Source organism: Nocardia jiangxiensis NBRC 101359 (assembly GCF_000308615.1).
GTDB classification, from domain to species: Bacteria; Actinomycetota; Actinomycetes; order Mycobacteriales; family Mycobacteriaceae; genus Nocardia; species Nocardia jiangxiensis.
Window position 1 is genome coordinate 1 of sequence record NZ_BAGB01000158.1, and the last position, 56,663, is coordinate 56,663.

Below are 56,663 nucleotides of genomic sequence, written 5' to 3' on the forward strand. Positions count from 1 at the left end.
GTTGTTAGGGCCGCCCGAACTGCGACGCGGCGGAGCCGAGGTGCTACTCCTGGATCGCCGCGCCGACCGCGGCGTGGAGGGATCACGAGCCGCGGGTGGGCAGGGCATGAACATAGATGACGCTGCGCCGCGAACAGGCAGAGGGAAGTCACCGAGCGCCAGTGGATTCCAGCCGACGCAGTCGGGCTACCCACCGCCGAGGAACTCGAACATTGGCGCTCGTAATCCGCCGGGTAGTGCCCCAGGAGATGTCATACGGACACCTCCTGAGACACGTCGGACAAGCGGCGGCACGTCGGATAGAACGACCTATCCGAAGGAGAACGCAGGCAGCCGAAAGATAGTGACAGGCTTGATGCGGCCGCTCAATGATGACCTATCCGCGGGCCAACCCCTGGTTTCGTCCGCAATGCCAGTGACCCAGACCAACCTGTACAGACCTTCTGCGCCGCACGCTACCGCACGGTCAGCTCTGGGCCGCCAACTCATCGGCGTCCACACGGGCCACAGCAGCCTCGATAATGGCATAGTCTGCCTGATCGAGCGCGTAGAGCGCGAAATCGACGGCAACCGTGGCGTCGTTCTCGGCTCGCTCGGCATAACGCTCGGCACTCCGGCGGTCACGTTCGGCGCGGTGTTCTGCGGCCTTGGCGCGGACAGTAGCGAAGTGGCTATCGACCGCGGTACGCAGCTCCTCCGTCCTCGAGCGAACATCCGCCTGTGCCTCCGTGACGGCCTTGTCGGCCTTAGCACGGCGAGACTCCATGGCCGATGTCATCGCGTCCCGCTGTATCTGCAGCCGTTTCTTGTTTCTGGCTGCGGCGGCGTCGATTACGTCTTCGGTCTTCTTCGCGCGAATGGACAGGTCCTGCAACTGGTCGGAGAGCTGTACCATCTCAAGGCCCCTCTCAGTGTCGATTCTGTGTGATCGCTCGCAAGAGCAGTTGCCCCCCTCGATTTTAAACCACTCAGGGTGGGCCGGCGCACTTGCCGAACGAGTGGGGGATCCGGGTCCAGCAGTTAGCCAGCCGGGCTACGATCGATTCGTAACGATCATCCGGCGTTGCAGAAACCGAACGACGGCGCGCCCCCAGCACTGAGCGCGATCGCTTCGCCGTCGAGAACCAGATCCCGCCCACTGGACAGCGCGGCGATCGCCGCCGCTAGTTCCGGACAGCATCATCATGCCGACGGTCGAGGGTCTGGTTGACGGTGGATTCCCCCCGGCGCGCAGCGCGTATTTGTCTCGCCAGGTCGTGGTCTTCTGCTCGGCGCGGCGGCGGTGACGGTTTCGTGTAATTCCTTGGGGCGCAGGGTGAGCATGCGGCGGCCTGCGGCGAGTACGCCGTCCGGCACACCGCGAGCGCGTCCTGCCCGTACACCACAGCGAAGCGGTCACGCTCGCTCTGCGAGGACGGCATCCGCCAGGAATCGACGCCCGACACGGAAGTTAGTCGGCAGTGAGTTTGGCGGGCATGGAGCGGTAGGCGTGCAGGTTGATCAGGCGACGCGGGATCGGCGCGCCGTCCAAGCGCAGATCCGGATATCGCTCGAAGAGGGTCCGCAGCGCGATGATGCCTTCCATTCGGGCCAGCCGGTATCCCAAGCAACCGTGCACCCCGCCGCTGAACGCGAGGTGATCCGCGGCGTTGACCCTGGTCACGTCGAATCGTTCAGGATCGGGGAAGACGCCGGGGTCGTAGTTTGCGCCCGCCAATGACAGTAAAACCAGGGAACCGCGTTTGATGTGCTGATCGGCGATGTCGACGTCACAGTTGGAGATCCGGCCGGTCATCCGCACGGGGCAGTCGTAGCGAAGGATTTCCTCGATCGTGTCCGGCCACAGCTCGGGCTTCGCCATCAGCAGTTTCAGCTGATCCGGATGGCTGGTCAGCAGGGCGATTCCATTGCCGAGCAGGTTCACCGTCGTGAGGAATCCGGCGTCCAGCAGCAGGGCGGCGTTGGCCGTCCGTTCACGGCGGGTGAGCTCACGACTTGTCGCGAGCACACTGAGCAGGTCATCGCCCGGTTCGGCGGTGAGCTTGTCGATGCGCTGGTCGAAGTACTGCTTGACCTCGGCCAGCTCGTCGGTGGCGTGACGATACGTGGTCCAGGTCAGGGCGCGGTCGACCAGCGGCGCACTGTTGAGCCCCCACCTCAGCAGGGTCGAATGCATATCGGCGGGAAGCCCGAGAATCTCGGCGATGATCGCGACGGGCACCTGGGCGGCGAAGTCCTCGATGAGGTCCGGTCGCGGCTTCGACTCCAGGCGATCGAGTAGGCCATCGGTCACTTCGACGGCCCTCTGCTTCAATTCGGCGATCGCACCCGGGCTGAATGCCTGCCCGACCAGGCGTCGGTACCGGGTGTGTTCCGGCGGATCGGTAACCAGCATCGAGGGCGGTTCGGTGAGGTTGGGAAGTTCCTGATCCGTCTTGGCCAACACCCAGCGGATCGGCTTCGGAATGATCGGATGGTTGGGCGTGACCACGCCGAAGCGATTGTCTCGCAGGATACGACGGCACAAATCGTAGTCCGTGGTGACGTGCGTCCCCGACAATTTGGTCAGACGGCCACGCTGTCGGATTTCCTCGATGAACGGCGACGTGCCGAGTAAGCGATCCTGGCCGAAGGCGATTTGCGCGAGGGGATCGCCGCGACGCGCCGACCACAGCAGATAGGACCGCGTTATGCCGTGCATGAGCAGCCACCGAATCCACGCGCGAGTCAGCATTACCGCCTTTCGGTCCGACATCGCACTCATGACGAGTAATGATAGCCAAGTAGCATGATTTGCGCCTTGTTTGCACGGTTGGCTGGTTCTGTCGCCGATGTTGTGCTGGCGGAGCTGGAATTGACGATGCCCTGAGAGGCCCTGGTAGTCGCACCCAAACGCTGCTGAGGCTTCTTTCTGTATCGGATGCGGCTAGATGGGGCGTGGCGCAGCATCGGCTCGCAGAGCCGGGAACCGTGTGTAGAGCTGTTCGATCTGACGTCGCACAGCGGCGAGTTCGGCGTCGAGGCCCGGGATGGGCGGTCCTGACGGCGATTGCGTGGATTCACGACGGCGCATCAGCATGTGCGCATGCTGGCGTCGCTCGTTCAGGAAGTTGCGGGCCTGGGCGAGTTCGGGGTCGTCGTGCATCGGTTCTCGAATCGGCAACGGTGACGCGTATCGGCTGTGGCGCAGCTCGGCGCAAAAGTATGTCACGAATTGTCAACCTTCCGTTCCTGCTTCATTCACCGCCATCGAGAACTTCCTGACCGCAGGCCAGCGCGTTGTCGACCTCTCGCACCGCAGGTCACTACGGCCTCGCGCGCCGACCCACCCCGATAGTGAATCCAGCTACGCGCCGCTACCGCCGACGGATCGGAGCAGCGAAGGCATCCGGATGCGGCCGACGCGCGGATTCGCATCATCGATCACCATTAGGCGTCACGAAGACTTGGAGTTATCGGCTATGACAGGTGGGGATCAGAACGGGAGCCGTGTGGACTCCGGTGCGGTTGCCCATGTCACGACGGTGCAGGACGATCCGGACGGCCCGGCCGTGCGTAGTGGGTTGGCCGCCAGTGCGCTCGCCGCGCAGCCGCAGGTTCCGGCGTGGATCGCCTGGTTGTTCGAGCATGTCGGTGAACAACTGGCGCGCATGGAGTACCGGATGCACTACCCGCTCGACCACACCGGCCACCCGGACCGGCGGACCGCCGATGAATGGCTGATCACCCAACGCGCGTACCACGCGGAGTGCTCTGCTCGCTCGGTCGAGCGCGCCCGCCGCTTCTAGAGCGACCAGCCCGGTGTCGTGCACGCCTATGCTCCCGCGCTGCCCGACGACGGCGAGTTCTACGCGGCGCTGGCCGCGGGCCGCGAATGGACCGGTCGCTGGTATTCCCGGGACCCGATCGAAGAGTGGGAACTGTCCGGCTCACCGGCCTGACGCCAGGCAGGCGCTCACGTTCTCGTTCGGCGCGTGACCGTTTCGTCCTCGCGGAAGACGAATCGGTCGTAACCCGGCTGGCTGCCTATCGCCTCCACAGAAACCGCGGCTGGCATGTCGGCCCGAGCTGGGCGCCTTCGCTGTGCTGCGGGGCCGCGTGGCCCGTAGTCGAGATCGGCGGCTCGGTTATTGCTGGTGGTGGCTGGGACGGGGAATCGAGGCGATCCATGACCGATTCGTGGGTGAGGAATCACGGTTTGCCTCGCATTGCGGGTCACATCGGGTTCAGATGGCCGAGGGCGTTGCCCGAGTATGGGCGATTACCGGCACCGTTGTTGCCCTCACCAGTCCCGTTGTTATCGCAGCCACTCTTGTCACCGGTGTTGCTGTTGCGGCCGCAGCCGTTGTTGTTCTGGCCGTCGTAATAGCAGTTAGCAGTGCCACAACCATGCGGTGCCGGGGGTGGTATGTATGGCGGTGCGGGAGAGCCGACAGCCTGGCCCCCGGACCGGTCGACCTGCACTATGCCCTGGCCTGTGGTCGACGCGGCAACGGCCGGAGCTATCGCCATCACCGGAATTGCTGTCGCTATCGTTGCCAGCGCGAGCGTGGCGAACCGCTTACGTATGGTTGTTCGGTAAATCTCCTTGGTCATCTCGTTGCCTTCCGGAACGGTAAACGACCGACACCCCCATCGATTGTCACCTCATATATCTTGTTCGCAGGGCGACGACATTGCTCGAAACCTCGGGGAAGCGCGGCCAATGGCGTCTCGATATCGCGACCAACGATCCGGAAGGTAAACTTGCATTATCGTTGCAGCGGCTGACGACTCCAGTATGCGCTGATCAGCTCACCTACGCGAGAGCTGACCCTGCTCAGGGTAGGTAATTGCCGACCGCCTTCGTCATTCGGACCGGTAACTCGCGGCCGAGCGCCACTGCCGAGGTCGAACCGGCCAGCAGCCATATCCGATACCCCCGGCGACTCATCCGGTTTCCGGGGCCGCGGTATATGAGCGTCCCTTTGTCTCGAGTGCTGCCGCTGATGTGCAGCGGGATGAACTCGTCCATGGCGCGGCGCTGGGAGCAGGGCTGACACCTTCGACCTCGTCCGCCCGTACCCCCTGAACGACATCCTGCCGCCGGAAATCCACCTCCCCACCCGAGTCGGCGACCACAGTGCACTACGCGCGACCGTCGACATGCTCGGCACCGAACTCCACCAGCCACGGCCCGGCACCGACGCCATCCTGCCCGCCATCATCGACATGCTGCTGCGCCCCAGGGCTTCGCCCATCGTCCCGCCTCCACCTTCTGCACCGTCAACGCCGATATCCTCGTCCACTACGACCCCGGCTTCACCCGAACCGACTTCGTCGCCGGCATCCTCGGCAACGCCTGGGCGGAACAGGCACCACGGCAGGTCAATAGGTTCAGGCAGTCCGCATCGCCGAGTCACCGCGATGCGGCGCGGTTCGCATCGCTGAGCCACCGGTGGAGTGCGGCAGCGTGTCTGTTCTCTGCTGATGCGACGAGAGACGACCGAGGAGCAGGTGCAGCGGCATCCGGAGATCGTCGGCCAGGATGCGCATGATTCGCATCATGGTTGCGCTGTCGAGATCATGCGCGATGAGGATTCGCTCGAGAACCATTGCGCTGAGGACCTGCGTTCGGGTCAGTGTCATTTCGGGAAGCCAGCTCAGTCGCCACGTTCCCCTGCCGGCTCCGTTGGTCATCCTGGTCGCGGACTCGGTGGATAGCGGGTTCACGATGGTCGCGTCCGTAATGTGCAGCCCGTCGATGTGTCCGGCGATCAGTTCGCCATCCGCGCCACCCGACCAGATCGCGGGTCGGGCCACACGCTCGCGCCCCATCGCGCCGGACGTGGTGGTCAGCTCGGCGGGTGTGCGGGTGGGAACCCCGGCTCGGGTGATGATGTCTTGTTGGTGGATGACCATGTCGAGACTCCTCGAATGCATGATGGGACCGATTAACGAAGTCCAGAATCGTCTCGCGCATGCCCGTTGTCGTCGGCGCTGGCCGCAGTTCGGCGGCCCCATCACCGTGACCGTGCCGATACCTGCTAGCTGCAACTCGGCCTGATCGAATCCGTTGGATTCGGTCTCCCGGCAGGATGAATCCACCCTGAACCGCACCGAGCGGTGGCACCGCGCGGTTACCTGAGAGGTGTGCTGTCCTGTGCGTCTACTGGGATAGTGATGTACAGCGACGTACCGATGCCCGTGGGGCTGGTGACGAGTAGATGGCCGCCCAGCACCTCGATCCGGTCTTTGAGACCGACGAGTCCCGACCCTTTCCCGGCGTCGGCGCCGCCGACGCCGTCGTCGCGAATCGACAAGCAGAGACTGTCGCCTTTCATCGCCGCCCAGACGGACACTTCGGAGGCTCGAGCGTGTTTTGCGGCGTTCGTCAGCGCTTCGGCCACCGCGTAGTAGGCGCCGATCTCCACCGGATCCGGCAACCGCCGCTCGACCGCGGCGTCGAGATCCACCGGTACCGGGCAGCGGCGGGCCAGCGTCTTCAAGGCCGGGACGAGTCCGCCTTTCGACAGGATCGCCGGATGAATTCCGCGCGAGAGTTCCTGGAGATTCTCCGTCGCGCCGGCCAGACCGGTCGCGACCCGGGCGATCTGCCCGTTGAGAGCATCGAGTTCGGCGGGCACCGAGTCCTGCAATGAGCGCAGTTCCAGCGTGAGAGATACCAGCCGTTGCTGAGCTCCGTCATGTAGATCACGTTCCAGGCGGCGCCGTTCCTCGTCGGCGACCGCCACAATCCGGGCGCGCGACGCGGTCAGTTCCGCACGCGATTCAGCGTTGGCGATCGCCGTTGCGACGAGGTCTGCGAAGTCGGCGACGCGCGCCTCGGTATCCGGTGGTAGTGGACCGGGCTTGGCGGTTCCGATGATCGCGGCGCCCCACACACTGCCCTCGACAATTATCGGCGCCCCCACCTCACCGTGCAGGCCGAACTCACGGATGCGTGCGGCTGTCCCCCCGGGCGAGTCGTTGCTGTCGATCCGGGCCGGGCGGCCGCTGGCGAGAATCAGTCCGACGATGCGGTGGTCCTCCAGCGACCAGCGCGAACCGACGGGCATCGTTGTGGTCTGCAATGGGTCGTCATGAGCCGACACGAGAGTGGCCGTACCGTCCGACTCGTAGCGCCACAATGACGCGTTGGTGGTGCCGAGCGCGCGGGCCAACTGCTCGGCCACCGCCGAGAACACCTCGAAGGCGGGCGCGCCGCGCGCCACCAGGGTCGCCACTCGCCGCAGCGCGGCTTGTTGCTCGGCTAGCACACTGATCCGGTCGCGGCTCTCCTGCAGTCCGGTTTTGGCCTCCTCGGCTTCCCTGCGGCGTTGGTCGGCTTCGAGTGCCCGCAGGCGGGCCAGCCCCGCGATGAAGTTCGTGCACAACGCCGCCACGAGGAATACGACGACGAGCACGAAGTTCTCGGAATCGAACGGTGGGACCTTGCCGCCGGACCTCGCATCGAAAATGGCCAGGCCGATGGCACTGACCAGCGAGGTGGCCACCGCCAGGCCCAATCCCCACACCATGGAAATCACCAGGATGCCGAGCAGATAAACCGGCTCGAACGTCTCGCCGGGTGACAGATCCTGCAGGAGGATGATGACGAACGTCTCCAGCGCGATGACAACCACAGCAACCACGATCCCGAGCCACAGCGGCGGTGTCGCCGGACGCCGCAACGCCGACAGCAGACCTGTTCGTACCGATGGAGCATCCTCGGTCGAGCCTTCGAGCGGCATCTGTAGTACCGGCCATATCGCGGCCGGTCCCGACTTCCGGCCACGATCGGACGCGTCACCCGGCAACCGATCGAGCATCCGCTTCCAACCAGGAAGCCGCAACCACCTCGGCGGCATGAACTCAGTATCCTCCCGCGCCGCGATCGGAGAACCGGGTGGTCGTTGCGGGCTAGCGCGCTGGACCGGCGACCGCGGACCTGCGGCACGCCCCTATCGACGACATCGAGAAGCAGCGATGGATGCTGAACGCCGAGAACCGCGCGGCTCAGCAGATTTGATGATCACCGACCCGCCGTGCGCGCGCTACGCGGTAGCGCCTGGCGCGAAGTTCCCGTTAGCGGGGATGCGCCCTCGTAGCGCGCTACCGGACACTCGGATCATGCTGTCATCAGCTCAGCGTTTACGCTGTTTCATCGTCGATGACAGCGTCGACTTTCTCGACGCCGGACGCGAACTGCTCGAGCGCGGGGGGATCACCGTTGTCGGCGTGGCGTCGACCAGCGACGCGGCGCTGCGGGGTGTCGCGGCGCTGGGGCCCGACGTGACGCTTGTCGATATCGAGCTCGGCGAGGAGAACGGCATCGAACTCGCCGAGCGCCTGCACCGCCATGGGGGGATCGTGCCGCCGCCGGTGATACTGACCTCTGCGCGCGCCGAACAGGACGTCGCGGAGATGGTCGCGGCGAGCCATGCGGTGGGTTTCCTGCCCAAGTCCGCGCTGTCGTCCGGCGCGATCCGTGAGCTGCTCGCAGCCAAGGACCAGCGCGATCCGCTCAGCGAGCCTCGAGAAAGGTGACCACCGCGAGAACCCTGCGGTGATCGTCCCCGGTCTCGGGCAGATCCAGTTTGGTCAAGATGCTACGCACATGCTTTTCGACCGTGCCCTCGGTAACCCACAGCCGACGGGCGATGCCGGAATTGGAGCGGCCCTCCGCCATCAGCGCGAGCACTTCCCGCTCCCGCATGCTGAGTACGGCCAGCGGGTCATCGCGTCGGCGGGCCGACACCAGTTCCTGCACCAGAACAGGGTCGATGACCGATGCGCCCTTGGCGATCCGGCGAAGGGTGTCGACGAATTCCTCCAGATCGGTGATCCGGCTCTTGAGGAGGTAGCCGATCCGCCGACCACCGGCCAGCAGCTCGATCGCGTCCTCCACATCGGCGTGCGCTGACAGAACCAGGATGCCCGTCTCCGGGAGTTCACCCCGGATCACCCGAGCCGCGTCGAGCCCCTCGGTGGTGTCCGTCGGCGGCATCCGGATGTCGACCACCACCAGATCCGGAGCTATATCCCGAACCAGCGCCAAGAGTTGCGCGGCGTCTCCGGCCTGCCCCACCACGTCGAACCCGCTGCGTGCGAGCAAGCTCGCGACACCTTCGCGAAGCAGGACGTCATCTTCGGCCACAACTACCCGCAACCGAGGCACCGACGGGCTCGCGTTCACCATCCGGGTTGTCTCGGATTCGTGATGGGCCGGCCCTGCGCCATCGGCGCCCACTCCCGCGTCGATGGCGATTCGGTCATCGTCGACGCAATTTGCTCGGTCGGCAATCGAGCGCCCAATGCCATCCACCTCCGATATATCCACCCCGAGCATACCGTCAGCAATCGCAGATAGGGCGCGGCAGCCGCGCCTATCTGCGGTGGCCCGGGGCGGCCTCCGGGCCGGTCACAGCCATGGAGCCGAGGGCCTTGCGCTGGTTCAATGGTCCCGACGCACGACCCCGAATCACCTCTATTTGTAGACAATCGGCTTGGCTCATGAACATTTCGCTGCTGTCTGGCCCTAGCGGTCCTGGTCGGTCCACGCTGCTGGGCCGGGCCCAGGGCGTCAGAGGGTGAACGGTCCATTCTCGAGGGTTGTCCGCATGCCTTGTGGGGTGAAGATTCCTAGCAGCCCGGGGAATAGCGCTCCGCCGGGATCGATGGGCGCGGATTGGGCCAGTGTGCCGACCGGGATCGGCACGAACCCGGTTTGGGTGATGATGTCGGCGGTGATCGCGGCGGCGCGGTTGTCGTCTGCCGCGTATCCGATGGCATTCTTTCCTGGTTCCCGTCGGCCCCGCAACCATAGCGTCTCGGCGAGCTGGTGCGAGAAAGCCCGTGCCACCGATGATTTCGGGAACAGTTCAGCGGTCACGGTTCCGGAAGTCTTGCCGCCGAGGTCCTTGATGGTCATGACACCGCCGTCGTGCCAGAGGAACGGGTTCGAGGGATCGATGATGACCGCGCCGGCCAACCGATCGCGGTAGCAGTCCGCGAACGATGCGACGGCCGCGTTGGGGATCGCCAGGATCGCTACTTCTGCTTGGTCGATCGCTTCCTCGATCGTACGGACCTGATAGTCGATGTCTTCCTGCTGGTAGTCCGGTGGAGTGAAGGCTTCTGGCCGCCGCGCTCCGATGATTACTCGGTTGTCGGCCAGGATCAGGTGACCAGCCAGTGCCGATCCGATCAATCCGGCACCGATTACCGCGATCCGGCGTGGATGTCCGCTTGTCATACGTGGTCGTTCCCTTCACTTCGGCACTGCGGCTACAGGTTCGAAGACCGCGTGTCAGGCCGGTGGTGCCGGCGACCGCAGGTCACCAGGAAGGCGATGTCCCCTGATCGCGGCACGGATTACGTGTTACAGCAGCGCGAGCAGTTGCATATATCTGGTCCATCTCGATCCCGGCGGAGTCCGCGAACCGCACTGGCACCCCACGGCATGGAAGTTCAAAGACCCACATGGACCAGGTCCTTGCCAACCGCGAGAAGCACGACACTCGCACTTCCTGACCTGTCACAACCAACCGTCCTATACCGCCACGCTCTCACGCGGCACACCGGGATCGCGATGAGCCAGATAACCTCAGCGGAGTACAACGCCAACGCGGCCCGACTCCGGCAGAACAATCCTTGATCTATTCTCTGCCGTTCTCTGTGTCTACTACATGGACTATCCGATGAACATTGCCACCACTTTTGGCACGATATAGCTGGCGGTCTGCGGCATCCAGTAATGCACCAGCTTGCATTGAAGCCACCGGTGCCGCTACGGCGCCAACGCTAGCCGACACCTTGAATTGGTTTCGACCAACGACGATCGGGTCGGCAAAGACCGACATAATCGTATTTACAACGCCGACGATACTTTCGTCGTCGGCTGGTGGCGGCACCAGCACTATGAACTCATCGCCTCCAACTCGAGCAACTGTGCAGGAGTCCGGAGGAAAACTGTCACGCATGCGTACAGCGACAGTCGACAGAACCGCATCGCCGACACTGTGTCCGTGACGGTCATTTATCCGCTTGAACTTATCCAGGTCCACAAAACATAATCCGACCCGATCGCCACTGCCGGCTATGGTGCGCATATTTTCGACCTGCTCGAGTAAATGCCGCCGGTTGGAGAGCCCGGTAAGGGGGTCATGCCGGGCCTGCCAGTGCAGTTCCTCTTGAAGCCGGTGCCGCTCCGACACGTCGGCGCCAAGGCCGAGCAGATAGTCGGGCTGGCCTCGTTCCCCTCTTACATAGGTAACAGAGGATGCCATCCAGCCGACACTGCCATCTTTCCGGATGAAGCGCCGCTCATCGTTCATCGCGCCCCCTCGCGCGGGATCGAACAGCATACTCGCCAGTGAATCGACTTCGTCTGGATGCGCGAAATCAAGTATAGAGTGGCCACAAATTTCATCTACCGGTAAACCCACGAGGTCGGCCAGATATTGATTTACATCGATCAGCTTGCCGGTAGTGTCGCAGATCGCAATCGCGAGTGCGACACGATCGAATATCGACCGAGACCGTACGGCGCCTTCTAGGCCAAAAATATCGTCACCGCTCGATTCGTCACTACCCAGACCTGAATTCGCTATAGAATTGGCTTGGTCCTGGTATCCTTGGCCAAAGGCGGCCAGCAGTGCGGCAAACCGGCGGCATGCTCGAGGATGCTCACTATGCTCGACCAGATCGAACAGGGCGTGCGCGGAGGCAGCAGGCGCGTCCAGTCCGCCCAGGCTTGCCGCTGCCATCGCCTGTCCTACCCGGAAGCCTACAGCGGAGTCGAAACGATCTGCGTCCAGCGCGCTCGCGAGTTGGTCCAGCCATGCACTCAAAGCATTTCGCGGCCGCTGAGCCATCGACAGATCCTTGGTGAAGCCCAATTCCTGCCACCACCGCGCGATCAGCTCCGAACGCCAATCAGTCATACGACGAAACGCTCTGCGCTACCTGTCAACTTACGATCAGCATGCCCTGCAGCCACCGAATTTGCAGATGTATCGCACATCGAAAAGCAGCCATGGATACTCAGCGCGGAAAACCGCGTCACATGACAGATTCCGCGCCGGTCGGGGGGCGGCACGCATCCGCTTAGCGCCTGCTCCTGCCGCGATAGGACCGACGAGGTCGCTGGCTGATCGTCGGCTGGAAACACCGTGCGTCTCCGCCACCCCTGCCAACATTTGGTTACGGTGGCACAGGCTGCGAGATTCAGCCTTTCCGTCATCAGCACCACCGTAGCTAACCGCCGGCTCTCTCGCCACCGGCCCTCGCTCATGACGACGCTCGCCGAAGTTTCCCGCCCTCGCCAAATGCTCATGGCGAGTGTTACCCGGGTTTCGATCACCAGCATTCACCCCCGGATACCGGCGATCGTGGCCGTTGACCGGCGGGCTCACGGCACCTGGGTGCCGCACCGACAGAGCATGCGGAGCACAGGTAGCCCCTTCGCCCCCACGAGTGGGACATCCTCCGCATCGAGGATGTGCAGTTGCTTCCCGAGGACCGCATCCTGTCCGGTGAGGCGCTGGCCGAACTGCCGCAGAATCGCCCGATCGTGCTGCACTGCAAGACAGGTGTGCGCGCGGCCGAGGCGCTCGCGGCGCTGGAGCAGGCCAGTATCACCGGCGTCACCCCCCCCACACACACAGGGCGGAATATCGCCTGCGCAAAGCAGACCGCCCTCTTCCCGTCTACTAAGCTCCCCGCCTCTCCGCGATTTCACGCGTTGTATCTGCTGGCCGAGATCACGGCACGGTGGGGGCCGTCGAGGCCTTCATGGCCAACCTGCACCGCGTTCCCGATGAGCCCAGCATCGAACTCCCGCAGGTTGCGCTCGCCTACGATCGCGCCGCCACGTCGGCGCGGCATCGGCTGCGTTGATCCTCGCGTGGCCGCGGAGGACAGGAATGGCCCGCCCGGTTGCCCTGCATGTTCGGTACCGGCCAATGGGTGGGCCTTTCCCGTCACAGATCACACCACATTGTGTGATCTACATCACTGTATCGTTCGAGTGATTCGTTCGGCAAGATCAATCCGCCAGCAGAGCATGCATCGGCCCGGACGGTCGGGGTTGGGACCCCGACCCGAACCCGCTGTCAGCCGCGCTATACCGCTATACCGACGGGCGTATTCAGCCCGTTGGCCACAGTGGCTGCTCGTTCATGTCGCGACACCATCGGGGGTGGCGGTCCCGCCGGACGGGATGTCGGTGTGGGCCTACTGTTGGCGAGATGGTGCCGGGGCGGCGGTGCGCCAGCAAGTGGCGGGCGGCGTGCGCCCGGTCCGGCGGTGGAGATGCGCTGGTGTCATCGTCGTGCTGTGTTCGTCGTCCGGTAGGGCTGTGGCGCCCATGCTGACCAGAGTGCGGATCAGCCTTGGAATGCTCTGAGAATTCACTCGCTGGGCCGCTGCGAGCGTCTCGGCCTGCGCGTTCGATGGCAGGCTGGAGTGCATGTCGATTCCGGGCACGACCGCACCGCGGGTACTGCTGGTCGAGGACGATCGCACACTCGCCGACATGGTGGCCGGGCTGCTGACCGACGAGGGCTATCAGGTCCGCACCGCCGATAACGGCCAAGCCGGTCTGCATCACGGACTGACCGAGCAGTTCGACGTGCTCATCATCGACCGCGCATTGCCGGTGCTGGAGGGCCTGGAGCTGCTGCGGACGCTGCGTGACCGTGCCGTCATCACCCCTGCTTTGCTACTGACCGCCCGCGGCACCGTGGCCGATCGGGTGGAAGGGCTCGACAGCGGTGCCGAGGACTATCTGGTCAAGCCGTTCGAAGTGCCCGAATTCCTGGCCCGCATCCGCGCACTGCACCGCCGCCACCTCACCACCGCGACGTCGTTGCCGATCGGAACCCGCAGACTCGACCCGGCGACCCGCACTGTCGCCGACCCCACCGGCATGGTCCCCGAGGTGGTGTTGTCGGCGCGCGAATGCGTACTGCTGACGACTTTGGCACGCTCGCCGCGGCAGGTGTTCACCCGCGACCAGCTACTCGACCTCGTCTTCGACCGTGCCGACACCGTCGGAACCGTCGACACCTACGTGCACTACCTACGCCGCAAACTCGGGCGCGAGGCCATCGACACCGTGCGCGGTCTCGGCTATCGGCTCGGCGTCGGATGAGACGCCATCGACGAACCGCCGTGGTCTCAACCGAGCCGGCACAGCTGCGGCGCGCTACCCGCAGCGCCGCACTGCAGTCGGCCATCGTGCTGGCGGCCGTTCTGCTGCTCGTCGGGGTCGTGCTGCTCAGCGTGGATACCCGGATCGGCAACCGGCAGATAGACGCCCAGCTGGCTCAAGTCGCAGCCCAGGTCGACGATGTCGACGACCCACCCCCCGGCATGGCTATCGGTATCGCGACGGCTGCCGGCCACGTCGCCCTCAGCGCGCACGCGCCTGCATCCACCGCTGAACTGACGACCAGCCCTACCGGCTATTCGACGGCGCGTTCCGGCGGGGTCGAGTACCGGGTGCTGGTGCTCGAACGCTCCGGCCGCAGGATCGCCGTCCTCGTCGACAAGGCCCCGTGGGAGCAGAGTCGGCAGCGTGTCCTGGAAGCGCTGCTGATCGCCGAGCTCGCCGGTGTGGCGACCGCGGCCTGTGCCGCACTGCTGCTGTCGCGGCGCGCGATCCGTCCCATGGTCGACGCGCTGACGACCCAGCGCGACTTCGTCGCCGACGCGTCACACGAGCTCCGGGCGCCGCTGACCGTGCTGCACACCCGCGCCCAACTCCTGGCCCGCCGCGCCACCCGCGACGAACTGCCGACCGAGTGGCGCACCCAGCTCGACGAACTCGTCACCGACACGCGCGCGCTCGCCGGCATTGTCGACGACCTGCTGCTGGCCGCCGCGTCCGAACACGAATCGGACCGGACCGAACCGGTGGACCTGACAGCACTGTGCCACGAAGTGGCAGACAGCGTCACCGCCCACGCGGCGACCCGCGGCATCACTGTGGAAGTCGCGGTCACCGATCCGGCGGCCGCGACGAGCGTCGACGGAGTCCGACCGGCGCTGCGCCGAGCCGTTTTCGCCCTGGTCGACAACGCCCTGCAACACGAAAAACAGGGCGGCACAGTCACAATCGCCATCTCTCGCACCGCCGACCAGGTTGCGGTCACCGTCGCCGACACCGGCGCCGGTCTCGACCCGCGCGACGCGCAACGCTACTTCCGGCGCTTCGCCCACGGCGAGGGCCACAGCACCGCAACCCGCCCCCACGGCATCGGCCTGGCGCTGGTGCAGGCTGTCGTCGACGCTCACCACGGGAGCATCGCCGTCGACGGCGCGCCCGAGCGAGGCTCGGAGTTCACCATCACGCTGCCCGCAGGCCACCGGCAATAGTCTCGGCTCCGAGAATCCTCCAAGAATCGCCCCATACGCTCCAGGACGACCACAGCGCACACACTGTTCAGGAGCGGCCAACAACATGGGACCCACCGTTGTCAACGGACTGCCTGCCCACGTCCTACTCGTCCACTTCGTGGTCGTGCTGGTGCCGTTGGCGGCGCTGCTGCTCGCACTCGCGGTCTGCTGGCCCGCCGCTCGGGCCCGGCTCGGGCTCGCCACCCCGCTCGTTGCCTTCGCCGCGCTGCTGGCCGTCCCGCTGACCATGCACTCCGGAGAATGGCTCGCCCACCGCGTCGACCGAAATCCCTTGGTACGCCACCACACTCAACTCGGTGATGAACTGCTCGCGTGGTCGGCGGCCACCTTCCTGCTCGCCACCGCCTGGTGGGCCCTGCACAGCGATCGGGTTACTCGTCGGCTCCGCCCGCGGCTTCCCCGCATCGACACCGTTACCAGTAATCGTGCAGTCGCGATCACCCTTGCCCTCGCCGCCCTCGCCGTCTCGGTCGGCTCTGTGGTGCAGGTGTACCGCATCGGTGATAGCGGAGCTCAGGCCGCCTGGCACGGCCGCACAGTCAGCCAATCCCACAGCACCGCCGCTAGTCACCATTGAACCGGCCCCTGATAGCTACCCATGCCGGCGACGGACATGACTGACGCTACGCACCTGCATCGGTGCCGTCGATCGCAGCGCCTGGGTGAGGTCGACCAACAGTACCGGCAGTCGTTGCATCGCCTCGCCCATCGGCTCGTCCGCGACAAGGGCCGCGCCGACGACATCGTGCAGGAGACCCTGATCCGGCTGTGGAAACATCCACACCTGCTCGACGAACCCGACCTCGCGCTGCGCGCATGGCTGTTCACCGTCGCCCGTCACCTGGCCTATGACGAGCTCCGATGCGCCCGACGTCGCCACGAGTACGCTACCGACAACAACGCAGCGCTCGACCGCCACTCCGACGACCCCTGCGCACACCTCGCCGACACCTGGATCGTCCACCGCGCCTTGGCCACACTCAGCCACCAACACCGCGAAGTCATCCTCCACGCCTACTACCGCCGCGCGACCACCCAAGACATCGCTACCGAACTCGCCATCCCACCCGGCACCGTCAAATCACGCCTGCACTACGCGCTACGAGCACTCCGGGATGCCTGCACCGCCCAAGGCGTCACTACTGAATCGCCTGTGAACCGGGAAGACTTGTCGGTGTGACAGCCAAGCGGCTACGTGCGGTCTGGCGAATGGGGCGTGCAAAGTCCTGCTGCGTGACCTCGCGTGCCCAACCACCCCGCTGGACTCGGCGCGGGGAGATGTTGAACGACGACCAGACGAAGGGCTGAGTGCCGATATCGGTCGCGGGTGCGTCGATGTGATTCGGGAACTGCGACTCGATGGCGGGGGACGACCGCGCTAGAGCCATAAGACACATCCACAATTGCCGCGGCCGACAGTCTTGGGCGGCCCAGAACTCCCGAAGCTGACCCAGGGAAAGAGGCGTGGGTAACTGCTGACCGGGCTTATGGTTCCGACTCGTGCGTCAGGAGTGGTCGCTGGAGGAGCTGATCGGGTCGTGGACGCTGGTCGCTGACAATTGGCGGTGGTGGGCAACAAGACTGGGGCGACTCGTCTCGGGTTCAGCCTGTTGCTGAAATTCTTCGAGATCGAGGCCAGTTTCCCGCGCGGTGTCGACGATATTCTGCCGGCCGCGGTGTCGAATGTGGCCGAGCAGGTGAAGGTCGATCCGGGCGAGTTCGTGAAGTATCGGTGGGACGGTCGATCGGTCAAGTATCACCAGGCGCAGGTCCGGGAGGCGTTCGGGTCCCGTGAGTTCATGCGGGCTGACGAGACCCGGTTGACAGTCGCTGGCTGGGGTGTGCCCGAGCTGCGCGACGAGTGGCTGCACGAGGCGCTGCGTTCGCCCTTCTAGTCCTCCTGGCGTCGTGATGCAACGCGGTGAGGGCGCGCTCATCGATTCGCGCAATGCCCCCGAGAGGTCGATTGACGGTCATGTGTCCGAGATCCCGTGGGACCATATTTACGTCGCCTATTTCAGCGGGGCGGCGCTGTGACATATCTGAATACACTATTCCTCTACACCTGGCCCGGATTCGGCGTCGAAGGATCACTCCGATCCATGTCGCCGGTGAGACGCGGCGGCGGCTGAAGGTGACGTTTCCCGATCACATCGAAAGCCATACCCAACGAACAGGTCCTGTGTCTTGGCCAGAACTACCACAAATTTCGTTGAGAGGAGTACGCCATGGTCGATAGTGAATCCGGTCAGCGGCAGTCCGTAGGTGGCGTCCCCGACGCGGCCGGTGCACCGGGAAACTACAGCAACAGCGCGATCACTATGTTGCACAGCGCCGAAGCCCGGCCCGGGACCAAGGATGAACAGGTATTGGCCGCGAAAATATCGCGAGCGATGGCCTCGGGCCCGCTGCACATCACCGAGGATGCCACCGTCGTCGAGATGGATCGTCAAGGCAACACCGTCGTGCTTCGCCAAGGCACCAATGACTGGGTATGCCTGCCCGGCGACGAGAACGAAATCGGCAACGTCCCCATGTGCGCCGACCCTATGGGACTGCAATGGATGCTGGACATGATGGCCGGCAAACCGGCGCCTACCAACACCGCACCCGGCATCATCTATATGCTCTGCGGCGCAACACAACACAGCAACACCGATCCCTCCGACAGAACGAGTCCACCGATACCGATCGGTCCGCACTGGATGATTCTCTGGCCATACGACGCCACACGCGACGGCCTACCGAACACCGTGCGCGATGCCGGCGCCTGGGTGATGTTCGACGGAACACCGTATGCATACCTGCACATCTGCGGGAACCCGTGGGACGGAAACGAATACGTGCGGGGCCAAGTACCCATCTGGACGATGAAATACGGCAACCCGAACGAACCCGCACCCAAATGACCGCCTCGACAGCGGCGCACCGGCACCCCGTCTACCGGAAGCCACCCCAGTAGCTGCTCTTCGCGAGCGGGCATTGCGGTGCATCCGTTCGGGATCTTCACCGATCCATGTCGGCGGCACGCGTATCGGTCCGCCATCGAGGTGAAGTTCGTCCAGGCGCTCGCGGCGTTCGAGATAGGGCAGGTCCATGACCGATTCTGCAGCGTTTTCCAGAACGTCGAACACGAAATAGCGCACCGGCACCGCTGCCCGCAGTGCGGTGGACGGGCGTGTGCCGAGTCGGTGCTGGAGCCGACCGAAGCTCGGCACACCGGTCGCGGGATCCGGCGCGACGATTTCCCCATCGAGCACGAGCCCGACAATGCCGGGAAATGCTTCAGCTAACTCCGGAAACGATAAAGTCACCTCGTGGCCGTTACGGCTCCAGAATCGGGCCCCTGTCCCCGATATCTGTGAAATAGCCTGCATGCCATCCCATTTCATCTCTACCGCCCACGTAGGATCCGGTCCCGGAGGCCGCTTGGAAGCGGTGGCCAGCATCGGCTCCGGGGGAGTGGCACAGCACCAGCATATATTCAGCAATATTCGGCTGTGGAGCCAGTTCTCGGGCTGGTTGCGGGCGCCGAAGGTGGACCGGTTCGAGCCGGTCGCGGCGAAGTACGCCGAGGAGTGGCCGGCGTGGGGGCATCGCAAGATCGCGGCGCTGATGCGCGCCGACGGCTACGAGGTCTCGACTTCGACGGTGCAGCGGGCGCTGCGGCGGCGGGGTTTGTTGTTGCCGCAGGGTATCGGGCGGACCGTAAGTCGTGGGCGATGCTGCGGTGCAAGGTGTTCCATGATCCGCCGACGCAACGTAATCGAGTCTGGCAAACTGATTTCAGCGAATTCGACACCAGCGGTGGTGGGATCTGGCGGAGCTGCGCGGTGATCGACTACGCGACGAAATACTGCCTGGCCATTACCGTGACCCCGACGGCCCGCGGTGCCGACGCGCTGGCGTGTCTGCGGCTCGCGGTCACCGAGGCCGAGCGGATCCTCGGCGTGGACGACCTGCGTGCCGATCGTGGGCTGGCCGAGGTTATCGGGCCGGCCGGGGAGGTGCTCGGCATGGCGCCCGCGCCGATCGCGGTGGTGTCGGACTACGGGCCGTGCTTTCGCGGGGAGGTGTTCGAGACCGTGTTCGCCGGACCGGATCCGCTGCTGCGGCATGTCCGCACCAGGGTGCGATCACACCAGACGAACGGTGTGATCGAAAGGTGGTTCGGCACCTTGAAATACGAGCATCTGTTCCGTGGTGTGATCGCCGACGGTGATGCTCTGGACATGGAGGTTCACCGATTCCGGGTCATCTACAACACGATCAGACCGCACCAGGCGCTCGATGACCGGGTGCCCAGCTCAGCCTTCATAGCTGTGAGCAGCTGAAAACCGCTCGACATGCGGCATGTGCGGATGTTGGGACAATGGCCTCGGATCTCGGAATTCACGCGCTACCAAACCACTTCACTTGACGTACTTCGATTGTTCCGCTTCACTTGAAGTACTTCAATGTCAGAAAGGGCTGTGAGATGCGCCAGAATCCGGCCCGTCGGGCCGCGCTGCTCGATGGCGCCATCGAAGTCCTCGCCCGCGAGGGCGCGCGCGGCCTGACCCAGCGCGCCGTCGACAAGGAGATAGCGGTGCCCATCGGCACCACGTCCAACTACTTCCGCAACCGCGACGACCTCCTCGTCCAGGCCGGCACCCGCGTCTACGAGCGGCTCAGGCCCGCGGAGGACGCGCTCACCGCGACGTTCGACCAAGCACGGGACGCCGCTTCATACGGCACGATGCTGCGGGAGAGCATCCGCAGGGTCGTGGCCTTCCCGTCCGGGCATCTGGCGCTGCTGGAACTCCGACTGGAAGCCACCAGAAGGCCAGAGCTGCGGACACTGCTCACCGAACGGGTCCGCGCCGACATCGACGAGAACGTCACCCGGCACGAGGCTGCGGGCCTGCCCGGGGGCGTAACCGCGGTCCTGCTGATGTACCTCGCCATGAATTGGCTGGTCGTCGAGCAGCTCACACTTCCCGATGTGTTCACCGACGCCGAGCGCGACGAACTGGTCACGCAGGCAGTGGAGCGCATCGTCACTCCATTCTTCACAGCCACGAAGTGACACCCCGCCCGGCCGACCCAGCTAGCCCACCGTCCATGCCAATCGATCAACGAAGGATCTACTTGCGCAAGCTCGTGTACTACATCGCCTCCACTCTCGACGGTTTCATCGCCGGTCCCGACGGCTCCGACCCATCCGGCCCCAGTGGCTTCTGGGTCCCGTCCGAGGACTACCTGCAGCACCTCATCGAGGAGTACCCCGAGACCCTGCCGGGGCCGGCCCGGGCCGCACTCGGTGTCACCGCCGAAGGCGTCCACTTCGACACCGTCATCGAAGGCCGCAAAAGCTATGAGGTCGGCCTCGCGGCCGGCGTGACCGACGCCTACCCCCACCTCAGGCACCTGGTCTTCTCCCGGACACTGACCGAAAGCCCGGACCCCGCTATCGAACTCGTCGCCGATGACCCGGTAGCGACGATACGAGAGCTGAAGCGTTATGGCGGCAAAGACATCTGGCTCGTCGGCGGCGGGGAACTGGCCGGCGCACTCTACGGCGAGATCGACCGCGTGATCGTAAAACTCAGCCCGCTCACCATCGGCACCGGCATACCCCTGTTCGGACGGACCGCAGCCTTCGCGCCCAGCGCCTGGCGACTCATCGACCACACCGTCCTCGAGAGCGGAGCAGCCTTCCTCATCTACGACCGGGGCCCCGGCACTCCACAGCTCTCCAACAAGTAGACACAAGAGAATCGGATCGACGACCCGGCCGCCGACACCCGGCCGGGTCGCTGTAGGCGGTGGTCGATTCGGGTGCGCCCGATACGTCAACCAGCACCCGACCTGAAATCGGCTACCGTTTGCTCTCAGGTGATCTCGCCAGCCGTGGCATCAACCATGTAACCAGCCAGATCCTGCCAAGGACTTGACTCGAGACACGACGTGCAGAATCTCGAACAGCCACCGTCGGCTGCGCTCGGCGGTGACATTCAGCCCTACCCGTGGCGACCGGCACGGTGGTTGGCTGACTCGGTGCACAACGAGGAGTACGGCCGGTAGGCGAACACGAGTGGAGCGCTGGCCCCGGTTTCCCCCCTAGTGAGCAGGGGTATCAGCATGATCGTGCAAAGCGCCTCCGATCCACCGCAGCGTCCCACCGGCCCTCCGGACTCTGGGGTGATCGCGCTGAGTTCGGACGAGTGTCTGACGTTGCTGGCCGGGGTGCGGCTGGGCAGAGTGGTCTACACGCGTGATGTCCTGCCTGCGGTGCGGCCGGTCAATCATGTTGTGCGCGATGGGGAGATCATCATCGGGGCGGGGGCTTCGCCCTGGCTGACCAAGATGGTGCGCGCGAGAGACAAAGCAGTGCTGGGCTACCAGGCCGACCAGATCGACCAGAATTCTCATCACGGCTGGACGGTGCTGGTGGTTGGCTACGCGCAGATCATCGACGATCCGGACCGTATCGCCAAGTACGCCCCTCTCGTGCAGTCCTGGACTCGCACGGTCAACGATGCGCTGATCACGATCGAACCCGACCTCGTCACGGGCATGAGAATCGCCGAGTCCAGCAGCATCTGACCACCGGAATACCGAATCTGAAGTGCGGTGGGGTCCATATGCGGATCCCACCGCACCTGCTCTGAGCTACTCGTCGCCGGCCTCGTTGCGATCGGCCGCCGCGTCGGCGCGGTCATCGAACCCGCTTGTCGATGTTGGCGATTCAGGATCTCGATCGGCCGCCGCACCGATGCGGTCGGCAGATTCGCGATCCATCGGGGTACCGCCTTTACCCATGACGTGTGCTCCCTTCGATATAGGCGGCAGCACCGCACACGGCCGTGCGACCAACGCCTACGGACATGTGGAATGACAGAACGAGGCGCTCGGCACAACCGAGCTGAACCCCTCACCCCGACGTCGGCGAAGCCTGACGACGGTGCATATTGCGTGGCCACTATCCGCGATAGGTCGCCGCCGCCCGTGATCTGGGTGTTGCACCGGTCGGTGCGCGTCCCGATCGACTTGTGCCGTGGTGCGGTGCGGGGAAGCAGCCACACCCTGGCCGGATCGACGATTCTCTGAACTACCTGGTTGTCCGCGTCCTGGCTTTGGAGAGAGTGGTTCAGCTCAACATATGGTGATCAAGGGGAGGCTAATGCAATGCGAAACACCAGGTAGGAGTGCTGGAGTCTCGGGTTCGGAAGCTTTTGGATCCCAGTGCGTTCACGCCGCGATTGCCGACCGGTCCAAACCGGGGCGGGCGCGTCAATTCGACGTTGCCCAGGCGGGGGAATTGATTGCTGGCTATGGGGTGGAGCGCTCGGGTTTTGGTGGGGGTGCGGTTCGGTATCGAGCGGCGGATGGTGAGTGAGATTCTTCATCGGCATCAGGTGCCGATGCGTCGTCGCGGATTCAGGCCCGAGCAGGTTGATGAGGCTGTCCATCTTTACGGGCAGGAATGGCTGGCGTGTCGTACGACGTCGCTCGGTCGGGGTAGTCGGCGATCCGCCGCGTCTGCTCGAAATCGTTGCAGCGCAACGCAATATGGTGGATCGCGCCCGTCGTTCCACCGGACGTGTGGCCTTGGGGAGTCTGCTTACTCGGGTCGTTCCACAATACGTGGATCAAGGCATTGCCCTCGGTGTCGGTCAGCCATGCGCTGCTGTAGCTGATCGACTGTCCCGCCGAGGTCGTGGTGGTCAGGCCAAGCAACTGCTCGTAGAAGGTGCACGTCCCTTCGAGATCGTCGGCAACGATGTTGACGTGGTCAATGGCGCTGACCCGCATGGGCTTATTAGTCCTTTCCGGTCCGAGAATCCTGTGCGCTACTGCGTCGGTCACACCGGGCGCCTGGGTCGCCGGGCTGTCGGAGTGCTCCGTGCTCGAGCAGTGTTCGTGCGGCCGTGAGGCAGTAACGGGTTGTGTCGTGGATGGTTTCGCCGTTGCGTGCTCGGGTGAGCATGGGTATTTCCAGGCCGATGACGGTGTCGGTTGGGGTGGTGTCGAGGATGGCGCTGAGGGGGAGTTCGCCGTCGCTGGGCGGGAGGCGGTTGAGGGTGTCCTCGCGGTAGGTGGCGGCTTGCTGGTGGAGGGTGTGGTCGCTGAGTTGCAGGTAGGCGATGAGGGTGGGGTCGAGGGCGGCGAGGTCTGCGGGGTGGTGGCCGGCACGGATGAAGTGCAGGGTGTCGATGAGCAGTCGGCAGTCCGGTCGCGCGACGGCCGTGATGATCGACAGGGCTGCCGGGAGGTCCGGGATGGTCAGCGAGGGGGCGAATTCCACGACCACCCGCATGTCGCGGGTTGCGGCCATGTCCGTGAGCTGTCCGATCTGATCGACGGTGCGTTGGTGGTCGGTGTCCATGCTGGTGGTGGCGAGGCGGGTGCAGCCGAGTTCCGCGAATATGTCGAGATCTGTTGCACTGTCGCGGATATCGCGTCCTGCCCGGATCACGAATCCTTCGCCGAGGGAGACCGAGATGTCGTTTCGGGTGAGCGCGGTGCGGGTGCGGTGGCGCAGGGCGGGGTCCTCGCGCAGGGAGTAGGGCGGGTAGTGGTGGGGGTTGTCGGGTGTGCCCGTGAGTGCGAGGCCGATGTACCGGCAGCCGAGATCTGCTGCGAGGTGGACGAATTCGACCGGAGGTAGGCCGAACACGGTCTGGAATTCGATGCCGAGCCGGTCGGCGGTGGTGGCGGGATTTGTCGAGTGAGTTTGGGGCACAGCGTTTTCCTGTGTTGTCTGCGGTGGTCAGTGCCGAGGTGTGCTCATGGCCAGGACGGCGCTGCGGCGGTCGAGTGAGCCGAATGGTGACCCGCCGACAGGGTTGTCGCTGCCGTGGATCCAGGTGGGGCCCTCGGCGAGATGGTCGAGTGCTTGCTCGGCGACGTCGTGGGGGTCGGCCAGGACACGGTCGCCCGGGTCCATGGTGCGGTGCAGCGAGGGGGTGTCGGTGGCGCCCAGGACCAGGGACAGGACGTCGACGCCGCGGTCGCGCCATTCGGCCCACAGGCCTTCGCCGAGGATGAGGTCGAAGGCTTTGGTGGCGCCGTACGAGGACAGCGTGCGGCCACCGGCCCACGCCGCGCCGGAGGTGATCAGGACTACGGCACCGCGGCCGCGGGTGACCATGGGGCCGCCGAAGCGGTAGGCGGCTTCGAGCACGCCGAGGCAGTTGCGGTGGACGAGGGCGCGGTGATCGTCGAGGGTGCGGTCGAGGAATTCGGCGTTGCGGGTGTCCGCGCCCGCGTTGTAGATCAGGACCCCGATCTCGAGGTCGGCGGTGGCCTGTTCCAGGTCGGCGATCGCGGTGTCGAGGGCGAGGTCCAACGCGACCGTGCGCACCTGCACGGAATGTTTCACGGCGACGGCCTCGGCGCACTCGTTGAGGACCGCGATACGGCGGGCGACCAGGACGAGGTTCACCCCGCGCGCGGCAAGGCTGTGGGCGAAGGCGGCGCCGACTCCGTCGGAGCCGCCGGCGATCACAGCCCAGGAACCGTAGGTGCTGGCAAAATCGGTCACGATTGTCGTCCTTTCGAGCGAGCGGCCGCAGCCGCTTGCTCATGAGTGGGCAGGTTATCGGGCAGGGGAGGGCGCCAGCATCTCGCGGTGTTCGGCGGTGCCGTCGAGGTTGGCGTTGATGCGCTCGGCGACGCGCCAGCCGTCGGGGGTGCGGACCCAGGTCCAGGTGTTGGCCGAGACGCGGGCGACCCAGAACCGGTCGGCGGTGGGATCCCAGCGGATGTTCAGGGCGTAGCTGCGCCCGGTGGCCCGGTCACCGTCGATCTCGATGTGCGGCGCGGTGAGCACATGCGCGCATCCGTTGTGGATCAGGCTCTGGTGCCCAGGGCCGTGGACCATCGCGCTGATGTCGGCGCGGCCGTGCATGGTCCGTTGTGGAACGGCGGCGAAAAGGCCGTCCTCGGTCCACAATTCGGCGGCGAACTCGCCGGAGCCGCTGTCCACCGCGGGCCCGTAACCGGCGACCAGTTGACCGATTTCCCGGTGGTCCTCCAGCTCTTGGACGCGTTCGGTCAGCGCCGCGACCGCGGCACGCAGGTCTTCGATTTCACTCATCGGTGCTCCTGGGTTTTTCAGGGGATGACGACGATGCGGGCCGGGCCGGCGGCGTCGCGTGCGGCGTCCAGTGCCGCGGGGACCTCGTCGAGCCCGACCGTGCGGCCCAGCATCGGGGTCACGTCCAGTCGTCCGGAGCAGACCGCCTCGAACGCGTCGTCCCAGTGCGTCGGCAGTGGACCGCCGCCGAACTGGATGTTCAGGCCCTTGCGTTTCGCGGTCAGGGTATTGAGACGTTCACCGCCGGGCGGCCCGCCGACCGAATAGATCCGGGTACCGCGCTGACAGCCGGTGATGATCGAATTCAGCACCCCGGGCACACCCACGCATTCGAACACCACGCAGCCGGGCCCACCGCTGGCCGCGACCAGTGCCGACATCGATTGTGCGGCAGCGCCGGCGACATCACGCCACGCGTGAAAGGGGGCCACCTCGGCGGGGTCGACGAGGATGTCCGCGCCCATCGCCCGCGCGGTCTCGCGGCGCGACGCCACGAAATCCACCGCCACGATCGGCCCGACGCCGAGTGCGGACAGATGCGCGATCACCGATAGACCGATCGCACCGCAGCCGATGACCAGCGGCACCTCCCGGGCGGTCACCTGCGCGCGAGCGGCAGCGAACCAGCCCACCGAGATCGCGTCGGCGATACAGACGATCTCGCTGGGCAGCTCCGAGCTCACCGTCCGGGCCAGCGCCTCGTCCAGCAGCAGATATTCACCGAACCCGCCCGGAGCATCCGGATTCTGTCCGATGATCCTGCGCCCGTGGGCAGTACGCAGGATCGGTAGTGAGCCGACTCGGGTCCCGAGCGGGACGCGCCTGTCGCAGTCGGGGCCGTAATCGACGACCTCCGCGCAGTATTCGTGACCCATCACGATGTCGACGTCCTGGTCGTAGGTCGCCATACCGCTGTCGTCGTCGGCGCCTGCCTCCGGATGATCCATGAAATGCAGGTCCGAGGCACAGATTCCGCATGCCAGCGACCGCACCAGCAACTGCCCCGGACCCGGCACCGGATCGTCGATCACCCGCGTCTCGACCCGGCCGCCACGCAATACCGCCGCACGCATCGTCGCTTCCCTTCCTACGGAACCATCTGTCCCGCCAGACACGACGATAACCACACACCGACGAGATACGGAAGATACTCTCCTATAACTTATAGGAGTAGCCACTCCGTAATATGCCCTATGAGCTGCTGCTTGTACCGAAAACTCCGGAGTATTACGGTAGAGCCCATGCCGTATCAGCAACAGGTTGGTCGCCCGCGGGACACCAGCATCGATGAACGGGCCCTCGCCGCCACACGCGCCCTGCTCGTCGAGCGCGGATTCGAAGCCACCACCATGGCCGCGATCGCGGAGCGGGCCGGCGTGCACGCCTCCGCGTTGTATCGGCGCTGGCCCTCACGCATCGAAGCGATCGAAGACGCCGCCTTCCCGGCGGCCGCACCCGTCGAGGTCGCTCCCACCGGAGACCTGCGCCGCGACCTGCGTCGATTCATCCGCATCTACATCGCCGTATTCGGCGAACCCGCCGCCCGGGTCGCGGCCGCAGGTTTGCTCGCCCACCACCGCACCTCCGACAAACCCGGCGCCCCCTCGGTCTACCTGCGCGTCTCTTCCCGACCCCAATTCCGCGCCATCATCGCCGCCGCCCCGACCGGCAGCGTCGACCCCATTGTCGACCCCGACGACGTCTTCGACATGCTGCTCGGCGCGATCTGGACCCGCGTCGTCCTGTTCACCGTCACCACCCGCCAGCGCCCGATCGAACGCACCGTCGACATGGTGCTCCGCATACTCAGACCGGCCCCACCCGCCATGTCGAAGCGTTCATGAGCCCGAATCCAACCAGCACGGCAACTTGCGCGATTGCGCCGCCCGGCCGCACGGCCCTGCTCCACCGACTTGTAACCCCCAGCCCCACCCCTCCGGGATGGGGCTGGGTTGTTGTTCGATGCGGCGACGTGTGGCGGCGTCTACTGGTTATGGGAGCGTCCTCAACTGTTCGTACGGCAGACGCGGGCACGTCCGGAGCTACCCCGTAGGCCGTGCGTGGTCGAGTCGCCGCATACCCGCTGACGCAACCAGCACGCCAGGTCTATCCGAGACCTCACCGTCGGCTCCAAGATCCGGTCGGCGGCGCACCGCACGTGGTACCAGAGCCGATCGCGCGGACCGATCGGCGGCTGGCCGGGGCCGACGAAGGCGATCACCACAGCCTCGGCCGTATCCCCGCGCGAGTGGCCCCGGCCTGTGCGTCACCCGTTCCGCGATCCACTCGCCACATGTCCACGTGGTGAAACGACGTTTCGCAGAAGTAACGACATGGCAAGGGTATTGCGGATTCCCGATTGGTCGGGCATGCTGCACTGTACCCAAAAGTGTATTCATTTTGGAGGCGACTTGACTACGCGGTGTGCGCCGGTGACTGATCCAGTCTCGATGCCGAACTTCCGGCACGCGGGACCCGAGGTTCACGTTGACAATTCGGCGGCCGATCCGAGGAGGACGGTGCACCCGTCGGGTTCGTGCCGGATCTCGATCCGGCGGCGGCTCGAGACGGCCAGCGGCGATTCGAAAGGCCGATCCGTTGAAGTCGTCCGTGGTGCGCTGGTGGGGCAGCTGGACCGGCTGATGCCGATGGATCTTGATAGTCGGGCTCGAATCATGGGCCGGCACAACACCGGTCGCCGCGGATTGCCAAGCGCCGGTCGGGCCCGGTCGCTCGCCCGCCGAGCGGCTCCCGCAGGCGCGTTCACCGGCCGCGGGTATCCGGCAACGGAGGGACGCGGTCGGCCCGGAGACCGACCTGGACAGTGCTCGCGCCCGCGCCGAGCACGGTAATGCTGTCGAGCGCGCCAATGGTGTCGGCCAAGCCCTGCGCGCCGAAATAGCGACCGGCGTCGCGGCGGGTCTCGTCGCTGATGAAATTGTTCGACGGCGCCCCTATGGTCTCCGTCGTTGCCATATTTGTTCCGGAACGTGCGTCCATACCTGGAGGACATGCGCTCCGGACCTTTGCCGACCCGAAATTGCCGGAGAAAGCCGATCTTTTCCGCGAGAACCGAAAGAGTTGTTGACATCAGCGTGATCGAGGTAATAATGTCGTTCAAAGCGCGCCCTGGGCCACCGCCCGGGAGCGTCATCACATTTATATCCCGTCATATTAATCGCAACAGTTTCCTCGAGGGCTGCGACGCCCTGGCCCAAGCCCACGGCGGAGAGATATGTGCACCCCGGGAAGAGATCCAGGAGAAAATCCTGGCCCTTCCTGAACACCTGGTGGTGACCTCGACGGAAATCTGCCGGGTAGCCGCCGAAGATCTCGGTCGTGATGGATCGGGAAATACGAGAAAGAAAAGAGATGAGGGGTTATCCATAGCATCTCCCGGGCCACCGGGCCACGGTGATCGCCACCTCGGCCATTGCCGCCAAGGCCGGCCCCGCGCTGCCAGGGTGGCGAAGTGACCGCATGCGGCCAGACACGCCCGCGTATCGGAGGAATGCGCCGCCACGCCGCGGCTGCGGTGCGATGAAAAACGGCTGGCCGCCGCGGCGATGCATTCGCGAAACCTGCAACCCCCGGTAGGAACATACCGATAGCCTAAAGCTCTCCGTATCGACGTCTCAATCGCTATTCTTTACTGTATACAGTTGTGAACACAGTTCGGGGTATTGCTATCCGTACCCGGACTTTCGAAAATTCTGGAGGCGTTATGCCGACCCTGCCCGCGCAGCATTCCGATGCCGATGAAAACTACAACGCGCACCCGGTGCCTTCCACCGCTCGACTCGGCCGCTGGCAAGTCACCATGTCGTACTGGTCCTTGCTCTCGGCGATGGTCTGGCTGTTCTACGGCGCCCTCGCTGCGAGTTTGTACGGAACCCGCGACGCGATGATTGCCATTGCGCTGTCGACCGTGGTGTTCGCGCTGGCGAACATCGTGATGACACGACTGGGAATTCGCCACGGCGTCAATTCGACGCTATTGACGAAATCCCTGTTCGGACGGTGGGGATCTTTGCTCACCGCCCTGCTCGTTGCGGCCACCGTGCTCTACTACGCGGTATTCGAGTCGAGCACCCTGGCGGTCGCCTTCCGGAGCTACGTCAAGCACGGTGACATCCGGCTGTGGTATGCCGTGATCGTCGTCGTGATGCTGCCGCTCATGCTCGGCAGCGTCCAGTCGTGGATGGCCAAGCTCAACGGTGTCCTGCTGCCGTTCTACCTCGTCGGTCTCGTCTCCATCCTGATCGCGGCGGGCGTGAAGTTCGGCCACGGCTCGCACTGGCTCAGCTTCTCCGGAGTCGTTCCCGCCGAAGGTCGTTCGTTTCCCGGCTGGATTCTCTGCTTCGTGCTCTACATGGGCATCTACATCACCATGCCGACGACGATCGACTTTGCGCGATTCGCCCGGCGCGAGGACGAGAAGTTCCACGAGGTCGTCACCTTCGGATGGGTGTTCTACCTGCTGCTGTTCATCCTCAACGGCTTCGCCGGAATCTATCTGGTGCAGCTGGTGCTGCCCACCGAGCCGGCCTCGGAAACCGGTGTGGTGCAGGCTATTCTGGCCAGCCTGGGATGGATCGGCCTGCTGTTCATCGTCATCTCGCAGACGCGGGTGAACACCCTGAACTACTACCAGTCGAGCACGAATTTCGAGCGGATCCTCAGCACGGTCACCTCGGTCCGACTGCCTCGCTTCGTCTGGGTGACCGCCGTCGCCGTCGTCGTCTTTCTCATGATGCTCACCGATGTCTTCAGTTATCTGCAGACCGCGCTGAACTGGCAGGGCGTGCTCGTCATCGGATGGGTCGGTGTGGTTTTGACGCATTTCGCGTTCAGTAGGCGAGACCGGCGGTTCGGCCCGGTGGTCGACGAGAGCATGCCGCGCATCGGCTGGGGCCTGATCGCCTGGATCGTGCCTTCGATCGTCGGCATCCTGCTGCTGGAAGTGTCATCGGTGCCGGCGGCCGCCAGGCAGTCGGCACAGTTGATCGTCCTTGTTCTCTCGGTAGTGCTCTACACGGTGACCTATCTGCTGACCCGCCGGGCCGATGACGCGGCAACTGCCGCGCGGGTCGACGGCGCCGAAGTGCCCTCGGCCGTCCACTGAATCATCAGCGGCCTCGGCCGTCCACGGAATCATTTCTCGACAGAACAGGAGTTACTGGTGAATTTCGACGCACTGTTCGCGCCCGGTCGAATCGGACCCCTGGAGATTTCCAACCGCATTCTCAAGTCTCCGCAGAGCACAGCGACGTCGAATGCCGACGGCACCGTCAGCGCGCGCACCGTGAACCACTACCGGCGGCTGGGCGAAGGCGGGATCGGGCTGGTCATGGTCGAATACAGCTACGTCGACGAGGACGCGTCCAAGGCGATCCACAATCAACTCGGCAACAGCCGCCGCGAACACACCGCCGGCCTCGGTTGGCTCGCCGACGAGGTGAAGAGCACCGGCGCCCGCGTCGGTCTGCAGATCGCGCACGGCGGGCGCCAGAAGTTCCTGGCGACGGCGCCGATCAAGTCGGCCTCGGACTCCTCCTGGGCCGATATCGAGGCGCAGTACGGCGTGGTGCCGACGCCGATGACGGCCGCGGAGATCGACGACGTCGTCACGGCGTTCGGCGAGGCGGCGGCTCGTGCGCACAATGCTCGCTTCGACCTCGTCGAGGTGCATGCCGGGCACGGCTACCTGATCACCAACTTCCTGTCGCCCCACACCAACCGGCGCACGGACGAGTACGGTGGACCGTTCGAGAACAGGTCCCGGATTCTCGTCCGGATCGTCGACGAGATCCGTGCCTCGGTGCCGCGTGAGTTCCCGCTCAGCATCCGATTGTCCGTCACCGACTACGAGCCGGACGGTATTCCGATCGAGGAAACGGTCGCGCTGTGCCGAATCCTCGAGGCGCACGGAGTGGACGTCATCCATGCCTCGGGCGGACACCACGCCCTGCACGAGTGGGAGGTGAGCCCCTGGTTCCGGCCGCGTACCCCGCACCGGTGGGGGTGGGAGCAGATCAAGCCGGCGGTGTCGATCCCCGTCATCGCGTCCGGCTCGATCGTCACCCCGGAGATCGCGAACGAGATCATCGCCTCGGGCTCCGCCGATTTCGTTTCGCTCGGGCGCGCGATGCTCGCCGACCCGGACTGGGCGCGTAAGGCCAGCGCGGGACGCGCGCTGGAGATCACTCCCTGCATCCGCTGCAACGATGGATGCCTGCACCGCGGCCTGTTCCAAACCCGCAGCGTCGGATGCAGCGTGAACCCGGAAGTGACCGAAGAGGAGCGTTTCCCGATCACCGCGGCGGACGAGCGAAAGACGGTGGCCGTCGTCGGTGGTGGTCCGGCCGGGCTACGCAGCGCCGCGATACTCGCCGACCGTGGCCATCTCGTCATCCTGTTCGAGCCGAACCAGCTCGGTGGTGCGCTGGTGCATGCGGACGGTGCCGCGATCAAGCAGGACCTCTTCGCACTGGTCGAGCATCTCGTCCACGAGGTGTCCCGCCGTGACATCGAGATCGTGCGCGAATACGCCGGAGTGGACGAGATCCTCGCCCGCGGAGCGGATGCGGTGGTGATCGCCACCGGTGCGCCGCAACGGGCCCCGGACTTCCCGATCGAGGACGGTGCGAATGTCGTGCTGTCCGCGGAGGTCGGTGCCGTGAACCCGGTGCGAGGATCGGTGGTGATCGTCGGCGGTGGCCTGCAGGGTGCCGAGGTCGCGCTGCGCATCGCGGAGATGGGCGGCACCAAGATCACGCTGATCGAGCGGGGGCCGGCGCTGCTGGCCGGAGGTGAGGTCATCGTCACCGACGTGGACCGGCTGCCGACCTACCTGGATGCGGCCGGTGTGCAGGTGCGCTTGAACGCTCCGGTGATCGGCGTGGATCGGGCCGGGGTACAGGTGGCGACCGGCGACGGCGAGGAAAAGATCGAGGCGGACACGGTGGTCCTCGCACTGGGCACCGCTCCGGCACAGAATGACCTGGTCACCGACCTTCGGACGACCGGCCTTGAGGTTCACGTGATCGGATCGGCGAAAACACCGGGCCGAGTGTTCGACGCGATCCACACCGCGTTCTTCACCTCACGGCTGGTGTGAGGGCAGCCGGTGAACCGGGCGACGATCACGAAAACACGGGGATAGAAGGAGTACTCATGGTTGCACTGGATGGCCAGGTCGTAGTGTTCACCGGCGCCGGCGCCGGCATCGGCCGCTCGGTGGTCACGCGGTATGTCGCCGAGGGCGCACGGGTCGTCGCCGTCGATATCTCCGACAGGGTCGAGGACCTCGCCGGCGAGCTGGGCACGGCCGTCGTTCCGATCGTCGCCGATGTGGCTACGTGGGAAGGCAACCGCGGCGCGGCACAGGCGGCGTTGGACCGATTCGGCAGGATCGACGTCTTCGTCGGCAATGCCGGAATCACCGACAACGCCCAGCCGCTCGAGGACATCCGGGGTGCAGACCTGCCCGCAGCGTTCGGCGAGCTGTTCGGGGTCAACGTACTCGCTCCGATGCTCGGTGTCCGCGCCTGCCTCGAATCGCTCATCGAAACGCGCGGCAGCGTGATCCTGACCGGATCATTCGCGAGTACGAACGCGGCCGGGGGCGGCTCCCTCTATACCGCTTCGAAACATGCCGTGCACGGGCTGATCCGCCAGCTCGCGTACGAGCTCGCGCCGGACGTCCGGGTGAACGGGGTGGCGCCCGGCGTCGCCCCTACCCGGCTGCGTGGCACCGCCTCGCTCGGCCAGGCGGCGACCGATTCGGTCCTCGACGGCACCGAGCGGGCGCTGCCCACCCAGGAGATCGCGCCCGTCTCCGCCTACGACGGCGTGTTCACGATGCTCGCGTCGCGCACCGAATCGGCCGCCATGACAGGCACGCTCGTCACCGTCGACAGCGGACTGTCGATCCGCGGCATCGCCAAGCCGGGCGGCCGGGTGAGTCGCGCATGAGCAGGACGGATCTCACCGGCAGGACCGCCATCGTCACGGGTTCACGGCGGGGCATCGGCGCGGCGATCGTGCGAGAGCTGCTGGATCACGGTGCCACCGTCGTCGTGTGCGGGCGGGGTGAAGCCGGCGTCGCAGACCTGGTTGAGACGCTCGACACCACAGCGCCGGGACGGGTGCGCGGGTGCGCGGCCGACCTGACCACCGCACACGGGCGTGAGCACCTGCTCGAGACCGCGGCCACAGTGGACATCCTGGTCAACAATGCCGGAGGATTCACCCGGGTGGTGGACACCGTCAGCTCGACGCTCGGCGAATGGAACGACCAGCTCGCCGTCAACCTGACTGTGCCGTTCCTGCTGTGCCAGGCGGTGCTGCCGGCGATGATCGAGCAGGGGTGGGGACGCATCGTCAACATCGGGTCGATCGTGGCGTCCGCCCCGCAGCTCGGCAACGCCATCGGGTATGTGGCTGCGAAAGCGGGGCTGGTCGGATTCACCAGGCAGCTCGCCGCCGAGGTAGCGCACGCCGGGGTGACCGCCAACGTCGTCAACCCGGGCACGATCGCCACCGAACATCTGCGGGACTACCTGGCCGCGTCCGACCAGATGACCGAGCAGTCGCTGGCCGGCCGCATTCCGGTCGGCAGGCTCGGCCGCCCGGCCGAGATCGCCGGCGTCGTCCCCTATCTCGTGTCCGACGCGGGGGCATTCATCACCGGGGCGGTCCTCGACATCAATGGTGGCGCGATTCACGCCTGACCACATCGTCCGCGGGAGAACAGCTCGAAAGGAAGAACGAAATGGCAATTCTGAACGACAAAGTCGCGCTGGTCACCGGCGGCGCAAACGGTATCGGCCGGGCGGTCGTCGAAAAATTCCTTGCCGAAGGCGCGCGGGTCGCAGTGCTCGATCGTGATATCGACCGCGCGAAGGCCCTTGCCGCCGACCTCGGCGCCGACGTGCACGTGACGATTGGGTCGGTCGAGAACTTCGCGGACGATCAACGCGCGGTCGCCGAGGCCGTCGAAACCTTCGGCAAGCTCGACATTTTCGTCGGCAACGCCGGCGTAGGCGCCGGCAATCTCCTGCTGAGCGAGATCCCGACGGACCGGCTGGAGGCGGCGATCGACGAGATCTACGCGATCAACGTCAAGGGCTACCTGCTCGGGGCACGCGCGGCGGCCCCGGCGTTGCTGCGCACCAACGGGAATATGGTGTTCTCCTGCTCGCTGGCCAGCTACCGGGCGGTGGACGACGGGGCGCTGTACGTCTCGAGCAAGCATGCCGACCTCGGGATCGTGCGCGGGCTCGCCTGGGAACTCGCACCCAAGGTCCGGGTCAACGGGGTGGCGATCGGAGTCGCGCGGACCCGGATGGAAGGCCTCGCGGCGCTCGGGCAGCAGCCGATCGATGCGGTTCTCCCCGGCGCCGAAAACGTAATCCCGCTCGGTTTCATCCCGGAACCGAGTGACTACGCAGCGGGTTTCGCGTACCTGGCCTCCGCGGAAGCGCGCGTGGTGACCGGCGAGTGTCTCTGGGCAGACAGCGGATTCGGAATTCGCGGGATCGGCTCTCCGGCGGGTTCGACCATGCTCGAAACCAAAGGCAGGCAGTGAAAACACAGGGCGTTGCGGTTCATGGTGCATGAGGGGCACCACGAACGCGAAGGTGTTCATCGAGTTCTGCACCTGCCTGCTCGGCGACACCGATCGGCCTGTCTACCTGGTCGTCGATGGCCACCCCAGCCACCGGTCGAAAGCTACGGCTTCTCCGGCCACGAATTGCCCGGATAACGGTGTCGAGCGCATCCCTGCTCACGCTCAGCGTGCAGTCGGCGATCCGATAGAACCCAGGCGAGACGCACTGCCCAGCACTGGGCGGAGCTGCTCACTCCCGATCGTCCATCCACGCGTACGGGGTCGGGTTGCGTTCCTCAATTCGTGCCCGGCGTGCCGGGCACACGATCCCTCCTTGGCCAACAGGTGGCAAGGATCTCGACAACATCTTCGGTGACCTCGAGGTTCTTTCGATCCTCCTGGACACTGTGCGCCCACCGGTCCCTCCGTTGGCCGATTATTCACCGATCGAGGATCTACGAACGTGGCAGGAGGATGATCGCAACAAGTCGCCTGCTGCCGTCGGCGACATCGCCTTCATCGAAGCCGTCGCGTTGAAAGACGCTGCGGATGAACGGCTTCCGCCCGGCACGGTCATCGTGACACTCTCACACGGGCAACGTCTGGAAAGCTGGTAGGAGAACGCGCTCCAGTTCCTGGACGAGCACAACAGCGAGACAGAGTGAGCTGCCGAACCGCGGGGAATCGTCTCAGCTGAGGGGCGATGTTCGCACAGGTGGGGCGGCAGTTGGTGGGTCCGGACCGGGGCCGCACCTCACGACCGATTATCGCCTCGGCAGCTTGGCAAGGGACCCCATGAGCCGCCTGAACCTGGCGGCATCCGGAATGGAAAACGGCGACTTCAGACTCGGCCTCCTGGACGGGCGATGCCGCGCACCGACAGGCCGCTGTCCGCGGTGACGAGTACACCGGTCATCGCCTGGCCATCAGTGCGCGACGCCAGCATGGTGAACAGGCCGCTGTAGGCGTCCACGGATGGAATCTCCTGCAGCGGTAAGGCTTCCCGGGTGCCATCCAATACCGAGTCGGCAGCGGTCTGGCCGAGTGCGGTCGTGCCCCGCAGTCGTGTCGGCGCTACTCCCGGTGCTACCCCGTTGACGCGCACGTCTGGGGCCAGCTCGTAGGCGAGCTGTCGGATAACACCGTGAACGGCGTGCTTGGATGCGGTGTACAGGACGCCACCCCCGGCGGCGTTGGTGCTGGCGAAGGACCCGGTGATGATGATGCTGCCCCGGGATTCGATGAGTGCGTCCAGGCAGGCTCGGGCGCCGAGCAGCGGAGCGAGCACATTGACGCCGAACAGCTCACCGAACGCGCCGGTCAGCTGTTCCCCGGGGATGTCCTCGAGCGGGCGGGCGGCATCGGTGATGCCGGCGTTGCCGACGAACACGTCGAGTCGGCCCCAGGCGTCCAGGGCGGTGGCGACCGCTGCGGTGTTTCCGGCCCAGGTCGACACATCGGCCACCAGGGGCCGGACGGCGTCGCCCAGCTCGTCGGTCAGTTCGAGGACCTGTTCGGACAGGTCGACCGCTACCACACGCGCTCCCTCGGCGACATAGCGGCGGACGACCGCGCGGCCGATTCCTGCGCCCGCGCCGGTGAAGACAACGGTTTGTCCATCCAGTGCACCCACTCTGGTGACCTCTCTCGTGCTCGGCGATACCCGGCGGTCGGTACCGGCGGATAATTTACCATGATTTTGTGTACAAATTTGGATACAGTTGTGAAAGGTACGGTGCGATTCGTACCGTATGCCCCGGCCGCCGCCGTGCGGTGCCCAATCGTGACCCTAGGATGACACGATGACCGCCTCTGCCCGACGAACGCGCGCCGGTACCACTGTCGACTCGCTGTATCGGACACTGCGGGAACGGATCATCTCCGGCGTCTACAGTCCCGGCCACCGCTTGTCACAGGAACAGTTGGCCGCCGAACTCGAGGTGAGCCGCACCCCGTTGCGCGAGGCGCTGCAGCGGCTCGAGGCCGATAATCTGGTGGTCGCACACGCCAATCGGGGCGTGTACGTCGCCCCGGTCGTGAATTCCGAGACCGAGCAGAATTACGCACTGCGCCTGTTGGTGGAACCACCCACCGTGGGCGCCATCGTCACGACTCTGCGCGACACGGATATCGAGGAGATGCAGACCCACCTCGATGCCATGCGCGAGTATCGCAACCACAGTCGCCGGTTCCAAGAGGCGCACCAGCTTTTCCACGATGTGGTGGTGGTGCGTTACCCCTCGACCTTCGCCAACCTCACACGCTCGCTGCACACCATGATCTATCGGCATCAGAGCGTGTACCTGTCGCATGCCCGCACCCCGGACGACTTCATCGACAGCGACCAGTTCTTCCTCGACGCCATTCGGCAGCGGAATGCCCCGTCGGCCCGCCGAATCATGGAATTCCACCTGATCGATGCCGCGATCGGCCTGGTCCTCGATGCCGACCCCGACCACTGTTTCGATTCGCTGCTGCTGGCCCTGCGCGGCCGTGAAATCGTTGTCGAGCACGACGAACAAGGGCACATCGACCGCCCCGCTCCGATCTATTGGATCGATTCCGACCCGGTGCTACCGGAATTCACCACGTCGAACCTGATTCTTCTGGCGCCACCGGCAAAGTCGGAGTAGTGGCGCTATCCCCGGGGCGAATTACCGCCCCGGGGAGGGCATCCGGCGAAATCAGACCAGTCGCGAGGCGAAGAAGGCCGTGTGGATCGCGTCGTAGACACGTCCGGGACGCTGCGCCGACCCGATGACGTGCACATCGATGCCGGCGGCACGCAACTCATCGGCGAGGTCAGCGGACGCGGGGCGGCGTCCGAGCGCCAATACCACGGTGTCCGCCGCGACGACCTCCTCGCGATCATCCTGGGCGACAACGACTCCTTCGGCGTTCACCGCGTTCACCCGGGCACCGGTGCGTACCCGCACCCCGGCCCGGTCCAGGAACAGCGGCAGCTTCATGACGTCGTAGGGAACCTCGTCCCCGGTCAGCAGCGAATCCTGCTGTTCCAGAACGGTCACCTCGGTCCCGCCCATCTCCGCGATACGCAACGCCGTCTCGCAGCCTTGCAGTCCGCCGCCGATCACGACCACGCGCCCGTGCAGCGGAGCGTCGGCGCGTACGTGCACTGCCGCAACGGCATTCACCTCGTCGGCGATCGGGAAGTCGGCCTCCCGAAGCGGCGCGCCGGTCGCGACAATCACCGCGTCCACTCCGCTCGCGCGGAGATCCGCCGCCGTGGCACGGGCCCGGACCACCTCGACATCACGGTGCTCGACCTCGTACACGAGGTGATCGACCAGGGCGGCGATATCCTGCTTGACGGTGGATCCCCGCGCGTGCAGGAGCATGCCGCCGAGCTCATCGGATTCGAACAACCGCACCCGGTGGCCCCGATCGCTCAATATCGCGGCACTGCGCAGTCCGGCCGGACCGCCGCCGACCACCGCGACCCGCTTCACGACATGGGTCGGCAGGATCGGGAACGTGCCTTCTTCGGCCACGGACGGATTGACCGTGCATCCGACGGACCGGCCCTTGTCCAACCCGCGGTGCAGGCACCCGTCGTTGCACCGGATGCAGGGCGTGATCTCGAGTTGACGCCCCGCCTGGGCCTTACGGGCCCAATCGGGATCGGCAAGCATGGCGCGGCCGAGGGAGACGAAATCGGCCGAGCCGGACTCGATGATCTCGTTCGCCAGCTCGGGGGCCACCAGCGAACCCGAGCCGATCACCGGGATCGAGACCGCGGGCTTGATCTTCTCCCAGCCCCAGCGATGCGGGGCGCGGCCGTTGAACCAGGGACTGACCTCCCACTCCATCAGGTCGTGGTGGCCACCGGAGGCATGGATCACGTCAACGCCATGCGCTTCGAGCATCCGGCACAGTTCCACGGTCTCCTCGATCGGGATACCGTCCGGCTCGTAGTCGGTGACCGACACCCGCACGCTCAACGGGAACTCGCGCGGCACCTCGGCCCGAATGGCATCGACGATCCGGATCAGGATCCGCGACCGGTTGGCGAAACTCCCACCGTAGTCGTCGGTCCGGGAGTTGGTGTGCGGGGACAGGAAGTTGGTGATCATGTAACCGTGGCCGGCATGCACCTCCACCAGGTCGAACCGGGCCTTGTACGCGCGCAGCGCGGCGGCGCCGAATGCAGCGACGATCTCGTCGATCTCGTCGACCGTCAGAGGTTCCGGGATGACGCCCGCGATCGCTTCGACGTAGTCCCACGAACTCGACGAGGCGGACTTGATCGGTGCGGTGCCGAGGAATTTCTGCCGGCCGCCGTGGGCGAGTTGCAATCCGATTCTCGCCCCGGTCGCGTGCACCTCGTCGACGAGCCATCCCCATCCGGCGATGTGCTCGTGCCGGCTCATCCCTGGCTGATTGTGGATCGCCTTGCTGGCATCCTCGTCGACGTAGGTGTATTCGGTCATGATGAGGCCGACACCACCCTCACCGAGCCGACGGTAGTGGTCGACCGTGCGCTGACTGATGGTGCCGTCCATATTCGCCGTGGCGGTGCTGTTCGGGGATTTCAGCACGCGATTGCGAATGTCGACCGTGCCGATACGGCCAGGTCGGAACAGGGCGTCGAAGCTCATAGGGTCTCGATTCATGAGGGGCTGTGCAAAGTTTCGAGAGTTGGGTGGTGTGCCGGGTGCGCGCGTCAGGGTGCGAGCAGTTTCCCCGCGCGGGGGACCACGGGGTCCAGGCCGAGGTGGCGCAACAGTCGCCAGGTGGTCGCTGCGGCCGCGGACAGCACCGGAATGTCGAATCGCTGCTGCAGGGCGTCGATGACGGGCAGCGATGGCATCTGCACGCAGGCGCTGATGACCAGCGCGTCCGCGCCGGACGTGTCGACCGTCTGTGCGTGTTCGAGCAGGTTGCGCGGGTCCAGCAGACCCACCGCCAGATTGTCGGCGACTTCCAGGCTCAGCGAGTCCACGACGGTGAACCCCTCCTGCTCGATGTAGTCGCACACGGTGGCGGTGAGTGGCTTCATGTAGGGCGTCACGACCGCGATGTTCTTGACGTTCAGATGCGTCAGCGCCTCGGTCAGCGCGCCGGCCGACGAAAGCACCGGAATATCCACGCCGCTTTCTTCTTTCGCGATACGCGCCAGCTTCGGCTCGGATTCGTGGTGATATCCGCGGCCCTGCGCCATGATGGCGACCAAACAGGCGTACGCCATCACATCGACCCGCGCGTCGGCGAGTTCGGCGGCGCAGCGCAGCGAATCGGCATCCATCCGGGTCAACTGGTCCGGTGTCACGTGCTGCATGCGCATGCGCGCGGAGTGGAAGGTGAATTCCGCTTCGGGCCGGATCTCGGTGCGCGCCCGCAGCATGGCGGGGATCTCGGTCTCCATGGTGGTGTTAGAGCTGGGCACGATCATGCCCACCCGATAGTTGGTCGTCATTGTCTACCTTCGATATATTCCGTCGGCCGGCCGCGGCCGGGACGGAGCGGCGATTACATTCGTCGTTTGAAGCCCGGCAGATGGACGCCGGAGGCGATGCGCCGGACCACATACCTGTCGCCCACAGTGTCGGTACGTCGAATACCGTTGACAGGAAAGGTTATTCGTCTGCCGAACCGAATCCCGTAGCGATCATGTGGGTGAAGAACTCCGGCTTCTGGTCCGCCAGCACCTCCAGCGCCATCGGGTCCAGCTGGATGCGCTTGCCGGTTCGTGGCACGAAGATCTCCAGGCGCTCACCGTTGCGGGTCCATACCTTGCGGAACTGCACTCCGGTGAATTCGTTGCCCACGCCGGACCATTCGCCGGCCTTCACCACCCCCTGCGGCAGGTCGGACGGGGTGGTCTGCGGCGGCGTCGTGTCGTTCATCTGGTTTCCTCCGGACTGCGAGTCGTGACGTGCAGTCGGCGCGGCTGCGCCCCGTACTCGTCGGCGCCGCGACGGCCGGCCAGCACGGGAAGACCGGCACGGGCCCTGGTGACGGCGTCGAGGTCGAGTTCGATGACCTGGACTGCCGCCGGGTCGGTACCCAGGTCGGCGAGGACCTCGCCCCACGGCGACACCACGAGCGCGTGACCGTAGGTTGCGAACGCGTCGGTGTAGTCGGGGGTCGGCGAATGCACCGTGGCCGGGGCCACCACATACGCCAGGTTCTCGATGGCGCGGGCGCGCAGCAGGGTGTGCCAGTGCGCCTCGCCGGTGGACCGCACGAATGCCGCCGGGACCAGCAACACCTCGGCGCCCGCGGCGGCCAGGGCCCGCGACAGCTCCGGGAAGCGGACGTCGTAGCAGATGGTGAGGCCGATCCGGACGCCGTCCAGATCGAGCAGCACCGGCCCGGCGCCCGGTCGCTCGACCGATGACGCCTCGAACGACTGGCCGCCGATGTTGGCGTCGAACAGGTGCATCTTGTCGTAACGCCCGGCGATCTCGCCGGCAGCATCGATCACCAACGCCGAGTTGAAGACTCCGTCCGGGGTGCGGTTCTTCATCCCGCCCAGCACCACCGTCACGCCGTGCGTGGCCGCGACGCGGCGAAGCTGCTGCACCGCGTCGGTGCCTTCGTTGAACGCGGCCTCGCGCATCTGTGCGTTGGTCCCGAGCATGAGGCCGTTCTCCGGCAGCACCACCAGGCGGGCGCCGTCCGCGGCCGCCTCGCCGATGAGGCGCAGGGCGGTCGCGAGGTTGGCCTCGATATCGGTGGTGGCGTGCCATTGCGTCAGCCCGACCCGCAGTGTCCGGGTCGTCACGAGGCCTGCCCCGCCCCGGCCACGGCCGCACGCGCACGTGCGAGATCCATGTTGACGACGGTCCAGCCACCGCCGGACGCCTCCATGGGCTCGTAGCTGTACACCGTGCCGCGCACGCCGGGACCGATCAGGCCGAGCATGATCATCCAGTTCTGGATCTCGTACTGGCCGTGCTCGAGCAAGGGGAACGGCTCCAGTGAGCAGAGGTCCAAGCCACGGCCGGCTTCCAGCAACTTCAGGATGTAGCTGTCGAATTCGACGTCCACGCCACCGAAGTGGCCGGGGTCCAGCCAATGCGACAGTCCACCGGTAGCCAGGAATGCCACCTTCAGCCCGGAGTCCGCCACCACACCGCGCAGGGCCGCACCGAAGCGGCGCGCGTTGAACGGCGAGAAACTCCGGTGCGGTTGGGTGATGATCGGGATCACCGGAAGTTCCGGACGCGGCAGCAGTAGCCGCAGCGGCACGATGAGACCGTGGTCCAGATCGACCCGCTCGGCTTCCTCCACTTCCAGGCCCGCTGCGCGAACCGCGTTCGCCAGGTCGCGGGCCAGTTCCGGCTGACCGGCGAGGGTCAGATCCAGATCACCGCGCTTGAAGAACTCCATCGAACCGATGTGTTCGGCACCGGTGCCGATCACGTTGTGCCCGGTCTCGAAGCTCTGGAAGTGGCAGTCCGCGGTGACCAGGATGACATCCGGGTCGGCGGCCGCGATGTCCTGCTTCAGCCTGTCGTAGCCGTCCATCAGCCGGGCCACCGCCTCGGCGGGATCGACCTCCGGACGCGCCAGCAGATCTGGCACATGCGAGCACCCACCGGCGAAGACCACGTTGCCCGGCACATCGGGAGTCGGCAGCGGCAGCGTGTCGTCGACGATGAAACCGCCCTTGCTCGCCGCATCGCCGAGATCGTCGTTGAACCAGCGGCTGACCAGGATGGTCAGGCCGTCGTTGAGGCCGATGGCGCGCAGCCGGTCGCGGTTACCGGACAGGATCGTCTCGGCCCACTCCCGGTCGATGCCCAGCAGTTCCGGCGCCCGGTCCGGCTCGGCCTCGACCTTGGCCAGCAGGTCGGTATCACGGGCCATCGCCAGGATGGCCCGCTCGATGGCGTCCTTGTCCGTGCCGGTCACTCCGGGACCACCAGGGCACCGTCGCGAACCACGGCCTCGCCGTCGATTTCCACGATGCAGCCGCGCATTGGGACATCGAGATGTGCCGGAGTCTCGCGGTCGGCGAACCGGTTCGATCCGGTTGACCACATGAAATTGCCTGCGGTGGAACGCAATTCCTGGCCATAGAGGCTGCGCGGGTCATACACGTCGAAGGCCGACCAGCGTGCCTGCGGCAGCAGACCCCAGCCCATATGGCTCGTCGCCCACACTTCGCCGTCCTGCCATGCCTCGAAGTAGTCGTTGAGCACGTGCGCGTCCGCGCCCTTGCCGGAGATCTTCTTGATGTAGCCCTTCGAGACCTCGATGGTGACGGTGTCGGAGACGTAGCGCTGCCACGGAATCAGGGCGTCACCGGGCTGCAGCACGATCGTGCCCTCGGCGGTGCGGTCGTTCGGGAAGCAGGCGACGAAGCCCGAGGGCCAATGATCCCAGCGACTCGGCTCATCGACATAGCCCCACTGGTGCGTGATCGGCAGGTTCTCGCCGGAGATATCGGCGGTGAGATCGGTGCCGGCCGCGCTGGTCACGTGCAGAGTCGAGCCGGCGCGCAGTTTCCGGCCGCCGGCCTCCACCACAGCGCGTAGCTCGGGACTGCCCATCAGCCGCTCGAGCACATCGTTCGGCTCGGCAACGAACAACATGCGCTTGCCATTGCCGGTGATCCGGGTGCGCACGTCCGAGTGGATCAGCCCGCCCACGGTGACGTCGACGACGAAATCGCACTCGCCGGCCGCGGCCAGTAGCGGCGCAACCTCACGGCCGTCGGCCTGGTACGGCGGCAGCATCGGGTTGGACAGGCTGGAGGCGTGCAACACCAGCACGCCGGCGCCGAGCTGGCGGGCGGCGGCCACCGCTGCCTCGACGTATTCGGTCTTCTGGCCCAGCTCCGCGATGACGGCAATAGTCTCGTTCGCGGTGACCTTGCACAGCTTGAATTGCTCGACGAAATTCTCGGTCAACGTTTTCGGCATTACTACGTTCCCTTCTCGGATATGTCCTTCAGTGCTTCCTCGAATGCCCCCGCCCCGCCCGGCGCGCGGGTCAATGGCCCGCGCGGATCGCACCGCCGTCGACCGGCAGTGCGGTGCCGGTGATGAACGAGGCGCGCGGTGAGGCCAAAAATGCCACGACGTCGGCGATTTCGGACGCCTCGCCCCAGCGCCGCACCGGAATATCGGCGACCACCTTGTCGATCTCCTCCTCGACCGTGGTGCCGTTGTTTTTCGACTTCATCTCGACGATCCCCTGCATGCGGTCGGTGCCGGTGGCACCGGGCATGACCTGGTTCACCCGCACCCCGGACGGAGCGAGTTCGGTGGCGATCGTCTTGACGAAGGCCGAAGCCGCCGAGCGGTACGACGCCGACAGGACGCCGCCCGAGGCGGGCTGGCGCACCCATGTCGACGACAGCAGGATGATCGACCCCGACCCCTTGTCTCGCATGCGCCTGCCCGCCGCGGTGGCCAGCTGCACCACCGGCCGCAACAACAGATCATGGGCGGTGGTCCAGTCGTCCCAGCCGGTGTCCAACGCCGGCAGGATTCGCGGACCCGGCGTATTGAGCACCAGCACATCCAGCGCGCCGAACTCGGCAACCACCTTCTCGACCAGGTCGGCGGTGGCGGCAGCATCGCCGAGGTCATGGGTGTAGGGCACGATTCGCCCTGTCCCGACGGCCTCGGGAGCGCCGCCCACCGAACGCGCGGCCGCGACCACAGTCATTCCCTCTGCCGCCAGGCGTTCGGCGGTGGCCCGGCCGATCCCGCGGGAAGCGGCGGTCACCAAGGCGACGCCATTCTCGAGACCCAAATACACAATTACTCCTTTGCCTGATCGATGGTCCTGCCGTCCTGATCCGGGTTGCGGACTCAGATCTCGCGAATCGCGTTCTCCGCACACAGCGAGATCGCCCGGCGGGCCTTCGCCTCGTCCTCCGCCGGGACGATGCCGTTATCCACGGCCAGGGCATAGCCCCAGTCGTCGGACCGGAACACCGACGGGCACATATCGAAACAAGTGCCGTAGCCGTCGCACTTGATGCTGTCCACTTTCACCCGCATGGTCAGGACTCCTTCCGTGGATTACGTCGCGCGAGCTCCTCGGCGCCGGTCCGGGCCAGCGTCGCGGCGCCGTCGATGAGGCCGCACGCCCCCCGGCCGGACAGGGTCGACCCCCACCGGGTCAGGTTCGCCAGGTGTGGTGTGGTGTCGTCGCCGCGCAGGACCTCGCGGAAGGCCCGGGCGATCGCCTTGGTGCCGCTGAGGCAGGAACCGCATTGCAGCGCGCTCTCGCCTTGGAACCAGCCACTCAATTCCCCCGCGACGGCGAGGATGTCGTCATCGGGTCCGAGGACGGTGATGGCGGCGCAGCCGAGCCCGGTACCGGCTTCGCGCATGGCGTCGTAGCAGCACACCAGCCCGCCGTGGTCGCCCACGGCCACGCCGTTGAACCAGCCGCCGATCAGCGCGCCGCGCATCGGTGCGCGCATTCCACCGGCGGCCGCAATGAGATCGGAAACGGTTGAGCCCAGCGACATTTCGTAGACGCCCGGTTCCGCGACCGGCCCGGTGATCGTGAACAATGCCGTGCCCCGTGAGGCCGCACTGCCGACCTGCGCGAATTCCGCCGCACCGAACCGCCGGATCCAGGCCGCGTGGGCCAGGGTCTCGACATTGCTCACCAGGGTCGGCAAGCCCCGCACACCCACCTCGAACGGCCGCGGCGGCTTGCTGGTCGGCTTGGCCGGCCGGCCGTTGATCGACTGGACCACCGCCGATTCCTCGCCGGCGACATAGCCGTGCGGCGCAGCGTGCACCCGCAGGGTCACTCCGTGCGGCACCAGTCCGGCGGCGGTGACGTCCGCGACGGCCTGCCGCACCGATGTCAGCGCCTCGGGGTCGGAGGCATAGACGATCGCCTCGCTCGATCCGGTCACCCTCGCGGCCAGCAGCAGTCCATCGAGCACGAGGTGCGGCCGGCGGGTGAGCAGCCATCGGTCCTTGGCGGACGCGGGTTCACCCTCGTGGCCGTTGGCGACGACAACGCTCTCCGGCGCCGCCGCCACCGCGGTCCATTTGTGGTGCGCGGGAAATCCCGCGCCACCTCGGCCGCGCAACCCGGACTGCGCCAGGTCCGCGAGGAAGGCCGCGGGTTCGACGGCCGGGCCGAAGAATCCGAGCGCGCGCTCGTGGCCGAGCCCCCACTGCGCGTCTTCGACACCGGGCAGGACCAGGCGGGCAGGAGTGGCGCCGACCACGCGGGCCGGGGTTGCGGTGGCGGGCGCCGGATACAGCGCCGACCGGACAGGAGAAGTCATCACAGTCGCCTCGCAATGGCTTGTGCGGCGGCGAGTGAGATCACATCGCCGTACTTGGCATCGATGTCCAGCAGCGCCGCTCGATGCGGTCCGTCCTCTCGGTCGCCCACACATTCGCGGACGACGAAGGCCGGCAGGTTCGCGGCGCACGCGTCCACCACCGTGGCGCGTACACAACCCGACGTGGTGGCGCCGGCGACGAGCACGGTGTCGACTCCGGCCTCGGTCAAACGGTCCGAGAGATCGGTGTGTGCGAACGCCGATGCGGTCTGCTTGACCACCAGTGGATCCCCGGGGCGCATCCCGAGCCGCCCATCGATCTCGACGCTGTGGTCACCGGCCCGAAGCCCCCGCATCGCGGGCATCTTGCGCAGCCAGGTGGCGCCGATTCCGTCACCGTCGGCGGGGAACGCGATGGTCGTGAAGTACACCGGAACATCGTTTTCCCGCGCCACCGTCACCAGTTCCGTGGTGGCGGTGACAACCGAGTCGAGATCGAAACCCGGACCGTAGCGCGCGTCGGTGAATCCGTATTGCAGATCGACCACGATCACGGCCGGTGCCGTGCCCGGGGTGAGTGCCCCGAGCAGACCCCCGGCGCGGTACCGGTCTCGAATCCGCGCCTCCTCCGCCCCGGAAATTTCGGCGCTCAAAACTCGAACTCCGGCCACTGACCGGGTTCTGCGCGCATCATGTCCGCGTAGAACGCGTACATATTGCGCTGCACGCCCTCTTCGTAGCGGGTCCAGAACACCTTTCCCGGACCCGGCCAGTCCTGGACGGGCCTGGCCATGCCGATGCCCGGCAGGCCCATCTTGTAGTTGAGTTCGAAGTCCAGCAGCTCGGCCGCGACCGACCGGCCGTTCTTGGCCACGGTGATCCAGGGTTCGGTGTCGTCCATCTCGAATGCCCCGCCCAGCGAGAAGGTGCCCAGGCCCGCACGATAGGCGCGGTCCTTCTGCTCCGGCGTCATGCCCTTGTAGCCGAGGAACCAGTTCCACATCTCGACCTGCCCCGGCCCCCTCGGCTGCCAGCAGCGAATCGTCAACACGCCGGTGGGCGGATGGTTCGCGCCGTCCTCGGTCATCGGCAGCGCCAGGATCGAAAAGTTCGGGAACACGTTGGCGACGATCACCCGCGAGCGCCGGGCGACCTCGAGTTGTTCCGGGCTGATTCTCGCCGTATCGAAATTCTCGGCCAGGCTTTCCGGAAATCCGAAGAAGTTCGGGCCCGGCTCGTCGGCGTCTTCGGCCATGGAGAACGACAGCGAATGTCCGGGCGATGCCTGAATGTGATAGCCCATCATGTTCTCACTGAACGGAACCGGGAACGCGCCGATGCTCCACACCGACTTGTGCAGCGTGCCCAGGTGGTAGTCGTCGCCGGAGAAGTTGTCCGAGCCGGACTTCCAGTTGGCATCGAGAACGAACCGCTGCGGCTTGCCCAGGACCTCGACACCGTCCTTGTCCAAGCCGAACAGCAGGTCCAAGTACCAGGCCATACCGCCGAGGTAGGTGCGCAGCGGCGGCGCGCTCGGATCGAGCGTCGCGAAGATCAGACCGTGGAAGGACTCCACCTGGGCGGCTCTGGCCAGCCCGTTGTCCGCCTTGCTCATGCTGCCGAAGGCGTTCTTCCACAACGGCGCTCCGACGAGGCTGCCGTCGGAGGAGTAGGTCCAGCCGTGGTATGGGCAGCGGAAATGTGAACTGTTGCCGGAATCGGAACGACAGATCTGGACACCGCGATGTTTGCATGCGTCGAATAGGACATGGATCTTGCCGTACTCGTCGCGGGTCACGACGAACGAATCCTCACCGATCCGGCGGACGACGTAATCGCCGTTGGCCTCGATCTCGGATTCGTGTGCCATGTAGACCCAGGCTCGACCGAAGACCTTGCGTAATTCGGTCTGGTGCACCTCGGGATTGCCGAAGATATTCGAAGGGATCCGTCCCTCGGGCAATCCGCTCTCGATCCGGTCCATCAATTGCTGGACTCGGGGCGAGAGCGAGGTTTCACGTGCCGCAGTCATACGTACGCTCCTGGCTGAAATGGGCTGAATGTGGGGCTGGGGGAGAAGGCGCTCGAAGGCCGGGGCTCAGAAGAAGAGGGAGAGATTGTGGGTGCCGATCACCGTCAGATCGAGGTACACCACGCGATGCAGCAGCTTGAGCCGATCGTCTTCGCGACGGAGGGTGTCGTGCCGTTCACCGGCGAGCATCTGCGGTGCCGTCTGGTCCTGGCGGGTGCGATAAATCAGGACATTACTCCTGGTGGAGAGTAGATTATCGGCGCCGCTGTCGTGCTCGGACACCCGGATATTGGTCACGAAGTGACGCACGCGTGACGGCGGATCCTCCGCCCATGCGTACTTCGTCTCGCCACGTGCCACCCGTGATTCGAGCGACCCGAGGGTCTCGTTCAGGTGGAAGGTCGTGGTGGAGAAGCCGAAACCACGGGCCCGCTCGACCGTTTCTCGAACCGGGACCTCGTACACGATGTCCGTGCTGACGAGTTCGGTCAGCCACTGGCGTTCGTTCAGGTCGTCGAGAAGCTCGGCCTCGTAGTACATGAAGTCCACGACTTCGGCGTACCGCGGGTCATTCGACGCTATCCGGCCTCGCGCCACTGTCTGGCTATGGGTCATTCGATCCCCTCAACTGGATACAGTGTTGGATACAGTTCGAGTTTGGCTCAACCGAGGGGTGAAAGCAAGCCCTTGGGAGAATTCATTACTTACTGGCAACATCGCGGTTCCGCCGAGGGGCGAGCCACCGGCGACCGGGACGAGCCGCGCCGCCGCCGGTTCCGTCTCGCCGGACCATGAGCGCGCAACCCGCCGAATGCAGTCACTCAGTCTGCCTACCGACATCGACAGACCGGCGATGACCAGCATGTAGGCGTCGGCAATTCACTGAGCACGACCGCGCGCAGCGCGGTCCGGTCGATCTTGGTGTAGTCGGAGGTCGTGCCGCGAGCGGGCCGCCGGATCGCGCGGTCGATCGACCACCAGCGCGTTCTGCACGCCCGAGCACGGTCATGGTGTGGGCGGCGGTCGGTCTGCACACTCATGCAGGTGGGCGGTAGAAGCGCGTTGGCTCGCGCCGAGTCTGCCAGCCTTTCCCGGTCGAGAGGCGTCCCTGTGGAAATTGGCGACGTAGGCGCGGTACCGGGTGTGAACGGTCGTTGTGTGCATGTGCACAGGCGGTGCACTCGCAGACTCGGTGTGCACGGGGGCCCAGCACGCGCCATGCTTCGTGTACCGGCTCGACCCGCACACGTTGAACATGGATCTGGTCCGGTCGTAGTCGGTGTCAGTTGATGTGCGGGGCAGGGCATATTGATCGGCCAGGATGCCTGCGGCGCGACGGCTTCGAAGGATCGGAGATCCGGGCAGGTTCCGCAGGCACCGGAGCACTTCCCATACTGTTGTCTCGGCCAGGCAGGCCGCGATCGTCAGCGATCGGGCGGCTGTTTGTTTACTCGCGCGCGCCGGTTCCTCCCTCGACCCCCTGTGTGTCCTGGTTTCTTGTGCGCGGCCGTACCGGTTGTAAGCGGACCAGAACCCGGCCCAGTCATGCTCGCCTTCCCCTTCCCGTAGGCGGGGAGCTCCAGGTGACGGTGTGCACCTGGCGCACGGTGTGCACCGTGGTGTGCGGGGCTGCTGCATGGAGAGGTGACTGTCACCCATTCGTGCTGCAGCCCCGCCAGTATCGCGGCGGCTATGCCGTAGTCGTGTTGCCTGAGAGCGGTTTTCGTGTCAATGAGCGGAGTCCTGGGCGGGGCCCGGTGAGGTATCGGCCGGGGGTCGGATCTGGTGATTCGGCGGGGTGTGACCTGGGGTGGGACGGGTGTCAGTGGCCGTGTCAGGCCTGCGTCAGGGGGGTGTCAGGGCAGGCGCTGACAGTTATCGGCATGACGAAGAACAGCAACTCCTCGACCAACCCGATCTGGACCGGCATGGTGGCGGTCGACGACACCGCCCTGGCGGTCACCGATACCGGCGGTTCCGGTATTGCGGTGATCTACTGCAACGGCCAGTTCGCTACGCAGGGTTACTGGAAGCGGGTCATCGCCGAACTCGGCTCCGACTTCCGCCACATCACATTCGACGAGCGGGCCCGTGGCAAGAAATCGCAGCCGTCGGGGGATTATTCGTTCGAGGCGTGCCTGCGTGATGTCGATGCTGTGCTCGCGGCCCGGGGAGTGGAGCGGGCGCTGGTGGTGGGCTGGTCCTACGGCGCGTTCGTCGCGGCGCACTGGGCCGCCCGTAACCCCGAGCGGGCCCTGGGTGCGGTGCTGGTCGACGGCGCGCAGCCCTTCGATTGGCTCGACGAGGCCATGGAGCAGCGGATCCGCAAGCTTTTCAAGCGGCTGAGCTGGATCACGCCGCTGCTGCGCCCGACGGGCCTGACCCCGCGGCTGAGCGCCGTCCAGCAGGCCGACTGCAATATCGAGCTCGGCAAGATCTCACTCGAGCGCAACTTGGGGCCGGTCCTGGACAGCATCACCGTCCCGACCCGGTATGTGCTGGCCTCGGGGACGTCCTTCGGCAGCCACGGCGACGAGCAGGAGCGCATCCGTGCCGGTGTGGACGCGGTGTGCGAGCGCAACGACAGCATCAGCATCAGCGCGAAGGTAGCCAGCAACCACGACCACATCTTGCGTAAGGACTTCCGCGCGGTCGTCGATGCAGTCCAGGAAACCCTGGCGGCTCAGGAGGTTTCGTCGGCCAAATGAGCAACGACACCCCACCGGGCCAGCGGCCTCGCCCGTCGGCACCAGGCGTGCATTCAGCTCGCGCGCCGTACGTTGACCTGGGTGTACTGCCCAGGCAGGTTGGTTGAGGTTTTGTGACGACCGCGCGTCGTGGTCGACCGCAGACCGGTGGCAGGGCGGTTTCGGGCGATGGTGAGGCCGCGATGGTCGATCGGTCCAGCCGTCCACACCGCAGCCTGAACCGCACTCCGGCCACTACTGCGGCACGAACGGCCTGGTCGCCCTGAACCGGTCGAGCCTCTCTCGGCCCGGAAGCTCAACGTTTCGGGTCCCCATCCTGGTCGGGAACGACAGCGTAAACCTTTACGACGAAAGCATCCCGCTCCGAGCCCGAGGGGTTGGCGATGTAGAAACCGCGGCGAGACAACGACTCCCGCTCGCGCGGTAGCGGCGTCCTGGCGCCGGAGGCTATGTTCGACAAGACGCGATGATCAGAGTTCGCCCTGATATCGGCCATCACATTGAACCGGATCTTCCCGGTGTCTGGTTCGGTCCGCCAAAGCAATTCAGTGGTCCCCTCCGGTATTTCGGTGAGCGAGAAGTTCGGACTCGATCGGTCCCTCTGCCCTGGCCGAGAGTCGCGATCGGAACGGACCTCTGTGATGAGTACCTCCGCCACTGCCACTCCTGTTCGTCTCGTGAGTCGCCGCGCCGATCGACCCGACCAACCAGTCCAAAACCGAATATCGCTGTGGTGCTGGTTATCTCATGTCCTCCGGATAGGCGACACAGGTGGGATGAACGGCTACTCCAGTAACCGAGAGCCGGAATACCGGATCCGGTCGGGATCAATTGTGCATCAATCGACCTCGCTCATCATGACCGTCCGGTTCGGAGACGTCGTCGGGAGTGGCGACGCCGCGAAATTCAGGAACTGGTCTGACCACTTGACCTCTGACCACTGTGGGCCTACTGTCCGAATGTGGCATTGCGACGGTGCGATCGAAGAACCGCGCCCGATTCGGTGTACGACCAACTCCTGAGCGAGACCAGTGCGGCGCTGATGCGTTTCCATGGTGTCGTTGCCACGAACTCGGTACCCATGCCCCGATCATGGCACCGCAGATTCTGACACGTGAGGGTTGACTCGGTTTCCCGGGCGGGTTGGGCGTGACGCTGCCGCGTGAGCGGCGGTGTGGGTTCGTGCGTACTCTACGGGGCTGAGCAATGCTGATCTTCGAATGCCGCCTGTGAGGGCTGCAGAACGCCTCCACGTAGTCGAAGATCGCGCTGGCCAACTCCTGCTCCGTCGCCATGGCTTGGTGTCGAGAGGCTCCAATTGCAATGTGCCGACCAATCTTTCGGTCATGCTGTTGTCGAAGCAATCTCCGATGCCGCCTATCGATCCGAGCAGGCCAGCCGCGCGGATGCGTTGCCCGAAGGCCCGCTGGTGTCTTTGGCGCCGTGATCGGAATGAGCATTGGTCCGGCCGGGTGGCGGTTCGGCAACCGGGCCGCGATCCAGTTCAGATGCGAAGTGTTCCCCGCGCCCGCAGGGCTGACGGCCGACACCGTGCGGCGTATTCGGTGTCCTCGCTGTTCGCCCGCCCGGCGGGCCGACCAATTCACCGAGCCCAGCGAAGCCCTTCTGGACGCCTTCGCCTGCAGCGGTCTCACCCTCGCCGCCGCAACTCTGCTCAGCCGCAAAGCCGTCGGCAGCGCACGGCTCACACCGACACGGCCGTAGACGATCGTGGTCGTATCGTTCTAAGCGAAACCCTCATGTATCCCGTTCCGCCGGTTCGTTGGACCCTTCCGCGCAGCGCATATCGGCTGCACGATATGCCTTGTCCGGGTACAGCTTTGCAGGTCTGCGGTTGCGTGGCCAGCGCCGCGACTAGAGGGTAGGGATCCCCGAACGAGGGTTCAAGCGTCTCGGCGGCGTTGCTGTCAGCAGCCGAAACACCGACTGGCGGTGGGATTCCTGCGTGATTGGGGGGCTGTGATCGGCCTTCGAAAGGTTGCGCTCAACACCGATGTTTCCGTGACGTCCTGTCGACGTTCTGTAGGTCCGAGCGGATCGGCGTCACGGGTTGATCGAATCGTTTCCGCCGTATCGAAAACCCCGTTGAACTGCGGATTGGCTGTTAGTCGAAACGAGGCGGCGGCGTCGTCGTTCCGGCGGTGGTGCGCCGTGAACGCCGAGCAGATTTTCAGCGGGCCGAACCCGTTGCAGGCCGATGGGTTGGCGTGCGTTGCCGGAATTGGTGTTTCGGGCTCGATGGCGATCGACACCTCCCTTCGGCGCGATACGTGGCAGCACCCATATCCTCGCCGGTTAACCAGCAGCATTGGTCGTGGTCGAACGAGTCGCCGCGCACCGTCGGTGACACTGCTCATCCGGCGCGGCTCCACCGCTGCGTTGCTTCCGCCTCCGCGGCCTAGGCACGGGCCCGGGCAGTGCTATGGGCAGAATCGACGCCTGCGGGCAGCAGTTCCGCGCGCCGTGTACGCGTGCTGCGGTCAGAAATCTCGACGCCGAACTTGATCTTCTGCACACGCCCGAATCCGAGACTCAATCCGATGTACGCGGTGACGCGGGAGCAGATCGTCAAGTCCGGCCCGGGGGAGGGGACTCGCCGATGGGGGACTTGATGCTGCTGGTTATGGCGTTTTCACCCTAAGGTCTCAATGTCTAGTTGAGGCAGAGGGGGAGAGTCCGGTCACCGTCAGTGCATCGCTCTATGGAATCCGGAGGAATCTTTGCAATGAAGGTATCCAGGTCAGGAAAGGGCCGCTCGCTCGTCACTCGCGCGGCCCGTCTCGGGATCGTCGCGGTCGCAGCGACTCTGGTGTCTGTGAGCCTGCTGCCCCCCGCCGCTGCCGACGCCGGCATGCATCACGGCTGGCCGCACTGGCCCACGATCCCCGGCTGGCCGCATCCCGACAAGGACAAAGACAAAGACAAGGACAAAGAGAAGAACAAGAATGCCTGCGACCAAGGCAATACGGGTATCGCTTACAACGCGCTGTCCTTCGGTGCAACGGGCTGTTTCACTGCCACCCGGGCCTTCAACGGCAATTCGACCAACGAGTTCGGCCGGGGGGTGGGGTTGGCGGGTAATGCGCGAGGCCTCGTGTCGCTGGATGTGGTGTTCGCAAGCTACGGGTGCAGCGTGAGCGGCAACTACGTCACAGGCTGTGTGACGACTCCGGGGGCCACCTTCGAACATCCGATCACGGCGAACATCTACTCACTGGGCAACCTGACGACACCGATAGCCACCGTCACCCAGGACTTCGCCATCCCTTACCGGCCCTCGGCGGACAACGAGCGATGCACGGGCGACTACGCGGGTGCGTGGTTCAACGCTCAGGGCGGGCCGAACTTGCCCGGATCCGTGCCCGAGGGGGGCCGGTGCCAATTCTCCGTCGGTAAAGTCCTGACGTTCAGCTTTCCTGCCGGGACCACGCTGCCCGATCAGGTCGTGTGGACAGTCACCTTCAACACCACCGAATTCGGTCATCATCCCATCGGCGGAGGTGCCGCCTGCTACCCCAATTGCCCGTACGACTCGTTGAACGTCGGAGCGACGAACTTCCCGAACGCGCCCTACGCCGGAACCGACCTCCCACCGGCTGATACCGCCTACGCGTCCACCGGCCGACCGGCTGGTCCGCTCGGGCCGATCAGCTTCGCGTACCGGCCGTTGGGCGCGATCACGACCAGATAGGCATGCAGGCGTGTCGGTAAAAGACAGGTGAGCCGGTAGCGCCCGCCCAGCCACCGGGTCGGACACGGCATGTGGCCCGCAGGTCGCCGAACGGCCACCTGCGGGCCATGCTCGGTCACCGTCTGTCCTGTGAGTCCCGGCCACCCTCTCCCACGGGTTTTTGGGAATCGAACTCATCGCCCGGCTCGGGCTCGCCGCGCGTGTGGCAGCCGACTTGCGAGAGGTGCATCTTGGTAGCTGGGAGAGCGGACTGTTGCGCAAGATGGTCGCCGAAGGCGATCCGGTGGCACGGCGAATGCAGGCAGAGGAACGCTGGGATGTCATCCCCGGCGCCGAGCCGGCCGAGGAATTCGCCACCCGGGTCCGTAAGGCAGTGAAGCGGCTCGCGCCGGCCAACGCCTGGCCGTGTTCACCCACGGCGGCGTCATCGGCCAGGCGCTGTCGCTGGCCAGCGGCTCTCGCGACCAACCGGCGGTGCAGCTGCACTGTGCCCTCCCGCGCCCGGACCAGGGTGATGGTCGATTGGCCGGATGCGCTCGCGTTGAGCATCCGGCTTAGCCGATGATCAAGGGCCCCGATACCCAGTCGAATCGCCCAGCAATTCCGCGGCACCAGCTGTGATCAAAGCTGAGTCGCCGTGGCCGATGTTAATCTCGGACCGTCGGCAAACCGCTCCTCCAGCTGGTATTGCCGACTGGATGAAGGTGTGAAGTCCACCGCCCAGGGCCCACCGGCACCAGGCACGAGGTCCTGGGCGGTGCACCGTATGCGGGCGTCTTCGATGACGATGTACCGGCTGTTCAGCCCGTTCCCGATGCCTATCGCGGCTTGTCGCCTGCCCCGGGCGCGCGATCACGCGCGATGCCACCGCCCGGCCCGGCTCGCGGCTTGCCGCACTGTGACGGTCGGCGACCAGTTATAGGTAGCTCGGGGCCGGTTGGTTGGGACCCGCTCATTGTGCGGCCACAACTCGGTCGCGAGCATCCGGTGAACGGCCCCGGTGAATCCGGAGACCGTGAGGTACTCCGGATTCGCCGGGCGGCTCATGACCGCGGTCGGATCACTCCGGCCGGACCTCGTCGGCTTGCATGCCCTTTTGTCCCTGGACGGCAACGAACGACACCTTCTGGCCCTCTTTGAGCGACTTGAAGCCTTCGGACTGGATCGCCTTGAAGTGCACGAACAGGTCGTTCCCTCCACCATCGGGAGTGATGAAACCGAACCCCTTCTCGTCGTTGAAGAACTTCACAGTCCCGCTCTGCCTGCCGGCCATGGACACACCCGCTTCATATGAGGTAGTCGAGTCATGACGGTCACGATTGCCCGCCACCGGATTGATCATCGCTTGTTCGGCCTTCCCAGGAGGGCTTCCGAGGCGGTGAGCCGCACCGGGATTGCCAGGACCAACGTGGCTCCTGCGGCACTCGGTACGCGGCCTCAGTCCGGCAACATCGGGTTCAGATGAGTGAGTAGGACACTGAGCGGCAGATTCTCTCGGTTTCCGCGTTCGGTGGCGGTGACCCTGACGCCCCGTCCGACGAAACCCCCTACGCCCACCGGCGACCACCGCGGTGACTACGCGCAACTCCGCCCCGAATATCGGGTACGCGAATACCGGTTCGTGCCAGTCCGGAACCCTGTCGGTTGCTCACAAGTTGCTGCATAATAGTGGGGTTTCGGTACGGGTGCGATCGGTCAAACGAGTTCATCCCACTCAACCGACTTTTTGGGGGATCTCACATGGCATAAGACACCGATGTGAAACGCGATAGCGCTCGGGCGGCAGAGACGACCCCGGGCGGATATGTCTCTGCCATGGGACTCGTGAGGGTGGGTGGTCGCGGATGAGCGAAGCGCCCGGGCCGCCGAC

General features: G+C 65.5%; 56 protein-coding genes and 3 pseudogenes. 28 read left to right on the top strand and 31 right to left on the bottom strand.

All coding sequences use genetic code 11. The features are described 5' to 3' along the window. Nucleotides 1-466: 466 nt before the first annotated feature. The 3 genes from ON40_RS37320 to ON40_RS37330 form a co-directional block, all read right to left on the bottom strand. Nucleotides 467-895, bottom strand: a complete 429-nt coding sequence (locus tag ON40_RS37320; protein ID WP_040830085.1) for a hypothetical protein — start codon at nt 893-895, stop codon at nt 467-469. Between the two features lie 555 nt (nt 896-1,450). After that, nucleotides 1,451-2,764: a cytochrome P450 gene (locus ON40_RS37325; RefSeq protein ID WP_245568161.1), complete on the bottom strand. Its 1,314-nt coding sequence runs from the start codon at nt 2,762-2,764 to the stop codon at nt 1,451-1,453. A gap of 162 nt (nt 2,765-2,926) precedes the next feature. Beyond that, on the bottom strand, nt 2,927-3,211 hold the full coding sequence (locus ON40_RS37330) for a hypothetical protein (protein WP_157186676.1): 285 nt from the start codon (nt 3,209-3,211) through the stop codon (nt 2,927-2,929). Nucleotides 3,212-3,461: 250 nt separating this feature from the next. Between ON40_RS37330 and ON40_RS37335 the strand changes: the two genes are divergently transcribed. Then, the gene (locus ON40_RS37335) at nt 3,462-3,788 is read left to right on the top strand and encodes a hypothetical protein (RefSeq protein ID WP_157186677.1); all 327 of its coding nucleotides are present in this window, start codon (nt 3,462-3,464) and stop codon (nt 3,786-3,788) included. An 18-nt stretch (nt 3,789-3,806) separates the two neighbouring features. Beyond that, entirely contained in the window at nt 3,807-3,941 is a 135-nt protein-coding gene (locus tag ON40_RS55590) for a hypothetical protein (RefSeq protein ID WP_281033100.1), read from the top strand. A gap of 274 nt (nt 3,942-4,215) precedes the next feature. Here the strand turns inward: ON40_RS55590 and ON40_RS52700 are convergent, their stop codons facing one another. Continuing rightward, a complete protein-coding gene (locus ON40_RS52700; protein ID WP_157186678.1) occupies nt 4,216-4,596 on the bottom strand; it encodes a hypothetical protein in 381 nt (126 codons plus the stop codon). Between the two features lie 465 nt (nt 4,597-5,061). Here ON40_RS52700 and ON40_RS56345 point away from each other — a divergent pair. Next, nucleotides 5,062-5,430: pseudogene (locus ON40_RS56345) on the top strand (cupin domain-containing protein); the annotation flags it as partial. Here the strand turns inward: ON40_RS56345 and ON40_RS37345 are convergent. Then, nucleotides 5,377-6,099 (bottom strand): hypothetical protein, encoded by a 723-nt coding sequence (locus ON40_RS37345; protein WP_169541969.1) that lies wholly within the window; start codon nt 6,097-6,099, stop codon nt 5,377-5,379. The pseudogene ON40_RS56345 and the gene ON40_RS37345 sit on opposite strands and share 54 nt — an antisense overlap. Nucleotides 6,100-6,119: 20 nt before the next feature. Further along, the gene (locus tag ON40_RS37350) at nt 6,120-7,850 is read right to left on the bottom strand and encodes a GAF domain-containing sensor histidine kinase (RefSeq protein WP_245568162.1); all 1,731 of its coding nucleotides are present in this window, start codon (nt 7,848-7,850) and stop codon (nt 6,120-6,122) included. A 118-nt stretch (nt 7,851-7,968) separates the two neighbouring features. Between ON40_RS37350 and ON40_RS37355 the strand changes: the two genes are divergently transcribed. After that, nucleotides 7,969-8,529 carry a response regulator gene (locus tag ON40_RS37355; RefSeq protein ID WP_306305411.1) on the top strand — a complete coding sequence of 187 codons (561 nt, stop codon included), beginning with the start codon at nt 7,969-7,971 and terminating at the stop codon, nt 8,527-8,529. On the opposite strand, the gene ON40_RS37360 is transcribed toward ON40_RS37355, so the two are convergent. The 3 genes from ON40_RS37360 to ON40_RS50650 form a co-directional block, all read right to left on the bottom strand. Then, entirely contained in the window at nt 8,507-9,181 is a 675-nt protein-coding gene (locus ON40_RS37360) for a response regulator (RefSeq protein ID WP_040830126.1), read from the bottom strand. The genes ON40_RS37355 and ON40_RS37360 overlap by 23 nt on opposite strands. 384 nt (nt 9,182-9,565) lie before the next feature. Next, nucleotides 9,566-10,237 (bottom strand): NADPH-dependent F420 reductase, encoded by a 672-nt coding sequence (locus ON40_RS37365; RefSeq protein ID WP_040830092.1) that lies wholly within the window; start codon nt 10,235-10,237, stop codon nt 9,566-9,568. Between the two features lie 403 nt (nt 10,238-10,640). Beyond that, complete coding sequence (locus tag ON40_RS50650; protein ID WP_083896208.1) at nt 10,641-11,927, bottom strand: sensor domain-containing diguanylate cyclase; 1,287 nt, start codon at nt 11,925-11,927, stop codon at nt 10,641-10,643. 524 nt (nt 11,928-12,451) lie between these two features. Between ON40_RS50650 and ON40_RS55075 the strand changes: the two are divergent. The 8 genes and pseudogenes from ON40_RS55075 to ON40_RS55080 all read left to right on the top strand — a co-directional run. Then, a pseudogene (locus ON40_RS55075) lies at nt 12,452-12,676 on the top strand (adenylyltransferase/sulfurtransferase MoeZ); the annotation flags it as partial. 80 nt (nt 12,677-12,756) lie between these two features. Then, nucleotides 12,757-12,882, top strand: a complete 126-nt coding sequence (locus ON40_RS55595) for a hypothetical protein (RefSeq protein WP_281033101.1) — start codon at nt 12,757-12,759, stop codon at nt 12,880-12,882. 571 nt (nt 12,883-13,453) lie between these two features. Further along, the gene (locus ON40_RS37375; protein WP_040830094.1) at nt 13,454-14,137 is read left to right on the top strand and encodes a response regulator transcription factor; all 684 of its coding nucleotides are present in this window, start codon (nt 13,454-13,456) and stop codon (nt 14,135-14,137) included. A 20-nt stretch (nt 14,138-14,157) separates the two neighbouring features. Then, complete coding sequence (locus ON40_RS37380) at nt 14,158-15,363, top strand: sensor histidine kinase (protein WP_051194169.1); 1,206 nt, start codon at nt 14,158-14,160, stop codon at nt 15,361-15,363. An 85-nt stretch (nt 15,364-15,448) separates the two neighbouring features. Then, the gene (locus ON40_RS37385) at nt 15,449-15,982 is read left to right on the top strand and encodes a DUF2231 domain-containing protein (RefSeq protein WP_040830095.1); all 534 of its coding nucleotides are present in this window, start codon (nt 15,449-15,451) and stop codon (nt 15,980-15,982) included. 21 nt (nt 15,983-16,003) lie between these two features. Beyond that, nucleotides 16,004-16,585, top strand: a complete 582-nt coding sequence (locus tag ON40_RS37390; protein ID WP_245568163.1) for a sigma-70 family RNA polymerase sigma factor — start codon at nt 16,004-16,006, stop codon at nt 16,583-16,585. 388 nt (nt 16,586-16,973) lie between these two features. Beyond that, the gene (locus ON40_RS37395) at nt 16,974-17,300 is read left to right on the top strand and encodes a DUF4158 domain-containing protein (protein WP_157186680.1); all 327 of its coding nucleotides are present in this window, start codon (nt 16,974-16,976) and stop codon (nt 17,298-17,300) included. Between the two features lie 333 nt (nt 17,301-17,633). Then, entirely contained in the window at nt 17,634-18,314 is a 681-nt protein-coding gene (locus ON40_RS55080; RefSeq protein ID WP_051194170.1) for a hypothetical protein, read from the top strand. Between the two features lie 156 nt (nt 18,315-18,470). Here ON40_RS55080 and ON40_RS56350 read toward each other — a convergent pair. After that, a pseudogene (locus ON40_RS56350) lies at nt 18,471-18,854 on the bottom strand (ATP-dependent DNA ligase); the annotation flags it as partial. Here ON40_RS56350 and ON40_RS55085 point away from each other — a divergent pair. From ON40_RS55085 to ON40_RS37435, 5 genes are all read left to right on the top strand, one after another. Further along, the gene (locus ON40_RS55085; RefSeq protein ID WP_040830098.1) at nt 18,835-19,242 is read left to right on the top strand and encodes an IS3 family transposase; all 408 of its coding nucleotides are present in this window, start codon (nt 18,835-18,837) and stop codon (nt 19,240-19,242) included. The pseudogene ON40_RS56350 and the gene ON40_RS55085 overlap by 20 nt on opposite strands. Further along, complete coding sequence (locus ON40_RS48775; RefSeq protein WP_051194171.1) at nt 19,239-19,739, top strand: integrase core domain-containing protein; 501 nt, start codon at nt 19,239-19,241, stop codon at nt 19,737-19,739. The genes ON40_RS55085 and ON40_RS48775 overlap by 4 nt, the downstream gene beginning before the upstream one ends. A 143-nt stretch (nt 19,740-19,882) precedes the next feature. Then, complete coding sequence (locus tag ON40_RS37425; protein ID WP_040830130.1) at nt 19,883-20,473, top strand: TetR/AcrR family transcriptional regulator; 591 nt, start codon at nt 19,883-19,885, stop codon at nt 20,471-20,473. A 62-nt stretch (nt 20,474-20,535) separates the two neighbouring features. Further along, on the top strand, nt 20,536-21,153 hold the full coding sequence (locus ON40_RS37430; protein WP_040830099.1) for a dihydrofolate reductase family protein: 618 nt from the start codon (nt 20,536-20,538) through the stop codon (nt 21,151-21,153). Between the two features lie 435 nt (nt 21,154-21,588). Then, the gene (locus ON40_RS37435; protein ID WP_051194172.1) at nt 21,589-21,993 is read left to right on the top strand and encodes a pyridoxamine 5'-phosphate oxidase family protein; all 405 of its coding nucleotides are present in this window, start codon (nt 21,589-21,591) and stop codon (nt 21,991-21,993) included. An 834-nt stretch (nt 21,994-22,827) separates the two neighbouring features. On the opposite strand, the gene ON40_RS37440 is transcribed toward ON40_RS37435, so the two are convergent. From ON40_RS37440 to ON40_RS37460, 5 genes are read right to left on the bottom strand one after another with little or no spacing between them, the layout of a single operon-like run. Further along, nucleotides 22,828-23,202: a VOC family protein gene (locus ON40_RS37440; protein WP_051194173.1), complete on the bottom strand. Its 375-nt coding sequence runs from the start codon at nt 23,200-23,202 to the stop codon at nt 22,828-22,830. Nucleotides 23,203-23,209: 7 nt separating this feature from the next. Beyond that, a complete protein-coding gene (locus ON40_RS37445; protein ID WP_083896212.1) occupies nt 23,210-24,133 on the bottom strand; it encodes a sugar phosphate isomerase/epimerase family protein in 924 nt (307 codons plus the stop codon). A gap of 27 nt (nt 24,134-24,160) precedes the next feature. Beyond that, nucleotides 24,161-24,934 (bottom strand): SDR family NAD(P)-dependent oxidoreductase, encoded by a 774-nt coding sequence (locus ON40_RS37450; RefSeq protein WP_245568164.1) that lies wholly within the window; start codon nt 24,932-24,934, stop codon nt 24,161-24,163. Nucleotides 24,935-24,988: 54 nt separating this feature from the next. After that, the gene (locus ON40_RS37455) at nt 24,989-25,489 is read right to left on the bottom strand and encodes a nuclear transport factor 2 family protein (protein WP_040830102.1); all 501 of its coding nucleotides are present in this window, start codon (nt 25,487-25,489) and stop codon (nt 24,989-24,991) included. A gap of 17 nt (nt 25,490-25,506) precedes the next feature. Continuing rightward, a complete protein-coding gene (locus tag ON40_RS37460; RefSeq protein ID WP_040830103.1) occupies nt 25,507-26,562 on the bottom strand; it encodes a zinc-binding dehydrogenase in 1,056 nt (351 codons plus the stop codon). A gap of 168 nt (nt 26,563-26,730) precedes the next feature. Here ON40_RS37460 and ON40_RS37465 point away from each other — a divergent pair, with 168 nt between their 5' ends. Beyond that, nucleotides 26,731-27,333 carry a TetR/AcrR family transcriptional regulator gene (locus tag ON40_RS37465; protein ID WP_040830104.1) on the top strand — a complete coding sequence of 201 codons (603 nt, stop codon included), beginning with the start codon at nt 26,731-26,733 and terminating at the stop codon, nt 27,331-27,333. A 919-nt stretch (nt 27,334-28,252) separates the two neighbouring features. Here the strand turns inward: ON40_RS37465 and ON40_RS37470 are convergent. After that, a complete protein-coding gene (locus tag ON40_RS37470; RefSeq protein WP_040830105.1) occupies nt 28,253-28,465 on the bottom strand; it encodes a hypothetical protein in 213 nt (70 codons plus the stop codon). Nucleotides 28,466-29,213: 748 nt separating this feature from the next. Between ON40_RS37470 and ON40_RS37475 the strand changes: the two genes are divergently transcribed. The 6 genes from ON40_RS37475 to ON40_RS52705 all read left to right on the top strand — a co-directional run bounded on the left by ON40_RS37475 (nt 29,214) and on the right by ON40_RS52705 (nt 35,719). Then, complete coding sequence (locus ON40_RS37475) at nt 29,214-30,614, top strand: purine-cytosine permease family protein (RefSeq protein ID WP_051194174.1); 1,401 nt, start codon at nt 29,214-29,216, stop codon at nt 30,612-30,614. A gap of 57 nt (nt 30,615-30,671) precedes the next feature. Then, complete coding sequence (locus tag ON40_RS37480) at nt 30,672-32,609, top strand: oxidoreductase (RefSeq protein WP_245568165.1); 1,938 nt, start codon at nt 30,672-30,674, stop codon at nt 32,607-32,609. 56 nt (nt 32,610-32,665) lie between these two features. Beyond that, nucleotides 32,666-33,466, top strand: a complete 801-nt coding sequence (locus ON40_RS37485; RefSeq protein ID WP_040830107.1) for an SDR family NAD(P)-dependent oxidoreductase — start codon at nt 32,666-32,668, stop codon at nt 33,464-33,466. After that, the gene (locus ON40_RS37490) at nt 33,463-34,224 is read left to right on the top strand and encodes an SDR family NAD(P)-dependent oxidoreductase (RefSeq protein ID WP_040830108.1); all 762 of its coding nucleotides are present in this window, start codon (nt 33,463-33,465) and stop codon (nt 34,222-34,224) included. The genes ON40_RS37485 and ON40_RS37490 overlap by 4 nt, the downstream gene beginning before the upstream one ends. Before the next feature lie 41 nt (nt 34,225-34,265). Then, a complete protein-coding gene (locus ON40_RS37495) occupies nt 34,266-35,081 on the top strand; it encodes an SDR family oxidoreductase (protein WP_040830109.1) in 816 nt (271 codons plus the stop codon). Between the two features lie 308 nt (nt 35,082-35,389). Beyond that, on the top strand, nt 35,390-35,719 hold the full coding sequence (locus ON40_RS52705) for a hypothetical protein (protein ID WP_157186683.1): 330 nt from the start codon (nt 35,390-35,392) through the stop codon (nt 35,717-35,719). A gap of 224 nt (nt 35,720-35,943) precedes the next feature. Here ON40_RS52705 and ON40_RS37505 read toward each other — a convergent pair whose 3' ends face one another. Then, nucleotides 35,944-36,735 (bottom strand): SDR family NAD(P)-dependent oxidoreductase, encoded by a 792-nt coding sequence (locus ON40_RS37505; protein ID WP_040830111.1) that lies wholly within the window; start codon nt 36,733-36,735, stop codon nt 35,944-35,946. Nucleotides 36,736-36,904: 169 nt separating this feature from the next. On the opposite strand from ON40_RS37505, the gene ON40_RS37510 reads away from it, so the two are divergent. Then, the gene (locus ON40_RS37510; protein WP_040830112.1) at nt 36,905-37,735 is read left to right on the top strand and encodes a GntR family transcriptional regulator; all 831 of its coding nucleotides are present in this window, start codon (nt 36,905-36,907) and stop codon (nt 37,733-37,735) included. Nucleotides 37,736-37,786: 51 nt separating this feature from the next. On the opposite strand, the gene ON40_RS37515 is transcribed toward ON40_RS37510, so the two are convergent. The 12 genes from ON40_RS37515 to ON40_RS37570 all read right to left on the bottom strand — a co-directional run bounded on the left by ON40_RS37515 (nt 37,787) and on the right by ON40_RS37570 (nt 48,922). Next, nucleotides 37,787-39,721 (bottom strand): oxidoreductase, encoded by a 1,935-nt coding sequence (locus ON40_RS37515; RefSeq protein ID WP_040830113.1) that lies wholly within the window; start codon nt 39,719-39,721, stop codon nt 37,787-37,789. Between the two features lie 65 nt (nt 39,722-39,786). Next, nucleotides 39,787-40,539: a maleate cis-trans isomerase family protein gene (locus ON40_RS37520; RefSeq protein ID WP_040830114.1), complete on the bottom strand. Its 753-nt coding sequence runs from the start codon at nt 40,537-40,539 to the stop codon at nt 39,787-39,789. Between the two features lie 160 nt (nt 40,540-40,699). Further along, nucleotides 40,700-40,969, bottom strand: coding sequence for a hypothetical protein (locus ON40_RS37525; RefSeq protein WP_083896213.1), 270 nt, complete (start codon nt 40,967-40,969; stop codon nt 40,700-40,702). Then, on the bottom strand, nt 40,966-41,850 hold the full coding sequence (locus ON40_RS37530) for a carbon-nitrogen hydrolase family protein (protein WP_051194176.1): 885 nt from the start codon (nt 41,848-41,850) through the stop codon (nt 40,966-40,968). Before ON40_RS37530 ends, ON40_RS37525 begins: the two co-directional genes overlap by 4 nt. Continuing rightward, entirely contained in the window at nt 41,847-42,983 is a 1,137-nt protein-coding gene (locus ON40_RS37535) for a DODA-type extradiol aromatic ring-opening family dioxygenase (protein WP_040830115.1), read from the bottom strand. Before ON40_RS37535 ends, ON40_RS37530 begins: the two co-directional genes overlap by 4 nt. Further along, nucleotides 42,980-43,996, bottom strand: coding sequence for a 2,5-dihydroxypyridine 5,6-dioxygenase NicX family protein (locus tag ON40_RS37540; RefSeq protein WP_040830116.1), 1,017 nt, complete (start codon nt 43,994-43,996; stop codon nt 42,980-42,982). Before ON40_RS37540 ends, ON40_RS37535 begins: the two co-directional genes overlap by 4 nt. A 70-nt stretch (nt 43,997-44,066) precedes the next feature. Then, the gene (locus ON40_RS37545; RefSeq protein ID WP_040830117.1) at nt 44,067-44,840 is read right to left on the bottom strand and encodes an SDR family oxidoreductase; all 774 of its coding nucleotides are present in this window, start codon (nt 44,838-44,840) and stop codon (nt 44,067-44,069) included. 53 nt (nt 44,841-44,893) lie between these two features. Further along, nucleotides 44,894-45,085: a ferredoxin gene (locus tag ON40_RS37550; protein ID WP_051194177.1), complete on the bottom strand. Its 192-nt coding sequence runs from the start codon at nt 45,083-45,085 to the stop codon at nt 44,894-44,896. Between the two features lie 2 nt (nt 45,086-45,087). Continuing rightward, nucleotides 45,088-46,341, bottom strand: a complete 1,254-nt coding sequence (locus ON40_RS37555) for an NADH-ubiquinone oxidoreductase-F iron-sulfur binding region domain-containing protein (RefSeq protein ID WP_051194178.1) — start codon at nt 46,339-46,341, stop codon at nt 45,088-45,090. After that, nucleotides 46,341-46,994, bottom strand: a complete 654-nt coding sequence (locus tag ON40_RS37560) for an isochorismatase family protein (protein WP_245568166.1) — start codon at nt 46,992-46,994, stop codon at nt 46,341-46,343. Before ON40_RS37560 ends, ON40_RS37555 begins: the two co-directional genes overlap by 1 nt. Next, complete coding sequence (locus ON40_RS37565; protein ID WP_083896214.1) at nt 46,991-48,373, bottom strand: aromatic ring-hydroxylating oxygenase subunit alpha; 1,383 nt, start codon at nt 48,371-48,373, stop codon at nt 46,991-46,993. Before ON40_RS37565 ends, ON40_RS37560 begins: the two co-directional genes overlap by 4 nt. Before the next feature lie 66 nt (nt 48,374-48,439). After that, a complete protein-coding gene (locus ON40_RS37570) occupies nt 48,440-48,922 on the bottom strand; it encodes an aromatic-ring-hydroxylating dioxygenase subunit beta (protein ID WP_281033102.1) in 483 nt (160 codons plus the stop codon). A 1,334-nt stretch (nt 48,923-50,256) separates the two neighbouring features. Between ON40_RS37570 and ON40_RS37575 the strand changes: the two genes are divergently transcribed. Then, nucleotides 50,257-51,081, top strand: coding sequence for an alpha/beta fold hydrolase (locus tag ON40_RS37575; RefSeq protein WP_040830120.1), 825 nt, complete (start codon nt 50,257-50,259; stop codon nt 51,079-51,081). A gap of 1,928 nt (nt 51,082-53,009) precedes the next feature. Here the strand turns inward: ON40_RS37575 and ON40_RS52710 are convergent. Next, nucleotides 53,010-53,354: a hypothetical protein gene (locus ON40_RS52710; protein WP_157186684.1), complete on the bottom strand. Its 345-nt coding sequence runs from the start codon at nt 53,352-53,354 to the stop codon at nt 53,010-53,012. Between the two features lie 563 nt (nt 53,355-53,917). Here ON40_RS52710 and ON40_RS37590 point away from each other — a divergent pair. After that, a complete protein-coding gene (locus tag ON40_RS37590; protein ID WP_169541970.1) occupies nt 53,918-54,793 on the top strand; it encodes a hypothetical protein in 876 nt (291 codons plus the stop codon). Nucleotides 54,794-54,953: 160 nt separating this feature from the next. After that, nucleotides 54,954-55,358, top strand: a complete 405-nt coding sequence (locus ON40_RS56355) for a histidine phosphatase family protein (RefSeq protein WP_218008934.1) — start codon at nt 54,954-54,956, stop codon at nt 55,356-55,358. Between the two features lie 495 nt (nt 55,359-55,853). Here ON40_RS56355 and ON40_RS37600 read toward each other — a convergent pair whose 3' ends face one another. Next, entirely contained in the window at nt 55,854-56,066 is a 213-nt protein-coding gene (locus tag ON40_RS37600; protein ID WP_040830124.1) for a cold-shock protein, read from the bottom strand. Between the last annotated feature and the right edge of the window lie 597 nt (nt 56,067-56,663).

Excerpts from the sequence above, each read along its gene's own strand:
- ON40_RS37320 (WP_040830085.1), bottom strand. The coding sequence starts at position 895 with ATGGTACAGCTCTCCGACCAGTTGCAGGACCTGTCCATTCGCGCGAAG.
- ON40_RS37325 (WP_245568161.1), bottom strand. The coding sequence starts at position 2,764 with ATGAGTGCGATGTCGGACCGAAAGGCGGTAATGCTGACTCGCGCGTGG.
- ON40_RS37335 (WP_157186677.1), top strand. The coding sequence starts at position 3,462 with ATGACAGGTGGGGATCAGAACGGGAGCCGTGTGGACTCCGGTGCGGTT.
- ON40_RS52700 (WP_157186678.1), bottom strand. The coding sequence starts at position 4,596 with ATGACCAAGGAGATTTACCGAACAACCATACGTAAGCGGTTCGCCACG.
- ON40_RS37350 (WP_245568162.1), bottom strand. The coding sequence starts at position 7,850 with ATGCCGCCGAGGTGGTTGCGGCTTCCTGGTTGGAAGCGGATGCTCGAT.
- ON40_RS37355 (WP_306305411.1), top strand. The coding sequence starts at position 7,969 with ATGGATGCTGAACGCCGAGAACCGCGCGGCTCAGCAGATTTGATGATC.
- ON40_RS37360 (WP_040830126.1), bottom strand. The coding sequence starts at position 9,181 with ATGGTGAACGCGAGCCCGTCGGTGCCTCGGTTGCGGGTAGTTGTGGCC.
- ON40_RS37365 (WP_040830092.1), bottom strand. The coding sequence starts at position 10,237 with ATGACAAGCGGACATCCACGCCGGATCGCGGTAATCGGTGCCGGATTG.
- ON40_RS50650 (WP_083896208.1), bottom strand. The coding sequence starts at position 11,927 with ATGACTGATTGGCGTTCGGAGCTGATCGCGCGGTGGTGGCAGGAATTG.
- ON40_RS37375 (WP_040830094.1), top strand. The coding sequence starts at position 13,454 with ATGTCGATTCCGGGCACGACCGCACCGCGGGTACTGCTGGTCGAGGAC.
- ON40_RS37385 (WP_040830095.1), top strand. The coding sequence starts at position 15,449 with ATGGGACCCACCGTTGTCAACGGACTGCCTGCCCACGTCCTACTCGTC.
- ON40_RS37390 (WP_245568163.1), top strand. The coding sequence starts at position 16,004 with ATGCCGGCGACGGACATGACTGACGCTACGCACCTGCATCGGTGCCGT.
- ON40_RS55080 (WP_051194170.1), top strand. The coding sequence starts at position 17,634 with ATGGTCGATAGTGAATCCGGTCAGCGGCAGTCCGTAGGTGGCGTCCCC.
- ON40_RS37425 (WP_040830130.1), top strand. The coding sequence starts at position 19,883 with ATGCGCCAGAATCCGGCCCGTCGGGCCGCGCTGCTCGATGGCGCCATC.
- ON40_RS37440 (WP_051194173.1), bottom strand. The coding sequence starts at position 23,202 with ATGCGGGTCAGCGCCATTGACCACGTCAACATCGTTGCCGACGATCTC.
- ON40_RS37455 (WP_040830102.1), bottom strand. The coding sequence starts at position 25,489 with ATGAGTGAAATCGAAGACCTGCGTGCCGCGGTCGCGGCGCTGACCGAA.
- ON40_RS37460 (WP_040830103.1), bottom strand. The coding sequence starts at position 26,562 with ATGCGTGCGGCGGTATTGCGTGGCGGCCGGGTCGAGACGCGGGTGATC.
- ON40_RS37465 (WP_040830104.1), top strand. The coding sequence starts at position 26,731 with ATGCCGTATCAGCAACAGGTTGGTCGCCCGCGGGACACCAGCATCGAT.
- ON40_RS37470 (WP_040830105.1), bottom strand. The coding sequence starts at position 28,465 with ATGGCAACGACGGAGACCATAGGGGCGCCGTCGAACAATTTCATCAGC.
- ON40_RS37475 (WP_051194174.1), top strand. The coding sequence starts at position 29,214 with ATGCCGACCCTGCCCGCGCAGCATTCCGATGCCGATGAAAACTACAAC.
- ON40_RS37485 (WP_040830107.1), top strand. The coding sequence starts at position 32,666 with ATGGTTGCACTGGATGGCCAGGTCGTAGTGTTCACCGGCGCCGGCGCC.
- ON40_RS37490 (WP_040830108.1), top strand. The coding sequence starts at position 33,463 with ATGAGCAGGACGGATCTCACCGGCAGGACCGCCATCGTCACGGGTTCA.
- ON40_RS37495 (WP_040830109.1), top strand. The coding sequence starts at position 34,266 with ATGGCAATTCTGAACGACAAAGTCGCGCTGGTCACCGGCGGCGCAAAC.
- ON40_RS37510 (WP_040830112.1), top strand. The coding sequence starts at position 36,905 with ATGACCGCCTCTGCCCGACGAACGCGCGCCGGTACCACTGTCGACTCG.
- ON40_RS37515 (WP_040830113.1), bottom strand. The coding sequence starts at position 39,721 with ATGAGCTTCGACGCCCTGTTCCGACCTGGCCGTATCGGCACGGTCGAC.
- ON40_RS37520 (WP_040830114.1), bottom strand. The coding sequence starts at position 40,539 with ATGACGACCAACTATCGGGTGGGCATGATCGTGCCCAGCTCTAACACC.
- ON40_RS37525 (WP_083896213.1), bottom strand. The coding sequence starts at position 40,969 with ATGAACGACACGACGCCGCCGCAGACCACCCCGTCCGACCTGCCGCAG.
- ON40_RS37540 (WP_040830116.1), bottom strand. The coding sequence starts at position 43,996 with ATGCCGAAAACGTTGACCGAGAATTTCGTCGAGCAATTCAAGCTGTGC.
- ON40_RS37550 (WP_051194177.1), bottom strand. The coding sequence starts at position 45,085 with ATGCGGGTGAAAGTGGACAGCATCAAGTGCGACGGCTACGGCACTTGT.
- ON40_RS37555 (WP_051194178.1), bottom strand. The coding sequence starts at position 46,341 with ATGACTTCTCCTGTCCGGTCGGCGCTGTATCCGGCGCCCGCCACCGCA.
- ON40_RS37565 (WP_083896214.1), bottom strand. The coding sequence starts at position 48,373 with ATGACTGCGGCACGTGAAACCTCGCTCTCGCCCCGAGTCCAGCAATTG.
- ON40_RS37575 (WP_040830120.1), top strand. The coding sequence starts at position 50,257 with ATGACGAAGAACAGCAACTCCTCGACCAACCCGATCTGGACCGGCATG.
- ON40_RS37600 (WP_040830124.1), bottom strand. The coding sequence starts at position 56,066 with ATGGCCGGCAGGCAGAGCGGGACTGTGAAGTTCTTCAACGACGAGAAG.